Below are 50707 nucleotides of genomic sequence, written 5' to 3' on the forward strand. Positions count from 1 at the left end.
TCAATGAGAATACAGCAACTGAGTTCGGTTAATTTGACTGCAGTTATGACGTGTGCTCTTCCGATTTGGAGCGAAGCAATTCAGCAAAACGCCGCCCGCCGAAGCGTCCTGCCCCCCTTGGTCGCTTATCTTCGTTCGAGATGACGACGGGGTATTCTCGCCACTAAGGTGCCTCGGCACCTGCCCTGTCCTCTTCCCATGCGAAGCGAAGCAATCCAGGGATACGCTGTCCGCTCAAGCGTCCCGCTGCCCTGGGTCGCTTCGCTTCGCTTGCGATGACGGCGTGGAATTCTTGGCACCCGCATCGCCGGCACCCGCTCCGCCGTCTTTGCGAGCGAAGCGAAGCAATCCAGGGACACGCCGCCCGCCGAAGCGGCCCGCCGCCCTGGTTCGCTCCCCTCGGGACGGCGGAAGCCGCAGGCCCTGGATCAATACTCGATCAGGTCTTCCAGCGCATAGTGCTTCACCGTCTTCCGGTTGGCGATGAGTTCGTCCACCGTCGGCTCGCCCTTGAGGGCGCGGGCGATGGCGAGCTTCGTCGCCTCGTAATTGGTCCGGTAGAGGTCCTTGCGGTCGAGGTTGTCATCGTCCGCGCAGCGGATATCGAGCCAGATCATGATGATCATGCAGAGGTCGTCGAGGCCCTCCTTCGGCAGGATACCCTCGATGATGCAATCGACGATGGCATCGCCCGTGGCCGCCTGGACGACGCCTCCGAGGAGTTCGACGTAGTCGGCGCTCTGGATGGTGACCTTGCTGGTCATCATCGTCACCGGGCGCACCAACTGGTTGAGGTCGCGCACCACGTACATGCGGGTATGGCCCTGGGCCTGCCCCATCATCGAGGCGAAGGCCTGCCCCACCGGGCCGCGCACCGAGCCGATCAGCACCTCGGGCATCGCGTCGGTGTACTGCCCCTCGGCGGCCAGCACGGTCGCCTCGCCGGCGCGGAACCAAATCTCTGACATGAACGTCTCCGTTGCCCGCGCCGGGGAGACATCATCCTCCCCACGCCGTCAACCGGGTCTCGTCAGATGACCCCGATTCCGTCGAGGACGCCCACCATCGCGAACGCGATCGTCACGGCGGACACGGTGTAGACGACCCATTTGTAGGCGCCCTTCAGCCGCTTGTCCTCGGGCAGCGCCCGGGTCGCGAGCAGGATCAGCAGGCCGAGCGCGAGGGGCAGCAGCAGCGCATTCATGACTTCGACGGCGATGTTGAGGGCCACGAGGTTCGAGACGAGCTGCACCGCCACCGCCCCCGCGATGACCGCCGCCGCGAAGATGCCGTAGAAGGCCGGCGCTTCCCGGGGCGACTTCTCCAGCGAGTGCGGACGCCGGGTGACGTCGCCGAACCCCCAGGCCAGTGCCAGGGCCACGACGTTGAGGGCCACGAAGGCGGCGGCGATGATCCCCACCCCGAACACCACCTGCCCGAGCAGGGGCCCGAGGGCCGGCGTGAACGCCTTGGCGAGGTCGCCGACGGTCTGAAGCCCGTCCTTCGTGCCCTGGCCCGATTGCCCGATCGTGGCCGCGGCGGTGACGAGGATCGCCCCCATCACGCATTGCGAGACCACGGCGCCGACGAGGGTGTCGAGCCGGGCGCGGCGCATGTGATCCCAGCCCAGCCCCTTATCGACCACCGCCGACTGCTGATAGAAGATCATCCAGGGCATGATGACCGCCCCGATATTGGCGGCGATGAGCACGCGGAAGTCGCCGTTGCCGAGGGGAAGCTGGCCGAAGGACTTGAGGATCGCGTCCGGATCCGGCTTCGCCGCCACGGCGAGCCCGATGAAGACCAGCTCGAACAGGCCGACGACGAGGGCCACCCGCTCGACCCTGCGGTAGCTGCCGGTGAACACGAGGAGCAACAGCAGCGCGGCGGGGAGGCCGAGGCTGACGATCCGGGACAGGCCGAAGAGGTCGCCGATGCCGGCGATGCCCGAGAATTCCGTGACGATCGCACCCACCCCGGCGACGACGAGGCCCCCGTAGGAGATCCAGGCGAGGACCGGCCCGTACCGGTCGCGGATCAGCTCCCCGTGGCCCCGCCCGGTCGCCGTGCCGAGGCGGACGGTGAGTTCCTGGACGATATAGAGGATCGGGATGAGCAGGGCCTGCAGCAGAAGCAGCGAGTATCCCCACTTCGCGCCGCTTTGAGCCGCCGTGATCAGGCTGCCGACGTCCGTATCGGCTAGCATGACCACAAGGCCGGGCCCCGCGACCTTGAGGAAAGCCGACAGGCGGGGCAGGGAAGAGGCCGTGGGGACTTGGCGCGTCGGCATGGTGCGAAAAACAGCCCCCATCGACACCAGTTCCGCCCTCGAACGGGGTGCGGCATTCTTCACAGGGCGGGGAGAACGATGGCCGAGCAGCCGGGACGCGAGCCAAGCTGGAGCCTCCAGGCCAGCGCCGTGCGCGAGGGCGTGCGCCTCGAACTCACCTTGCCCGACCTCGCCGGGCAACCGGTGACGGCCGCGCTCATCCTGGAACGGGCCGAGGCCAGGGCCTTCGCCCGGGCTCTCCTGGCCGCGGCGGGCGATGCGACCGAGCGCACCTTCCCGCGCCCTGAGGTGTGAGGCTACTGCGACAGCAGGCCGGGCCGGCGGCCGGGGAGCCGCGGGACCTTGGTGCCGCGCTTCTCGACGGGGGCGGAGCAGGAATAGGCGAATTCGCTCTTGAGCGCGTCGAAATCCGTCTCGCCGGTGATGGCGCACTCCTCGCGGACGGTCTCGTCCAGGTAGGCGCGGGCCGCCGTGCGGAACCGGCCGACCCGGCTCGCTGCGGGGTCTGGGTCGATCCTCAGGTCGTTGAGGTTGCAACCGGTGAGTTCGCGCAGGCCGTTCGAGACGACGAGCATCCGGCGTTCCTGCCGGTTGTCGTAGACCTCGTAGGGCTCCTTGCAGCCGATGGTCACCACCTGCGAGGGCAGGCCGACATAGGTCTTCGAGATGTAGGAGAAGCTCGTCGCGGTGCAGCCGGCCAGGGCCGGGAGCAGCACCGGAGCCGCCAGGACGAGGAGCGGAAGCCGCCGCACGATCCGCCAACCCTCTCAACCAGGACGGCCCGAACCCCTCGGGCGCCATCCATCGCGCATTGAACCGCGCCCCCGCGTCCGGTCAAGCTGTCCCGGTCTCAGGCGGGCCCGCCATCCCCACCCTGTGGCGCCGCCGCCACCGCCGGGCGCAGCATCGCCAGCACCACCTGCGCGGCGGCCCGGCTGGGCGAGCCGCCGTCCGGAAGCACGGTCAGCTCGTCCATGCGCGCCAGGGCGGCGACCTGCGCCTCCCGCTCCGGTCCGCCGCGGATCAGCGGCAACAGGGCGGCGGCGAGGGTGTCCGCCGTGCAGTCGGCCTGGACGAATTCCGGCATCGCGTTGCGGCCGAGGATCAGGTTCGGCAGGACGATGCTCGGCACCTGGATCAGCCGGCGGGCGATGAACTCCTCCGCCCGCGAAACCTTATAGGCCACCACCGCGGGCACCCCCGCCAGCGCCAGCTCGAGGGTGACGGTGCCCGAGGCCGCGAGCGCCGCCCGCCCGGCCCGGAATGCGGCGTATTTCTCCGCCTCGCCCGCGACGATCCGCACGGGCAGTGGCCAGCCCCGCGCCAGCTCCTCGATCCGCGCCCGGTGGCGGGAGACCGCGGGGAGCACCGCCTCGATCTCCACCTCCTGCGCGACCCGGGCCAGGGCGGGCCCGAAGACCGGCATCAGCCGTTCGATCTCCGCGCGGCGGGAGCCCGGCAGGACGACAACGGGGTAGGGGGCCTGCCTGCGCCGCGCCTGCTCCGCCTCGCCCGGGCGCAGATCGCCGAGGCGCTCGATGAGCGGGTGGCCGACATAAGTGCAGGCCGGGCCGCCGAGGCGCAGATGCGCCTCCGGCTCGAAGGGCAGCAGGGCGAGGACGTGGTCGATGAACGGGCGCATGCCCTTCGCCCGCCAGGGGCGCCACGCCCAGACGCTCGGCGACACGTAGTCCACGATCGGGATGGACGGCGCGGCCTTGCGGACGCGCTTGGCCACCGCATGGGTGAAGCCGGGGCTGTCGATGATGACCAGCACGTCCGGACGCGCGGCGATCACGTCGTCGGCGGTCTCGCGGATGCGCCGCAGGAGGGTCCGCGCCCGGGCGAGGACCGGCAGGTAGCCCATCACCGCCACATCATCGAGGGGGAAGAGGGAGGCGAAGCCCTCCTCCGCCATCGCCTCGCCGCCGACGCCGCCGAACCGCGTTCCCGGCGCCGCCGCGCGCAGCGCCCGCATCAGCTTGGCCCCGAGCTGGTCGCCCGAATCCTCACCCGCGACCAGCCAGATCCGCGGGTCGCTCACGCCGCCGCCCCGAAGCCGATGACGAACAGGCCGAGCCGGTCGGCCTCGGCGGCGGTGGCCACCCGGTCGATGACCAGCGTCCCCCCGGCCCTCAGGGCGAGGCCGGCGCAGCCCGCCGCGTGGGCGTTGCGGATGGTCCGCGGCCCGACGGCGGGCAGGTCGATCCGCAGGTCCTGGCCGGCCTTGGGCGCCTTCACCAGCACCGTGCCGGCATTGGCCCGGCCCCGCCCGAAGGGCTTGCGCCCGAGGGCGCGGGCGCGGGCGAGCATCTTGTCGGTCCCTTCGGGGCCCTCGACGGCCAGCACCCGGTCCCCGGCCACGGCGACCGCCTGCCCGACATCGAAGGGCGAGAGGGCGTCGAGCACGGCGCGCCCGGTGGCGATGGACGCCAGGGCCTCGCCATCCGCCTTCACGAGGCCGAGCGGCCCCTCCGGGCAGAGCAGGTCCGGCGCCGCCTCGTGGACACCGAGCACCCGGTGGCCGTTCTCCTCCACCAGCCCGAGGGCGGCGCGCAGCAACCGGTCGTCCCCGCCGCCCGCGATCTCGCGCAGGGCGTCCCGGTTCCGCCATGCGGCGCCGGCGTTGAAGATCGCCGCCGCGGTCGGCCGGGCGACGCTGCCCGCCGGCACGACGGTGGCCGGGCCCCAGCTGTCGAGGTGGGCGAGGGTGGCGGCGAGGTCGAGGAGATCGACGGTGGCGTCGGCCCGCCCCCGGAGCGGGCGGCCGGTGAAGCCGCGCAGGGCGATCATGCGGAACGGCTTGCCTGCCCGCTCCAGGGAATCCGCCACCAGCTCCGGCAGACGGCCGGCGCCGGCGATCAGAACGAGGGTGCCCGCACCGGGCGAAGCGGCGTTCCCCATGGCGGTGCGATCAGGCGCCCCCCACCGGGATCGGTGCCTCGCGCGGGGTGCAGACCGACCGCTTGCCGCCCGCGCGGATGAATTCGAGGATCTCGTGCACCGCCGTGTGGGATTCGAAGCTCGTGGCCACATCCTCCACCCGCTCCATCAGCGTGCCTTCCTGCGCGAACAGCAGGCGGTAGGCCCGGCGCAGGGTGTGGATGTCCTCCCGGGCGAAGCCCCGGCGCTGCAGGCCGACGATGTTGAGCCCGGCGAGATAGGCCCGGTTGCCGAGCGCCATGCCGTAGGGGATGCAGTCGTTCTCCAGCCCCGAGAGGCCGCCGACGAAGGCGTGGGCGCCGACGCGGGCGAACTGGATGACCGCTGCTCCGCCGCCGAGGATGGCGTAATCCCCCACCGAGCAATGGCCGGCGAGCATCACGTTGTTGGAGAAGACCACGTGCGAACCCACCCGGCAGTCGTGGCCGACATGGGAATTCGCCAGGAAGGCGCAGCGGTCGCCGATCACCGTCTCCAGGCCGCCGCCGGCCGTGCCGGGGTTCATGGTGACGCCCTCGCGGATCAGGCACTCCTCGCCGATCGTCAGGGTCGAGGGCTCGCCCCGGTACTTCAGGTCCTGCGGCGGATGGCCGATCGAGGCGAAGGGGAAGATCCGCGTGCGGGCGCCGACCCGCGTGCGGCCGGCCACCACCACGTGGCTCACCAGCTCGCAGCCCTCCCCCAGCACCACCTCGGGCCCGACATGGCAGAACGGGCCGATCCGCACCCCCTCGCCGATCTCGGCGCCGGATTCGACGACGGCGCTCGGGTGGATCGCGGCTGCGCTCATCGCTCTACTCCGTCACCAGCATGGCGCCGATCTCGGCCTCGGCCACCAGCACGCCGTCCACCTTGGCCTCCCCCCGGAACCACCACATGGTCCGGCGGTGGTTCAGCTTGCGCATCTCGAAGCGGATCTGGTCCCCCGGCACGACGGGCTTGCGGAACTTGCACTTGTCGATCGTCATGAAGAACACCTGCTTCGTGCGCAGCTCGTCCGACATGATGTGGCGGCAGCAGATCGCGCCCGCCGTCTGCGCCATGCCCTCGATGATGAGGACGCCGGGGAAGACCGGCAGGCCGGGGAAATGACCCATGAACTGCGGCTCGTTGGCCGTGACGTTCTTGATGCCGACGCAGGATTCGTCCCGGTCGATCTCCACGATGCGGTCGACCATCAGGAACGGGTAGCGGTGCGGCAGCAACTCCAGCAACTTGTGGATGTCGGCCGTGCCGAGAACCTGATCCGCCCCGCTCATCGTGCTGCGCCGCCCTCGCTCCCCGCCGACGCTACGCCGACGGCGGCCTCTCTTCGGCAGAAACGCGGGGATGTGCAAGGGCGGCGGCGCGGTTTCCGGCCTTCGGGGCTCAGCAGGCCCCGTCGCCCTTGGTCCCGTCCTTCGCGTCCGGACCCGCGCGTTCGGCGAGGCGGGCGAGGGTGGTCAGCTCCCGGAACCAGGCCCGCACCGGCTTGGCGGGCGTGCCACCCCAGCGCGAGCCCGGCGGCACGTCCCGGTTGACGTTGGAGGACCCGGCGATCTGCGCGCCTCGCCCGATGCGCAGGTGCCCGACGACGCCGACCTGCCCGCCCAGCACCACGTAATCCTCCAGGGTCGTGGAGCCGGAGATGCCCACGCCCGAGACGATCACGCAGTGGCGGCCGATCACCACGTTGTGCGCGATCTGCACGAGGTTATCGATCTTGGTGCCCTCGCCGATGACAGTATCGCGGGAGGCGCCCCGGTCGACCGTGGTGTTGGCGCCGATCTCCACATCGTCCTGCACGATCACCCGGCCGACCTGCGGCACCTTGAGGTGGGTCGCGCCCATGGCGAAGCCGAAGCCGTCCTGGCCGAGGCGCGCGCCCGGATGGACGATCACCCGGTTGCCGAGGAGGGCGTGGCTCAGGGTCGAGCCGGCGCCGATGGCACAGTCGCGCCCGATGCGCACGCCGGGGCCGACGACGGCATTGGGGCCGATCACCGTGCCCGCACCGATCTCGGCGCCGGGCCCGACCACCGCCCCCGGATCGACGGTGACGCCGTCCTCCAGCCGGGCATCGGGATGCACGTGGGCGCCCGGCGCCAAGCCCCGGCCGCCGAATTGCGGGCCGGGCCGCAGGGCGTCGGGGTGCAGCCGGCCGAGGAGCGCGGCATAGGCGCGGTAGGGATCCCGGCAGACGACGGCGACCGTCTCCGCCGGGCAGCGGGCGGCGAAACGCGGCCCGACGAGGCAGATCCCGGCGCGGGTCTGGGCCAGGGCGTCGCCGTAGCGGGCGTTGTCCATGTAGGCGAGGTCGGCCGGGCCGGCGCTCTCGAGGGGGGCGGCCCCGGCGATGGTGCGGGCCGGGTCGGCGCCCTCGGGGAGGGCGACCCCGGCCGCGGCGGCGACCTCGGCGAAGGTGATCCCGGCCGCGGGCTTGAAGAACTGGGTGTCGGGCATTTCGAACCAAACCGCGCCGATTCCGACCCCCGTCGGGCTCGGCGCGTCCGGCGGCGGTGCTGCGGCCGGACACCGGAATGCGGCCCTGGCGGAGGGCGGCCGGCGTGGGACGGAGTCCCGGCCTTCTACACAAAAAAGCGCCAGCCGGGGGGAATCCCCGGCCGGCGCTTCGTGCTCATCCGATCCTAGAAGCGCGAGCCGCCGGAGAAGCGGAAGGCCTGCGTCTGGTCCTTGCCGATATGGCCGTACTTGCCGAGGACCGGCACGAAGACCTTCTCACCCTCGTCCTTCGACAGCGCGTAGGCGTAGTCGAAGCGGATCGGGCCGAGCGGCGAGTTCCAGAGGATGGAGGCGCCGATCGAAGACCGGATCACGGCCTTGTCGCGGACGTTCACACACTCGGGCTCGACGCCGATCGTGTAGGCGTTGAAGGCGCAGCGTCCACCGGAGAAGCCGTTGATGAACTGGTCGCCGTTCACGTTGAACGTCCTCTGGCCGCTGTAGCCGAAGAGCGTGCCGGCATCGGCGAACAGGGCGCCCTTCAGGCCGAGGTCGCGCGGCACCCCGTAGAGCGGGAACTGCACTTCCAGCGTGCCGCCGACATAGGTCGAGCCACCGATGGCGTTCGACCGGGAGTCGGCGATACCCACGTCGCGGGGGCCGATGCCGTTGGGCGCGAAGCCGCGGACCAGCGACGGGCCGAGGAAGAACTGGTCGGTCACCCGCAGGGGCTGGCCGTCGAGGGCCTCGACGTGGCCGCCCTGGAAGCGGACGAAGCCGACGACGTCCTCGTAGAGCTCCTTGTAGTACCGCGCGTCGGCGGTCACGCGGAAGAACTTCGAGTCGCCGCCCAGGCCCGCGATGTCGGGCTTCAGCTCGGCGTAGAGGCCGTTATGCGGCGCGCCGATGACGTCCAGGGTCGAGTAGGCCAGCGTCAGGCCGGCCAGCGAGGTGAGGGTGTTGCCCTGCGAGCCCTTGATGGCGATCGACGCCTCGCCGTCGTAGGCACAGGCCGGGTAGGCGGCCTGACCGCCGATGTTCCGGCCGGTGTTCGGGTCGATCGTGCCCGCCGGGTAGACCGCGGTGTAGCCCGGGATCGGGTTCGAGCAGTCGTTGTAGGGCTTCTTGAGGGTGTTCGGGACCTTCAGCTCGGTGTTGTACAGCGAGTAGCGAAGGGTGACGCCGAACTCTTCGGTGACCGGCAGGCCGAGGCGGAGCTGGCCGCCGTAGACCGTCGTCTCGTAGCGCGAATACCGGGTCAGGTCCGAGTACTTGTAGAAGGCATCGAAGCCGGCCGCGAGACGGTAGCCGAGGAAGTACGGCTCGGTGAACGAGAAGTCGACGCCGCGCGAGTACTGGCCGCCGGTGCCGGCGAGGCGCACGTACTGGCCGCGGCCGAGGAAGTTCGACTCGGAGACCGAGACCTCGCCGATGATGCCGTCCTGGGTGGAGTAGCCGCCCGCCACCGAGAACGAACCCGTGGGCTGATCCTCGACATCGATGTTCACGACGACGCGGTCGGGGGAGGAGCCGGGCTCGTTGGAGAAGCGGACCTTCTTGAAGAAGCCCAGGCCGTTGAGGCGGCGCTCGGCGCGGTCGGTCAGCACCCGGTTGTAGGCATCGCCCTCGGAGAAATCGAGCTCGCGGCGGATGACGTAGTCGCGGGTGCGGGTGTTGCCGCGGATGTTGACGCGCTCGATGTAGACGTGCGGGCCGTCCTCGACCACGAAGCCCAGCGACACCTTCTGGGTGGCGGGGTCGCGCTGGCCGGTCGGGCGCACCTGGGCGAACGGGTAGCCCGCCCGGTTCACGTCGCGGGTCAGGGTGCCGAGGGTCTTCTCGACGTCGTCGGCGTTGTAGGTGTCACCGACGCCGGTGGCGATTTCGGTGCGCAGGGCCTCGGTGTCGAGGCCCGGCAGGCGGGAATCCACCGCCACGGCGCCGACCGAGTATTGCTGGCCCTCGTTGATCGTGACCGTGACCACGTAGCCGGACTGCTCGCCCTCGACGTAGCGCGCGTCGGCGTTCACCACCTGGAAGTCGGCGTAGCCGTTCTTCAGGTAGTAGCGGCGCACCTGCTCCAGGTCGTTGCTGATGCGCTCGGGGTCGTAGACGTCCGAGGTCTTGATGAACGACAGGAAGTTCATCTCCGACGAGCTCATCAGGCCGCGCAGGGTGCGCTCGGAATAAGCCTGGTTGCCCACGAAGTTGATGGCGATGATGCCGGTCTTGTCGCCTTCGTCGATGTCGTAGATCACGTCGACCCGGCCGTTCGGCAGGTTGACGGTGCGGTAGGTGACCTTGGCGAGGCCGCGGCCGAAGCGCTTGTAGACGTCACGGATCCGGGCGAGGTCGGCGTTGATCGTCGCTTCGCTGTAGGGACCGCGCGACTTCGACTCGACGACCGTTTCCAGCGTCGCCTTCTCGACCTTCTTGTTGCCCTCGAAGACCACCCGGTTGATCAGGTTGTTCTCGCGCACCGTCACGACCGTGCGGCCGCCGGACTGCGAGACCTTCACGTCCGAGAACATGCCGCTCGCCAGCAGGTTGCGGCGGGCCTCCTCGGCGGAGCCGGATGCGGTGCCGGTGACGTAGGAGCGAATGGTATCGGAATCGACGCGCTGGTTGCCCTGCACGACGATCTGCTGTGCCTGGGCAGCCCCGGCCAGGAGCATACCTGCCCCCGCAGAGATCAGGACGATGGTCTTCCGCATCGACTTACGCCGATGCTTGCCCGTCAACGACATCATGCAATCGCCCGTTTCTGATCTGGTCGCAGGCCTTGCCTGCGCGGGCGACCGTTGGTCGATCGTCCCATTCCCGTGGTCCAAGCGTGGCTTCGGTCCAAGCAGAGCTATTAAAGGGATTCCCTTCTCAAGCAAACGCACCAGGCACCACGACCAGGGGATTTTGCGCAGTCGTGGCCTTCGCGCCACTTAACGCGCCGGACGACGTCCGATGAAACCGCCGAAGATGCTGAACGGAGCGTAAATCCCTGCGGCTGCGCGGCTTTCTCTGCCCTGGCAGCGAGGTGTCAACGGATCGTTAACCGTGCCGCCACCGGCTGAAAAGGCGCCTGGCGGGCGGGTTTGTGGCGGCCGCGGGGCGGCCGGGGCGGGGGCCACACCTTTATTTTTTCGCCCCCCGATCCCGTGGTCCGGGGGGCGGCGCGGTTCAAGTGTTCCGCAGGGATGCGCCGAGGTTGAGGATGTCGTTCCACGCCGCGAACAGCATCAGCATCAGCACCAGCGCGAGGCCGATGCGGAAGCCGACCTCCTGCGCCCGCTCGCTGAGGGGGCGCCCACGCACCACTTCGAAGGCGTAGAACAGCAGGTGCCCGCCATCGAGTAGCGGCACCGGGAACAGGTTCAGCAGGCCGATCGAGACGGAGAGCAGGGCGATCAGGCCGACGAGGCCGCCGACGCCGCCGGTCTTGGCGACCTCGCCGGAGACCCGGGCGATGCCGATGGGGCCGGAGAGCTGGTCGGCGGATTCGCGGCCGGTGATCAGCTTGCCGAGGTAGGAGAAGGTCCGCTCCACCACGAAGTAGGTCTCGTGGACGCCGAGCTTCAGCGACTGGCCGATGTCGTATTGGACGAGCTTCGCCTCCGAGCCGGCCGGGGAGCGGATGCCGAGGCGGCCGATCCGGTGGCGGCCGAAGGGCGTGCGCTCTTCGATGGTGGCCGGCGTCGCGTTGATGGTGATGTCGCGCTCGTCCCGCTGGACGGTGAAGGCCAGGGAGGTCCCGGCGGCGCCGGTCACCGTCCGGTACATGGCGTTGAAGTCGCCGACGGGTTGGCCGTCGATGGCGGTGATCAGGTCGCCCGGCTTGAAGCCGGCCTGGGCGGCGACGCTGTTCGGCTCCACGGAGGAAACGCGGGCCGGCAGCTCGTAGCGCCCGCCGAGCCAGATCGCCCCGGCGAACAGGGCGACCGCGAGGATGAAGTTCGCCACCGGGCCGGCGGCGACGATGGCCGCGCGCTTGGCCACGGGCTGGGTCGGGAAGCTGATGGCCCGCTCATGGGGGGTCATCTTGGCGATCATGTCCGGATCGGGGACGCTGGCGCCGTTGGCGTCGCCGTGGAACTTCACGTAGCCGCCGAGGGGGATGGCGCAGAGCTTCCAGCGGGTGCCGCGGCGGTCGTTGAAGCCGAACAGCTCGGGGCCGAAGCCGATGGAGAAGGCGTGGACCCCGACGCCGCACCAGCGGCCGACGAGGAAATGCCCCATCTCATGCACGAACACGACGACGGTGAGGACGAACAGGAACGGGATCACCGCGCCGAAGAAGCTCCCGGCGGTACCGCCCATCGCGTTGAGAAAATCCATGCGTCCCGTCCCGGCCGTCGGCGCGGGGCATTCTTTCGAGGCTCCCGCGCCGCCCCCTTAGCAGATCGCCCCGGGGGGAAGCCAATCAATCCTGGCGCGGGCCCCTCGGCCCCGCCGGTCAGTGGCCGCCGCCGCCGGCCCCGGCCCGGGGTCGTCGGATCAGCGGCACCGCGCAGGCCATGGCGAGGAACAGGAGGGTCAGGACGAGGAACACGTCCTCGAACGCCATCACCAGCGCCTGGATCCGCACGGTGCCGGACATCGCCTTGAGGGCCATCGCGGGCGCCGCGCTGCCGTAGTCCGAGAAGCCGCGCTGGATCGCCTCGAGCCGCTCCAGGGCCGGCGGGTGCGACCAGGTGAACCGCTCGTGCAGGCGCGTGAGGTGCAGGTCCCAACGGTCGTTGAGCAGCGTGTTGATCAGGGCGAGGCCCACCGCGCCGCCGAGGTTGCGGGTGAGGTTGTACAGGCCGGCGGCGTTCTTCATCCGCGCCGGCGGCAGCGTGCCGAGGGCGATGTTGTTGATCGGGATCATGCACAGCATCAGCGAGCAGCCGCGCAGCACCTGCGGCCACAGCAACTCCCAGAAGTCCCAATCCTTGGTGAGGCCGGTGACGATCCACGTGCCCGCCGCGAAGCCGCCGAAACCCAGCGCCATCAGGACCCGCGGATCGACCCTGCCGGAGAAGCGCCCGGCGATGGGCGCGGTCGCGAACATGCACAGGCCCGAGACGAACATCGTCTCGCCGATCATCAGCGCCGAGTAGCCGCGCACCCGGGCGAGGTAGACCGGGTAGAGGTAGGTCAGCCCGTAGAGGCCGATGCCCATGATGAAGCTCGCCACGCAGCCGCTGGCGAAGTTGCGGTCGGAGAAGGCGCGCAGGTCCACGATCGGCTGGCGCGCCGTGAGGGCCCGCCAGAAGAACGCGGGGCCGGTCACCAGGCACAGGGCGGCGCAGGCGAACACGGCCTCGTCCTGCAGCCAATCGTGGTTCGGCCCCTCCTCCAGCACGTACTCCATGCAGCCGAGGAAACCGGCCATGGCCACGAGGCCGAACCAGTCGAAATGGTCGAGGAGCGAGAGGTTCGGCCTGTCGAAATCCACCAGGACCGCCGTCGAGACCGTCACGAGGATCCCCGGCACGACGTTCACCAGGAACAGCCAGTACCAGGACATCAGGTCGGTGAGGTAGCCGCCGACCGTGGGGCCGATGGTCGGCGCCAGGGTCGCCACGAGGCCGATCATCGGCGAGACGATGGTCCGCTTCGAGGGCGGGAAGATCGTGAAGGCCGAGGCGAAGACGGTGGGGATCATCCCACCGCCGATGAAGCCCTGCAGCGCCCGCCAGACGATCATCTCGCCGATGGTGGAGGACGAGGCGCACATCAGGCTCATGGCCGTGAAGCCGCCCGCCGAGATGGCGAACATCCACCGTGTCGAGAGCACCCGGGACAGGGTGCCCGAGAGGGGGATCGAGATGACCTCGGCGATCAGGTAGCTGGTCTGGACCCAGGGGATCTCGTCGCCGGAGGCCGAGAGTCCGGCCTGGATCTCGTTGAGGGAGGCCGAGACGATCTGGATGTCCAGGATCGCCATGAACATCCCGAACACCATGCACAGGAACGCCACCATGCGGCGACGGTCGAGGGGCGGTTCGGCCGCCGCCGGGATCGCGGCGGCGGAGAGGGCGGCGGTGGCGGCCATGGCGCGCGGCCCTATTCCGCCGCGGCGACCTGCGGGATCTCGTCCGCGGCGCGGGTGTCGACCCGCACCACCGCCGAGAGGCCCGGCCGCAGCAAGCCCTCGCGGGCGACGCCGAGGGGCACCTTCACCCGCACGGGCAGGCGCTGGACGATCTTCGTGAAGTTGCCCGTGGCGTTGTCCGGCGGCAGCAGGCTGAACACCGAGCCGGAGGCCGGGGAGAAGGATTCCACGACGCCCCGGATCGGCCGGCCGGGATAGGCGTCCACCGTCACCGTCACCGGCTGGCCGGGGCGCATCCGCTCCACCTGCGTCTCCTTGAAGTTGGCGTCGATCCGCACGCTCGCCAGGGGCACCAGCGCCGCCACGCGGGTGCCCGGGGCGACGTAGGCGCCCGCCTCCGCCGCCTTGTTGCCGACCACGCCGTCGAAGGGCGCGCGGATCACCGTGAAGGCGAGGTCGCGCCGGGCGCGGTCCACCGCCGTGCGCAGTTCGGCGGCGAGGTTGTCGGCCTCCTTCTGCTGCGCCCGCAGGACATCGACGTTGGCCCGGGCGGCGAGCAGGGCCGCCTCGGCACCCTTCACCGCCGCCTCGGTGCGGTCCCGGTCGGCCTTGGCCTGGTCGAGGCGCGAGCGCGCGACGAAATCGGCCTGCATCTGCGTCGCGCGGTGATAGTCGGCATCGGCCCGCACCGCGTCGGCGCGGGAGGCGTCGACCTGTGCCGCCGCCTGGCTGACCTAGGCCTGGGCGGCATCCGCCTGGCGCCCGATGCGGGCGATGGTGCTGGTCTGCGTCGCGAGCTTGTCCTGGGCCGCCTGGAGGGCGAGGCGGTAATCGCCGTCATCGAGTGTGGCGATGACGTCGCCCTTGGCGACGGACTGGCCGTTCACCACCGGCACCGCCTGCAGGTAGCCGGAGACCTTCGCCGCCAGGATCGAGATGTCCGCCTGGACGTAGGCGTCGTCCGTCGTGACGAAGAACCGCCCGACGCTCCACCATTGCCACCCCTGGTAGGCCCCGCCGCCGAGGGCCGCCGCCAGCAGGCCGAGCAGCACGAGCCTGCGGAGGGGACGCCCGCGCCGGACCGGCGCTTCGGTGGGGACGATGGCCTTGGCGGTGACGGCGGTGACGGGCCGGACCTCCCCGCGCCCGGGGGGCGGCGTGTCGTGGCCGTCGTCGTCTGCGAGCCCGGTCGGCCGCCCGGCTTCCTCTCGGAGGGACATCCGCTTCACTCCGTGTTGACCGAACGGTTCGGTCAATATGCCGGGAGTCGAAGGTGGCGGGCGGGTCTGTGCGAGAGCGTGAGGGCGGCGAATCGGAGAAGCGGCGCCAGATTCTCGAAGGCGCGCGCCGGGTGTTCACCGCCGCCGGCTTCGACGGCGCGAGCATGGGCGAGATCGCCAAGGCAGCGGGCGTGTCCAAGGGGACACTCTACGTCTACTTCGACAGCAAGGACGCCCTGTTCGAGGCGTTGACCATCGCCAAGAAGCGGCAGCTCGCCGAGGCGCTCATCGCCCTCGATCCCGAAAGCTCCGATCCGCGGGGCGTGCTCACCCAGCTGGGGCACATCTACCTGACGGAGATGAGCCGGCCCGAGCATGTCAGCCTCGTGCGCATGGTGATCGGTGCGTGCGAGAAGTTCCCCCATCTCGGCCGGGCCTACTACGAGGCCGGGCCGGCGCTGGGGGTGGAGCGGCTCTCGCGCTATCTCGATGCCCAGGTCCAGGCCGGGCGCCTGAATTGCGCCGACACCGAGCTGGCGGCCAAGCATTTCCTGCACCTGTGCCAAGCCGGGCTTCTGACCCGGCTGCTGTTCAGCGCGGGTGGCGTGGCGGACGAGGAGGAACTCCGCTACCGCGTGAGCGAGGCGGTGCGCGTCTTCCTGGCAGGGTACGGTGTTGAATAGGCGCCGAGACTGCCGTCGTCAGCAACAAGACGCCGCTCAGTGGGTCCGGCGAGTCTGACAGGTGCCGGGCGATCGAGCGCCTGCGCACGTCACCCCGGGCCACGTCCCCCGTCGGGGAACATGGCCTCGGCGGAGGAGATCAGGCCGACGTGGTCTGGGCGCTGATCCAGCGGGACAGATCACCCTTCGGGGCGGCGCCCACCTTCTGATCGACACGCTCGCCGTTCTTGAACAGGAGCAGCGTCGGGATCGAGCGGATGCCGTACTGGGAGGCGATCCCCGGATTCTCGTCCACGTTGACCTTGGCGATCTTCACCTTGCCCTGAAGGTCGGTGGCGATCTCTTCCAGGGCCGGGCCGATCTGCCGGCAGGGGCCGCACCACTCGGCCCAGAAATCCACGACAACCGGCTCGGCGGACTTGAGGACGTCCTGCTCGAAGCTCGCGTCGGTTACTTTCACCGTCGCCATCGCATCACCTTTCGGAAGTCGCCGCCGGAAGGAAACGCCGGGCGGCCGCGGGCGGGCTCCGGCCCGCGCGGTCGAGCAGACTTGGCGACGGCCGACCCCACGGTCAAGGAGGCGGCGATGCGTTGCATGACGGCAGGCCCAGCAATTCACGCCCGAATCGATCGCACGCGAGCTATCCGGCGATGCCGGCCTTGCCCAGGGCGGCCTCCACCGTCGCCGCGTCGAGCACCCGGATGACCGGCCCCGACGTCCAGACCAGCATGGGCACGATCCGTCGCCCTGGGTAGATCCGCGAGAGCAGGCGCGCGTACAGGGCGATCTGGCTGGATTCGGCCTCCGGCAGGGGAGCCTCGTCCGCCGGGGGGCGGCCGGTCTTGAAGTCGGCCAGGGTCACGGTGTCCCCGGTGACGGCGAGGCGGTCGACCCGGCCGGTCACCGGGCGTTCGACCCCGCCGACGACGACCCGGCCGGAGAGGTTGACCTCGGCCAGCGCCTCCTCGGTGAAGAGGGGCGCCAGGGCCGGGTCCTCGATCAGCCGCATCACGGCCCCGAGGATTCCCCTCAGCGCCGGCTCGCCGAGGCCGGGGGCGCGGGAGTGCAGATAGGCGAGCCCGGCCTTCCGGCGGGCGGCGGCCTCGACCCGCGGCAGGTGCTGCAACAGGGCGTGGACCAGGAGGCCCCGGCGGCGGGCGGTCGCGTCGGCGTGGCGGGGCGGCGGCAGGCGCGTCCCGTCGGCGGCGTCGAGCATCCCCGACGGGTGCAGGGGCGCCAGGGCCGACGCCTCCGGGGCGACGGGCCGGCGCAGCCACGCCGGCTCGGTGGGACGGGCGAGTTCCGCGCGGGGCGCGGGCGCCTCCCGGCCGGCCACCAGCCCGTCGCGCCAGAGGGTCGCCGGGCCGTAGGACATCTCCACCGCCTCGCCCGCGCCGAGGCCGGTCTCCAGGCCGGTGCGGATCATCCGGCACCACGCGGCCTCGGTCTCCCGGATCTTCCCCCGGAACGGCGCGACGATCAGCCGGTCGGCGGCGCGGGTCATGGCGACGTAGAGCAGGCGGTTGTGCTCCTGCCGCGCCCGTGTGCCGAGGGCGGCCCGGACCTGCCCCGTCGCCGCGCAATCCTGAGACTTGCTCGCCCAGACGGGGGGGAGCGCCGCGCTGCGACCGCCCATCGGAAGAAGCGGCGGCTCGCTGCCCCCCATCGCCTCGCAGCCGTCGAGGATCACCACGACCGGTGCCTCCAGGCCCTTCGACCCGTGGACCGTCATCACGCGGACCTCGTCGCGGCCGGAATCGAGGTCGCGCTTCACCGTGTGGCCGGCCTCCGCGCCGAGGTAGCGGGCCAGGAACCCGCCGAGGGAGGGGGCGTCCTCGCCGCCCTCGGCCTGGGCGGCGGCGGCGTGGAACACGTCGATGGCGTCCCCCGCCTCGCCGCCGAGCCGGGCGACGAGGCGGGCCCTGCCGCCCATCGGCCCGAGGAGGCGGGCGTAGAACCCGAACGGGCCGAGGGCCCCCGCCAGCGCGATCCAGGTGGCGAGGGCGTCCACGGCCTTCGCGGCGGCGGGGTCGCCCTCCGCCGCGTGGCGGCCGAGCGCGTCCTGCAGGGTCTCGGCCTCGTCGCGGCCGGCGGCGAGGCGCACGAGGTCCTCGTCGGTCAGGCCGAGGAGGGGCGTCTTCAGGGCGGTGGCCAGGGTCAGGTCGTCGGCCGGCAGCAATCCCGCCCGGCCGATGGCCACGAGGTCGGCCACGGCGATGTGGGCGGAAACCTCCAGCCGGTCCTGCCCGGCGACGGGGACGCCGAGGCCCTTCAGGGCACGGATCACCTCCTCGAAGGCGGGCCCGCGCTTGCGCACGAGGATGAGGATGTCGCCCGGCCGCCAGATGCGGCCGGTGGCGTCGCCCTCATGGGTCCATGTCCGCACCGCCACCGCCACCCGCCGGGCGACGCGCAGGGCCGGGGCGCCGGGATCGGGCGTGTCCACGGGGGCGGTCCAGGCGCTAACCTCGTCCACCGCCTCGGGCTCGGCGATGTCCCACATCTCGACGGAGCCCGCCGCGTTCGGCCGGGCGCTGGCATGGACCGTCGCCCGCGCCGCGTCCTCGGAGAGGCCGTCGTTATGCGCCTCGATGGCGAAGACCGCATCGACCGCCCGGAGCACCGTCGTGGTGGAGCGGAAGGAGAGGGTAAGCGGCACGTCCGCGAAGGCGATGCCCGCCGCCCGCGATTCGCCGATCCAGGTGGCGCGCGTCACCGCGAATTCCCGCGGGTCGGCGCCCTGGAACCCGTAGATCGACTGCTTCGGGTCACCCACCGCGAAACGGGTGCGGTGGGCATCGCGGGCGCCGGCCCCGGCGGCAAATTCCTGGGTGAGCGTGCGCAGGATCGCCCATTGCTCGGGGTTCGTGTCCTGCGCCTCGTCCACGAGGACGTGGTCGATGCCGCGGTCGAGCTTGTAGAGCACCCAGCCGGCGCCGACCCGGGAGAGCAGGTCGAGGGCCCGGCGGATCAGGTCATCGAAGTCCAGGGCGCCCAGCCGGGCCTTCTGCGCCTCGACGCGGCGGTGGATCTCCCCCGCCAGGGTGAACAGCGCCTCCGTCCTGGCATGGGCCCGGGCGGCCCGGAGCCGGTCGAACAGGGGGACGATCCGGTCGCGCTCCTCGATCAGCGCCAGCTTCACCGGCTCGGGGACGGACTTGGTGCCGAGGCTCGAAACGGCCTTGGGCTCGTCCTTCTGCGTGAAGAACACCGCCTTGTAGGCGTCGAGGGCCTCGCTCCGGTCGGGCTGGCCGCGGGACGCCTCCCGCGCCAGGGAGGCCTCGGCCAGGGCCTCGGCGAGTTTTCCGTCGTTGGCCTTGCCGGTCTGGAGGGCTGAGGCCAAGGCCGTCAGGTCGTCCAGGCCCCCATCGAGGATCGCGGAAACGATCCCCTCGACGGTCTCTCCGGCGGTCAGCCCGAGTTCCCCGCGCAGGCGGGCGAAGGCGCCGTCGAGCCCGTCCCCGTGGACCATCAGGGCGTGGGCGCGCACCGCCGCCCGCACGGCCTCGTGCAGGGCGTCGCCCGTCGCCTCGGCGGTGACCCGGGCCAGGGCGTCGCCCATCGCGGTCTCGCCCGCCTGGGTCGCGTCGGCGAGGACGTTGGCCGTCTCCAGGGCGAACATCTCCCGGGCCTGCGCCTCGTCCAGCACCACGAAGCGGGCGGGGACATTCGCCTCGAACGGGAACATGTGGAGCAGGCGCTCGCACAGGGCGTGCAGGGTCTCGATCTTCAGGCCGCCCGGCGTCTCGACGGCCCGGGCGAACAGGCGCCGGGCCATCCGCAGGCGGTCCCGGTTCGGCTGCTCGCCCGTCAGCTCCGTCAGCTCCCCGGCGAGGGCGGCATCGTCGAGCGTCACCCAGCGGCCGAGGCGCTGGAACACCCGGATCGCCATGTTCGCGGCGGCGGCCTTGGTGAAAGTGAGGCACAGGATCCGGCCGGGGGGCGAGCCGTCGAGGAGCAGCCGCACGACCCGATCGGTGAGGACCTTGGTCTTGCCCGCGCCGGCATTGGCGGACACCCAGGCGGAGGCCCGGGGATCGGCCGCCCGCCGCTGGTTCTCCCGGGTCAGGGGATCGACGACGATGGTCCGGGCCGTATCGGGCGGGGTCTGTCCCGGTATCGAGTCCAAGGCGTGACTCCGTTGGGTCCTCGCGGAGGACACCTTGTACACGAGGTGTTGGCCGGTTGCGCCATCTCGGTGCCGCACCGGGATTGCCGCGGCGCCCGCGGGGCCGCATGGAGGACGTCAAGCATTCCGCCGCGACACACGCTCGACCCGCCGGTGACGATGACGAACCCCGCCGAGGCCCGCCCGCCGATCCGCTTCCGCGGCCGCTCCTTCATGGCGACCGTGCTGGCCCCCGTGCCCCCGGTCGCCGACTGGCTCGCCGACCTCGACGCCCTGTGCCGCCGGGCGCCGGCCTTCTTCGCGGGCCGGCCGACCATCCTCGACCTCACCGGCCTCTCCCTGACGCGGGAGGACCTCGACGGGCTGATCGCCGAGCTGACCGCCCGGACGATCCCCCTCCACGGCATCGAGGGGGCGCCGCCGGGCATGCTCGGCCCCGGCCTGCCGCCGCCTCTCTCGGCGGGGCGCCCCGCCGGGGAGGTCGCCATGCCCGACGCCGCCGAGCCGGAGCCGTCCTCCCGCACCGCGCCGTCTCGCTCGTTGATCCTCGACAGCCCGGTGCGCTCGGGCCAGACGATCCTCCACCTCGAAGGCGACGTGACGGTGCTCGGCGCCGTGGCCTCCGGCTCGGAGGTGATCGCCGGGGGCTCGATCCACGTCTACGGCGCCCTGCGCGGCCGGGCGGTGGCGGGGGCCTCCGGCAACCCCGCGGCCCGGATCTGGTGCCGCCGCTTCGAGCCGGAGCTCGTGGCGATCGACGGCCTTTACCGGGCCGCCGACGACCTCGACCCGTCCTTCCAGGGCCAGCCGGTGGAGGTGCGCCTCGTGGAGGATTCCCTGCGGCTGACGCTGTTCGACCAGATGCGCTGAGCCGGCCGAACAAACCCGTCATCGCGAGCGCGGCGAAGCAAACCAGGGACGCGGGCCGTCCCCGAATGTGGCGGATCCTTCTGGATCGCCTCGCCGCGCTCGCGATGACGGCGGTGATCGGGACAAGGGTCAGGACCCCTACGGCGCCCGCAGCACCAGCAGCGCCGCGAGCGCGACCACCGCCACCCCGAGCACCAGCGACAGGCCGCGCCAGAACAGCAGCGGGTCGCGCTCGATCAGGGGTACGCCCCGGGTCTCCGTCAGGGCCGGGTTCGGGTGGCGCAGGTCGTGGACGAACTCGGACAGGACCTCGTACCGCCGCTGCGGATCGGGATGCGTCGCCCGGCGGAGCGCCCCGTCGATCCAGGCGGGTAGGAGCGGCCGGGCGTGCCGCGCCGAGACGTAGCGCAGCCGACGCTGACGCCGGGCGGTGCGGGCCCGGGCGGCGTCCCCGCCGTAGGGGAGGCGGCCCGTGAGCATCTGGTAGGCGAGGATGCCGAGGGCGAAGATGTCCGCGCCCGGCGAGGGCGGATGGCCGAGCAGGCATTCCGGCGCCGTGTACTGGACGGCGCCCTGGGGAAGGGCGTCGTCGGTGTACCCGCCGTCCTCGACGAGCCCGGCGACGCGGGTCGCCCCGAAATCGATGATCTGCACCGTGCCGGCGGAATCGATCAGCACGTTCTCCGGCCTGAGGTCACCGTGGACCATTTCCCGGCGGTGGAAGGCCTGAAGCCCCCGGGCGATCTGCTCCACGAGGCCGCGCACCGCCTCCAGGTCCGGCTCGCGGTGGTCGGCCATCCACTGGGCGAGCGTCCGGCCCTCGACGTAGCGCATCACCGTGTAGAGGTGGCTGCGCGGCCCATCGCGCGTGTGCGCCTTCAGGACGTGGGGGCTGTCGAGGCGCCTCGCGATCCATTCCTCCATCGCGAAGTGGCGCAGGTAGTCTCGGTCCCCGCGCAGCTCGACGCCCGGCACCTTGAGGGCGACGCGGGCGCCGCTCTCCAGGTCGGTGGCAAGGTAGACGTGGCCCCGTCCGCCCGCATGCAGGCGCCGCAGGATGTCGTAGCCGTCGAAGCGGGTCGGCGGGTCGAGGAGGGGGGCGGGGGGCAGGTCGCCGACCTCGCCGACGATCTCGCCGGGCTCGCCCTCCGGCAGGCCGTCCACCCGGACGATGAGTGCCGTGAGATTGTCCTCGCTGCCCAATTCGTAGGCGGCATCCACGATCCGCCGAGCCGCCCCCTGGAGGTCGTCGCCCGCCCCGGCGATCGCCAGGGCGATGTCCCGGGGGGGCAGGTGCTCGTGGACCCCGTCGCTGGTGAGGACGAACACGTCCCCCACCTGCACCGGCACCACGGCGCAGTCGATCTCCACCTGGGCGCCGGCCCCGAGTGCCCGACCCAGGTAGGTCTCCTGCGCGGAGATCACGACCCGGTGGTCCTCGGTGATCTGCTCCAGGGTGCGGCCGACGACCCGGCAGATGCGGGTGTCGCCCGCGTGGAAGACGTGGGCGGTGCGGGAGCGGAGGACGAGGGCCGAGAAGGTGGTCACGCAGCCCCGGTCGGGATCGCCGGGCCCCGCCGCCCGGCGGGTCTGCGCATGGAGCCACGAATTGGTGGCGGCCAGGACGCGCTTGGCGGCGTGGCGCACGCTCCACGTGTCCGGCGTCGCGTAATAGTCCGAGAGGAAGCTCTTGACGGCGGTCTCGCTCGCCATCGCCCCCAACGCGCTGCTGCTGATCCCGTCCGCGACCGCCGCCGCGATGCCCTTGAGCCGCAGGGCGGCGCCTTCGGGGACGAGGGCGCCGTGGAAATCCTGGTTCGCGTCCTTGCGGCCGCGCTCGCTGTGCTGGCCGATCGTGACCGTCAACGTCCGCGCCATCGCCAGCCCGTGGTGCGGTGCCCCGGAGCGGGTCCGGGGCACCGATGCGTGGGGACCCTCAGGCGGCGAAGCGGCGGACGCCCTCGGCCGAGGCCGGCATCGGCCGCTTCGGGGCGGTGCGGACATGGGTCGAGTAGAGGGTCAGCCCGGTGAAGGCGAGGCCGCCGACGAGGTTGCCTAGCACGGTCGGGATCTCGTTCCAGATGAAGTAGTCCATGATGGAGAACTTCGCGCCGAGCATCAGCCCCGACGGGAACAGGAACATGTTCACCACCGAATGCTCGAAGGTCATGAAGAAGAACAGCATAATCGGCATCCACATGGCGATCACCTTGCCGCTCACGTGGGTCGAGATCATCGCGCCGACGACGCCGGTGGAGACCATCCAGTTGCAGAGCATGCCGCGCAGGAACAGCGTCATCCAGCCGCCCAGGCCGTGGGCGGCGTAGCCGAGCGTGCGCTTCTCGCCGATGTTGGAGATGAACTCGGCGGTCTTATCGGGCGGGCTGGTGAAGCCGTAGGTGAACACGCAGGCCATCATGAAGGCCACGGTGAGCGCGCCGAGGAAGTTGCCGACGAAGACGAGGCCCCAGTTGCGCAGCACGCCGCCGATGGTGACGCCGGGGCGCTTGTCGATGAGCGCCAGCGGCGCGAGCACGAACACGCCGGTCAGCAGGTCGAAACCCAGCAGGTAGAGCATGCAGAAGCCGACCGGGAACAAGGCCGCGCCGACGATCGGCTGGCCGGTCTGCTGGGTGATGGTGACCGCGAAGACGGCGGCGAGGGCCAGGATCGCGCCGGCCATGTAGGCGCGGATGATCGTGTCGCGGGTCGACATGAAGACCTTCGCTTCACCGGCATCGACCATTTTTACGGCGAATTCCGCGGGGGCCAAATAAGCCATCGTGTCTCCTGTAGGGTTCGATGCGTGCGACGGCGCTTCGGGGCCCCGTCGACGGTGACGGACGTCCGAGCGACGGCCGGACCGGCCGTCTCCTGCCGTGATCGCCAGGTGCCGGACCAAGCAAGGCAAGAGCCACGCCCCGCGCGATGCGTGCGGCGCGGCGGGGAATACGTGTCGTCGCCGTGCCACACTCCGTGGTGCCGGGCCGGCCTTTCGCGGTTCCTGACCATGCGATCCAAGGATCCCGGCAAAATTTGCCGACCGGATCAGATCCTTAACCCTTCGGTAACCATACCCGCCGTCAATGGACTGGTAAGGACTGTTAACAGGCGGTCATGAGCGCAGCTTCACCAGAGCCGATCTTCCGAGAGCCCGCCGCCTCCGAGCCGCGGGTGACCCTCCGGCCGCTGAGCTTCCGCGGCCGCATCTTCAAGGCCCTGGCGCTCACGCCGGAGCCCCCCGTCGGAGACTGGCTCGCCGGTCTCGACGTGGCCCTCAAGCGGTCGCCGACCCTTCTGAAGGGCCGGGCCCTGATCCTCGACGTGGCGGAGCTGAAGCCGTCCCTGGACGACCTGCAGGGCCTGCTCGACGAACTGCGCTGCCGCGACATCCGCGTCCTCGGCATCGAGGGTACGGAGGAAGCGGGCGAGGGGCTTCCCCCGATCCTGATCCAGGGGCGCCCCGGCGCCGGGATCGAGATCCCGGTGGTCCCCGCCGACCCGGAGCCCCAGATCGTCACCTCGATCACCGTCGAGGGGTCGATCCGGTCCGGTCAGAGCATCGTCAACCCGACCGGCGACGTGACCGTCATGGGCCACGTCTCCTCCGGGGCCGAGGTCCTGGCGGGCGGTTCCATCCACGTTTACGGCGCCCTGCGGGGCCGCGCCATCGCCGGCGCTGCCCGCAACCCACGCGCCCGCATCTACTGCCGCAAGTTCGAGCCCGAGCTGCTGGGGATCGACCGCCTCGTGCGGACTGCGGAGGACATGGGATCGGCCCTGCGCGGCAAGGCCGCCCAGGTCTGGCTCGATGGCGGCACCATGAAACTAGCTAAGCTGGATTAAGGGAGAGCGACGCGTGGCAAAGGTTCTCGTCGTCACATCGGGCAAGGGCGGCGTCGGCAAGACGACGACGACCGCGGCCCTGGGAGCGGCCCTCGCGCAGGGCGGGCAGAGCGTGTGCGTCGTCGACTTCGACGTCGGGCTGCGCAACCTCGACCTCGTCATGGGGGCCGAGCGCCGGGTGGTCTACGACCTCATCAACGTCGTCAACGGCGACGCGAAGCTGCCGCAGGCCCTCATCAAGGACAAGCGCCTCGACGGTCTGCACCTGCTCCCGGCCTCGCAGACACGGGACAAGGACGCGCTCACCGACGAGGGCGTGGCCCGGGTGATGGACGAACTGCGCGCGAAGTTCGATTGGGTGGTCTGCGACTCGCCGGCCGGCATCGAGCGCGGCGCCCAGCTCGCCATGCACCACGCCGACGTCGCCATCGTCGTCACGAACCCCGAGGTCTCCTCGGTGCGCGACAGCGACCGGATCATCGGCCTGCTCGACTCCAAGACCGCCAAGGCCGAGCGCGGCGAGGAGATGGAGAAGCACCTGATCCTCACCCGCTACGACCCGATGCGGGCCGACCGAGGCGACATGCTGAAGACCGAGGACGTGCTCGAGATCCTCTCGATCCCGCTGCTCGCGATCATCCCGGAAAGCCAGGAAGTGCTCCGCGCCTCCAACGTCGGCTGCCCGGTGACCCTGAACAACCCCCTCTGCGCCCCCGCCCGCGCCTACGCCGACGCGGCCAAGCGGCTCAAGGGCGAGGACGTGCCGATGGTGCTCCCCACCGAGCGCAAGTCCTTCCTCGACAAGCTCTTCATGCGGAGGGCGGCATGAGCATCCTCGGGATCTTCCAGAAGCGCAACTCCAGCGCCGTCGCGCGGGATCGCCTCCAGCTGATCCTCGCCCACGAGCGCGCCGAATCCGGACGCCCGGACCTCGTGATCCAGCTCCGCGAGGAGATCCTGGCGGTGATCGCCAACCATGTCGCGGTCGAACCCGACAAGGTGAAGGTCACCCTGGAGCGCGGCGCGGGCGTCTCGACCCTCGGCCTGGACATCGAGCTGCCGCTCGGCGTCTCGCACAAGCTCGACGCCAAGCTCGCGACCAAGCTCGCCCAGGTCGCCGCCAAGGGCGGCACCAAGAAGGCCGCCTGACGACACGATCCTCCCCCCCGCGGGGGAGAAGACCCACTCCCGCCGACGCGAGCGGAGCGGAGCGATCCGGCGGCGCCACATCGAAGGATGTCGCGCCACGCCGGATCGCTTCGCTCCGTCATGCGTGCGGCGGGGGTGGTGTGAGCGCTCAGTCCCGGGCGATCAGCCGGAATGCCCCGGGCCGATCCGGCTGCGTCGTCACCACCGCCACCGGCAGGATCGGCGCGTCGCTCACCGTCTCGATGCGGAAGGCGGCGCAGAGCCGGGCGAGCGCCAGCACCGCCTCGCTCAGGGCGAACTGCGCGCCGATGCAGACCCTCGGACCAGCCCCGAACGGCAGGTAGCTGAACCGGGCCGGCGCCGGGCGGCCGGGCAGGAAGCGGCCGGGGTCGAACGCGTCCGGATCGTCCCACAGGCGGCGGTGCCGGTGCAGCACCCACGGGCTGACGATCAGGATGTCGTTCGCTTTGATCGCATGGCCAACCGCCTCGTCCGGGCCGAGGGCGCGGCGCACCACCACGAAGGCGGCGGGGTAGAGCCGCAGGGTCTCGTCGATCACCGCCCGCGTCAGAGCCAGGCGCCCGTCCGTCTGGCACCCGGTCGGGTCGGTGAGGTCGGCCGACCGCGCCTCCGCGGCGACCCGTTCCTGAACTTCCGGGAACAGGGCCAGCAGGTAGCACGCCCAGAACAGCGTCCCCGCCGTGGTCTCGTGCCCCGCGAGGATCATGGTGGCGACCTGGTCGCGCAGCTCCTCGGGGGTGAAGGGAGCCCCGGTTTCCGGGCTTCGGGCCGCCGCGAGGAGGTCGAGCAGGTCGCCCCTGCCGCCCGCCGGCTCCTTGATGCGCGCCGCGATCACCGAATCGAGGAAAGGGATCCAGCGCCGCCGGAATCGGGCGCGGGACCGGTCGAGGGGGGCGGGCCAGCCCGGCGGCATCAGCACGTCGAGGACGTGCGGACGGCCGATCCGGGCGCTGTACCCATTGATGAAGGCGCGCAGCTCCGGCCCCTGCCGGTCCATGCCCACCGAGAACATCGTGCGCCCGGCGATGTCGAGCGCCAGGGCGTGGAACGTCGAGAACAGGTCCACCGGCCCCGCAGCCGCCCGCGGGCGCAGGGCCGCGATCCCGTCCGCCACCGCCCGGTCGATGTGCGGGACGAGCCCGTCGATGGCCCGGGGCGTGAAGGCGGGTGCCAGCGTCCGGCGCTGGTGGCGCCACGCGGAGCCTTCGCTGATCAGCAGCCCGTCGCCGAGGATCGGGCGCAGGATCCGGGTCGTCCCCACCGTGCGGGCATAGTTGCCCTGGTTCTCCACGAGGACGCGGCGGATGGCGTCCGGATCGCTGAGGATGTAGCTCGACCGGCCCATCAGGCCCCGGCGGGTCACCAGCTCCTCGAAGGCCGCCTTCGGGAAGCCGAGGAGGCCGTTGTCGCGGATCGAGCGGAGGTAGGCCAGCAGCGACAGGTCGCGCTCGGGCGGGTCCCGGCGGGGCGGCACCATCCGCGGCGGGCGGGGGCCGGCGTCGCGGCGCGGCGGGGCAAGGTCCGTCTGCATCGAATCCATCGCGGGCGGGGTGGTGCCGGACGACCGGCCCGAAGGAGAGGCGCCCATCCTATTCCGCCGCGTTCCGCACCGGCTGCCGGGCCGGCTCGACGCTGAGGGAGGAGGGGAACAGGGCGGCGTCCGCATCGGACGAGACGCAGGCCAGCAGGCTCGCCTCGGGCAGGATCTCGGCGACCACCCTTATCAGCGTGGCGGCCCCCCCTTCGAGGTGGTCGGCGGCCCGGTCGATCACCAGGATCTCCGGCCGCCGGAGCAGGGCCCGCGTCAGGCCGAGGCGCACGCGCACCCGCTCCGGCAAGAGCAGGCCGCGGTTGCCGACCTGCCGTTCCAGCCCCCGGCGGCGGATCTGGGTCTCGAGGTCGAATTCCCGGCACACCGCGAGCACCTCCCGCTGGATGATCTCCTCGCTGTGCATCCGCGCCACGTCGATCCGGCCGAACAGGACGTTGTCCAGCACGCTCGCCCGCGGGTTGATGCGGACGGGGTCGTAGGTCTCCACGTCGCAGCCGTCCTCCCCGTGCATCGCGTCCTGCACGATGCCCCGGGCGCCGACGATGCGGGCCCGGAGCGTCTGGTCGAGCAGGCCGAAGCGCATGCGCGGTTCGACATAGGCCAGCGCCAGCGCCAGGAAGGCCTCGCTGTCCTTCTCGGCCAGGCGCCCGCTGGCGTTGAGGCGGGTGAGCCGCGCCTCGTAGTCGGGCACCATCTCCGGCGTGATCAGCGAGAAGCGCCGGAAGAGCGGATGGCCGGGCGGCACGTCCTTGAAGATCTCGCTGAGGTTGCGGGCGATCTCGACTCCCATCCGGTCGAGGTCGTCGAGGAGCCGCACCCGCGCCAGCGCCGCCCGGAACGGCGCCGTCGCGGCCAGGCGCAGGGGCTCGGTGAGGGCCGGATCGCGCGGAACGCCGAAAAGAAGGTTCTCCCCGAGCGTCGCCTGATCGTTGTAGGCGCCGCGGGAGAAGGGGATGACGAGGCCGGCCAGCCCCTGCCGCTCGAAGTGCAGGCGCAGATGCTCGCGGGCGGCGATGACCCGCCGCCCCACCGGGGAATCGTGGCTCACCGAGCTCAGCTGGTTCAGCCCGTAACGGTAGAGGTCGTCGCCGAGGCCGAGGTGCGTGAGCAGTTCGACCATATGCCGGTCGAGGCCGTCCGCATCCGCCACGCCGAGGGCGTCGTAGTCGATCCACGGGTCGTTGATGCTGTCCAGGGGGTTGCCGGTCTGGAGGGCCTCGCGGATGCGCTGCTTGGTGAAGTCGAGCCGCCGGCTGGCGAGGGGGCGGACCCGCAGGCCGTAGAGCAGGTTGTCGCGGATCGAGCCGGGGAACAGCACGGGCGTGATCCCCGCGAAGGCGACCCGCGCCGAGAAGACGGTGCGCGGCAGGGTGGCGAGGTCGTAGGGGCCGACGCGCACGGTCCCACCCCGGGGGGCCTGCAGGCCGGCGAGCACGTGGGCGAATTCCTGGGCGATGGGGCCCGGCGGGACCAGGGCGAGCCGCGCGGGCAGGGGCGCGTCGATGTTGGCGACGTCCACCGGCAGGCCGCCGCGGGGATCGCGCAGGGTGAGGGCGTCGGTGGTGAGGGGCGAGCCGAGGCGCAGGGTGGGGCCGTCGTCGTCCTGGAAGGGCGTCAGGCGGCTCGGCCCGAAATGCGCGGCCACGGTCTCGTACTTCACCTCCACGTCGAGGCGCTGCTGGTCCCAGTCGATCAGCTCCTTCAGGGGAGGGGGCAGGTCCCGGTAGGCGGCGAGCACGGCCACGAGCTGGCCGATGTCGAGTTCACCCTTCAGGGCGAAGACTCCGCCGATGGCGTAGAACAGGAACGGCGTGACCTGCGCGATCAGGTTGTTCAGGTACTTCACCGCGAACTTGCGGCGGTAGATGCGCAGGCGCAGGTCGTAGAGCGTGTACAGCCGCCCGCCGACCTCGGCGCGCTCCCAGCGGCCGGTGTTGTTGAGCACCACCGCGGGCAGGCCGTCCAGCACCTCGGCCACCCGCCCGGCGAAGGCGCGGGAGGAGATCTGCCGCTTCCGGCTGAGGATGATGATCTGCCGCCTGAGCCGCGGGATCACGGTCATCTGCACGGCGACCATGGCCGCGGCGGCGAGGCCGAGCCAGACGTTCTGCATCAGGATGAAGATCAGCGCCGTCAGCGCCTGCGTCCCGAGCTGGGCCGGCACCACGATGGCGTCGCCGATGAAGGAGCCGATGGGCTCCACCTCGTCGCGGATGATCGTGGCGGTCTCGGAGGACTTCACCTCGCCCTGCGCTTCGGGGGAGAAGCGCAGCATTAGGGCGAAGAGCTGGAACCGCAGCCGCCGCAGCATCCGCTCCCCGAGGATGCCCTTCTGCAGGTTGATCCAGAACTTGAAGGCCCCGTTCACCACCACGAGGGCGAGGAACAGGAGCGAGAGGCCCAGGAGCAGGTTCAGCCGGTCGAGCTGGAAGCCGTCGAACAGGTCCGTCCGGCCGCCGCCGAGGAACGCGGGCCAGTCGAACTTGATCTCGAGGAACGGGGCCGTCGCCTCGCCGTGGGAGAAGGCGCGCCCGGTGATCGCATCGTTCACGATGCGCTTGGGCAGGTCGAGGGAGGCGAAATAGAACGGCAGCGATGCCAGCACGAAGGCGCAGATCGTGATCTGATCCCGCTTCGAATGGCGCCAGATATAATCGAACAGCCGCGGTTCGAGGTCGCGCATGACATCCTTCTGGCGGTGGACGGCACGGCGCCGGTACGCCGTCCGCAATCCCCGCCTCATCTATAGCGCAACGCGCAACGGTCGCGTGCCCCCCGGTCGCGATGGCACGCTGACCACCGCGGTTTTGCCGCGTGGGCTTGCCGTGGGCGGTGTGTCTCTCTATTGCAGCGCAACCGCCACAAATCTGCCCATGGCCCGGAGCGGACGACAAGACCGTCGTCCGCCCAACCGGTTCAGCCAGGGCCACCAAGCGTGAACCCGGCCATGGACCTGCGCAACATCGCCATCATCGCCCACGTCGACCACGGGAAAACCACCCTGGTCGATAAACTGCTGCAGCAGTCCGGCACCTTCCGAGAGAACCAGCGCGTGGAGGAACGCGCGATGGATTCGAACGATCTCGAGAAGGAACGGGGCATCACCATCCTGGCCAAGGCGACCTCGGTCGTCTGGAAGGACACCCGCATCAACGTCGTGGACACCCCCGGCCACGCCGATTTCGGCGGCGAGGTGGAGCGCATCCTCTCGATGGTCGACGGCGTGATCGTGCTGGTCGACGCCGCCGAGGGCCCGATGCCGCAGACCAAGTTCGTGGTCGGCAAGGCCCTGAAGATCGGCCTTCGCCCCATCGTGGCCGTGAACAAGGTCGACCGGCCGGATGCCCGCATCAACGAGGTCGTGAACGAGGTGTTCGACCTCTTCGCCGCCCTCGACGCCACCGACGAGCAGCTCGACTTCCCGATCCTGTACGGCTCCGGCCGCAACGGCTGGATGGCGCTGGCGCCGGAGGCCGACCAGTCCGAGGGGCTGACCCCGCTATTCGACCTCGTGCTCAAGCACGTCCCCCCGGCCAAGACGGAGCCGGGCCCGTTCCGGATGCTCGGCACCCTGCTGGAGGCCAACCCGTTCCTCGGCCGCATCATCACCGGGCGAATCATCTCCGGCACCGCGAAGCCGAACCAGTCGATCAAGGTGCTGGACCGCACCGGCAAGGTCGTGGAGACCGGCCGCGTCTCGAAGATCCTGGCCTTCCGCGGCCTGGAGCGCGCCCCGATCGACGTGGGCGAGGCGGGGGACATCGTCTCCATCGCCGGCCTGATGAAGGGCACCGTGGCCGACACCTTCTGTGACCCCTCGGTCACGGATCCGATCCAGGCCCAGCCGATCGACCCGCCCACCGTCACCATGTCCTTCCTCGTGAACGATTCGCCGCTGGCCGGCACCGAGGGCGACAAGGTGACGAGCCGCATGATCCGCGACCGCCTGTTCAAGGAGGCCGAGGGCAACGTGACGCTGAAGATCGAGGAGGCCTCCGACAAGGATTCCTTCTACGTCTCCGGCCGCGGCGAGCTTCAGCTCTCCATCCTCATCGAGACCATGCGCCGCGAGGGCTTCGAGATCGCCGTCTCGCGTCCGCGGGTGGTGTTCGAGAAGGACGAGGCCGGCGAGCTTCTGGAGCCCGTCGAGGAGGTCGTGATCGACGTCGACGAGGAGCATTCCGGCGTCGTCGTGCAGAAGATGTCCGAGCGGAAGGCCGAGATGATCGAGATGCGGCCGTCCGGTGGCGACCGCCTGCGCCTCGTCTTCCACGCCCCGACCCGCGGCCTCATCGGCTACCAGGGCGAGCTGATGACCGACACCCGCGGCACGGCGATCATGAACCGGTTGTTCAAGGCCTACGAGCCCCACAAGGGCGAGATCCCCGGCCGCCGCAACGGCGTGCTCATCTCGAACGACAAGGGCGAGGCCGTGGCCTACGCCATGTGGAACCTGGAGGATCGCGGCCCGATGATGATCGAGCCCGGAGCCAAGGTGTATCAGGGCATGATCGTCGGCGAGCACAACCGCGAGAACGATCTCGAGGTGAACGTGCTCAAGGGCAAGAAGCTCACCAACATCCGCACCACGTCGAAGGACGAGGCCGTGCGTCTGACTCCGCCGATCCGCATGACGCTGGAGAAGTCGCTGGCCTGGATCCAGGACGACGAGCTGATGGAAGTCACGCCGAAGTCCATCCGCCTGCGCAAGACGGTCCTCGACCCGAACGACCGCAAGCGCGCCGAGCGGTCGAAGGAAAGCGCCTGAGGCATACGGGTCCCCGGGGGGAATGCCCCCCGGGGACCCGCCACCGCCCGGCGGTCAGCTGCCGCCGGGATCGGTCTCGCCGTTCTGGCTCTTCGTGCCCTCGCCCGGTTTGCCCTCGGTCTTCTCGTTGGGATCCTTCACCGCGTCGGGGGCGATGTTCTTCGGGCGGTCTTCGGGCTTTTCACGCTCGTCCATCGTCGTCCCCTCGCTCCGCACGGGAATGGCCGCCGGCCACCTTCGCGTCCTCCGCAGGACCCCGTGACGCCGTCTGGTCGGAATGGCCGCCCGACGAGCCGCCGATGGCCGGGGGTGACGCGCCCGCCACCCCGCCGCTCATGTCGCGCTTGCGGGCTTCCTCGTCCTTGCCCCCGCTCCCCATCCCGGTGATCGCGGCCTGTTCCGCCGTCTGATGGCCCCCGCCCGCCGGCTCGGAGCCCGCCGACCCGACCTTGTCGTCGGACTTGCGGGTGACCGTGCCGGACTCGTCCGTGGCCCGGCCCATCAGCGTCGGCCGTCGTCTTGGCCGACCGCGGCCGTCGCCCGGTCGATGGCCTCGGAGGTCGAGGAGTCTTCGGACTCGCCGCGCAGGTGGCGCAGGTTCTCGGGGGGCGTTTCGGCTTCGGTGGCGTCGGTGGCATCCTCGCCGGGCGTGCCCGACGCGATGCGGGCCGCCTCGGCATCGCCCGCCGGATCGCGCTTCAGATCGGTCTGAGTGTTCTGCGGCAGGCCCACATCGAGGGGCGAATCCTGGCCGAGGTCCTGACCGTTGCGGTCGGTATACGCATCGAAGTTCTTGAGCGACGGACGTCCTGTCTCGCCTGCCATGTCGTGCCTCCCGGTGATCCTAGATTCTCCGGGACAACGGGGCCGGCGGGTGATCGTTGCGGAGAAGGCGGCCCGACGCCCCGCGCCGGGCCGCGGGATCCCTAGCCGATGCCGTCGAACAGCGCGGAGGAGATGTACCGCTCGGCGAAGGAGCAGGCGATCGTGACGATGCGCTTGCCCTGGAACTCGGGACGCTTGGCCAGTTCGAGGGCGGCGGCCACGTTGCCGCCCGTGGAGATGCCGCCCGGGATGCCTTCGAGCCGCGCGAGCGCCCGCGCCGTCTCGAACGCGGTGTCGTTCGACACCTTCAGCACGCCGTCGAGGATGTCGGTATGCAGGTTCTCGGGGATGAAGCCCGCGCCGATGCCCTGGATCTTGTGGGGGCCGGGCTGGCCGCCCGAGATGACCGGCGAATCGACCGGCTCGACGGCGAACACCTTGAGGTTCGGCAGGCGGGGCTTCAGCACCTCGGCGACGCCGGTGATCGTGCCGCCGGTGCCGACGCCGGCCACGAAGGCATCGACATTGCCGCCGGTGTCGGCCCAGATCTCCTCGGCCGTGGTCCGGCGGTGGATGTCCGGGTTGGCCGGGTTCGAGAACTGCTGCGGCATCACCGCGCCGGGGATCTCGCGCAGCAACTCCTCGGCCTTGGCGATGGCGCCCTTCATCCCCTGCGGGCCGGGGGTGAGGGCCAGCTCGGCACCGAGGAAGGCGAGCATCTTGCGCCGCTCGATGGACATCGTCTCCGGCATGACGAGGATCAACCGGTAGCCGCGGGCCGCGGCCGTGAAGGCGAGGGCGATGCCGGTGTTGCCGGAGGTCGGCTCCACCAGGGTGCCGCCGGGCTGCAGCTTGCCGGAGGCTTCGAGGGCGTCGATCATGTTGACGCCGATGCGGTCCTTCACGCTCGCGATCGGGTTGAAGAATTCCAGCTTCAGGAGAATCTCGGCATCGACGCCGTGCTCCTTGGGCAGGCGGTTCAGCTTCACGAGCGGCGTGTTGCCGATGGTCTCGGTGATCGAGCCGTAGATGCGACCGTGGCCGACCTTGGCCGGCGCGGTGAGGGAATCGGCCATCGCGTGCTTCCTGTCTGCGTTCGTCCAGATGTCGGATCCGAAAACCCCGTGCCAAGGGGGAGGGGGCTTCCGGACCCGCGCCAGCGGCTGCGATAGCTTTTCGCCCGGGCCGGAGCAATCGCTGTAAGTGCCTTGTCCGCCAGTTCATTTTATTGTGGCGGTTCATTCCGGCGGTGCGCGGAAGTTTCTGTCATGGCAGGGTGGTGATTGTGGAAAATCCTTCTCGACCTCCGTTGAAGAGCGATACCGTGCGGAGCGAGGGGAGGGCGCCGACCCGCCGCAGCGGCCTCCTGATGCTGGCGGCGCTCGTCGCTGCGGCGCCGGCCCGCGCCGACCCCCTGCGGGTGACCCTCGCGACGGCGACGCCCGGCGGCGGCTTCCCGGATTTCGGCCGGGCCTTCTCCGAGGCGATCCGCATCGCGGACCCCGATCTGGACATCGTCCCCCGCGGCAGCGGCGGATCGGCGGAGAATGTCGGGCTGCTCCAGCGGAGCGAGGCCGACCTCGCCCTGGTGCAGGGGGCCTACGCCTACCCGGCCCTCGGCCGCCCGGGCGGCGTGACCGTGCTGGCGCCGATGTACGCGACCCCCGGCCTGTTCGTCCTGCGGGCCGAGAGTCCGGTGCGGACGGTGGGCGATCTCCGTGGGCGGGCGGTGGCCCTCGGCACGCGCGATTCGGGGCTGACCGTGTTGGGGCGGGCGGTGCTCTCCGCCTCCGGCCTCGATCCCGACCGGGACATCCGCCCGATCCTCCTCGACCATGCCGGCGATGGGCCGGCCATGGTGTCGGATGGCCGGGCCGCGGCCCTCTGGGGCGGAGGCCTCGGCTGGCCGGGCTTCCTGGCCGTGGCGCGCGCAGCGGGTGGCGCCCGCTTCCTCGGCCCGCCCGATCAGGCGATGTCGGCCCTGGTCGCGCAGGATCCGGCCCTCAGGCGGCTGACCGTGCCGGCCGGGAGCTTCCCGGGACAGGACCAGCCGATCGCGACTGTGGGGTCCTGGAGCCTGATCCTGGCGCGGCCGGGCTTTCCGCCGGAGGCCGCCTATCGGATCGTGCGGGCGCTCACGCGGGCGGGGTCTGCGCTCAGGTCCCGTCACGCCCAGGGCGGTGAAAGTGACCCGCGCCTCCTCGACGGCATCGTCGCACCGGACACGCTCAATGCCGGGACGGCGCGCTATCTCGCGGAGATGAAGGAAGGGCGCTGACCGGCCGGGCGCTGGCAGCGGCGGCGGGCGCCGCTACGCGGGGCGGAACGGCACGCCATCTCCCACGAAACGCGGGAGCTCTGGCCACGGTGCGGCGGACGGGGAAGGTCGATTGTCCGGCCGGACCCTCCGGCCGAGGGCAGGGGCGGGACCAGCATCGTCTCACCCGGCTCGGCCGTGCGGCCCGGAATGATCGGGGCCGGACTAGCGGAAGCCGGCGGCCCGGCGGTCGCGCTTGCGCTCGGTGGCCGGCTGGTAGGCGATCTCGGCGTGGTGCGTGCAATAGGGCAGGCCCGTGATCGAGCGGGCGCCGCAAAAGCGAAATTCCGGCGTGGTCGGGTCGCCGAGCGGCCAACGGCACATGGATTCCCGCAAATCCATGATCGTGACGCGCTGCGACGTCGGGATCGCGACGGGCTCCGAAGCGGCCACCGCCACTGGCATGGGTGCCGGTGCCTGCGGGAATTCGGGGGCCGGACGATGGGCCACGACGACCGTCGGCTCAGGGGCGGCTGCGGCCACCGCCACCTTCTCGACCTCGACGGGTTTGATGATCGCCACGGGGGCGTCTTCGCCCGACTTGACCCGGCCGGACAGTCCGAGGCGGTGGACCTTGCCGATGACGGCGTTGCGCGTCACCCCGCCGAGCTGCGCAGCGATCTTGCTCGCGCTCTGGCCGTCCTCCCACAGGCGGCGGAGGAGCGCCACGCGCTCTTCCGTCCAGCTAAGGCCCGCTTCCATCATCCCCCTCCGACCCCATGCCCAGCGGCGCGCGCGACGCTCCCGAGCCGGCCAGCGGGAGCCGGTCCGGTGCGACACCGTGTCTCTCCGAGCCGTTGGGAAGACCCTACAGCGCCGTTTGCGGACCATGCAAGGGCACAGAGACCACGGTTCCAGGGCCCTGTTCGGCCTGTCCACCGCCAACCACGGGGGTGGATCGCCACCGTGTCCGCACCGCAACATCGGCCCGCGAAGGCAAACTTGGCCTTTGCGTCTGGAACGCAAAACGGCCAAGCTCGTTCTCGCAATAGAGCTGCATCGCCTTCGGGCGAGCCGACCGGTCGGGAAGAGGACGATGGGTGACGTTCGGACCGGGTTGCGCTTCGCCGCAGCCCTCGGTTTGGCTGCGCAGATGGCAGCCTGTGGCTCCATGCCGCGGACTGCGTACACGGCGGACATGGCGGCGGTCGCCACCGTGCCGGGCATCCCCAACGCCCGCGCCTTCGCCGACGCCTCCGTGGAGACGATCGCGGCGCTGGCGGTCAACCCGCAGCGGCGCAATGCGAGCTTCACCTATCTCGCCCTCTCGGGCGGGGGCGGCGACGGGGCCTATGGCGCGGGGGTGCTGAACGGGTGGACGGCCGCCGGCTCGCGGCCGGAATTCAACCTCGTCTCGGGTGTCTCGACGGGGGCGCTGATCGCGCCCTTCGCCTTCCTGGGCTCGGGCTACGACGCCTATCTCACCGAGTTCTACACGAGCGGCGTGGCCGAGACGCTGGTGGCGGCGCCGAGCCTGACCAACGTGCTGTTCGGCTCCGGCCTGTTCGGCGACGGGCGCCTGCGCGACCTGATCGGCCGCTACGTCACGAACGACCTGCTGGAGGCCGTCTCCGCCGAGCACGCCAAGGGGCGCCGGCTTCTGGTGGTGACCACGAACCTCGATTCGCAGCGCGCGGTGATCTGGAACATGGGCGCCATCGCCGCCAGCACGGCGCCGAACCGCCTCGAACTCTTCCGCGACGTGCTGGCCGCCTCGGCGAGCATCCCCGCGGTGTTCCCGCCGCAACTCATCGACGTGAGCGCGGGGCCGACGCAGTTCCAGGAGATGCATGTCGACGGATCGGTGGTGACGCCCGTCTTCACCCTGCCGCAGAGCCTGCTCCTGCGCGACGGCAAGCTGCCCACCAACGGCAAGGGGCAGATCTTCGTCATCATCAACGGGCGCCTCGAACCCGATTTCGACGTGACCCAGAACAACACCCTGGCGATCGTCGGGCGCTCGTTCACCACGGCGAGCCGGGCGCGCTCCCGCGCCGCCCTGGCGGCGACCTATGCCCTGGCCCGCACCAACAATATCGGTTTCAACCTGACCTACGTGGACGGAAGTGGCCCGAAGGTCCCGGACGCGCAGGGCTTCAACACCGCCTACATGCGCGCGCTCTATAAGGACGGGTACGACAAGGGCAGCAGCGGCCACCTCTGGGAGCACACGGTGCCGGCGGCGCCGATCACGAAGGCGCAGATCGCCCAGACGATCGACTGACGTCTCCGGGTCGTGATGCGGCTCCGGGAGCTTCGCATCACGACCCCCAAACAAGCCCGAGCCTTACTTGCCGAGGAGCTTCGTGACGAGGCGGCCGATGGGCGTGGCCGAACTCGCGTTGCGATCGTCGCGGACGACGGGGCGGTCTTCGTTGCCGAGGAGCTTGGTGACGAGGCGTCCGATGAGGCTCATGCGCGGGTCCTTTCGCATCCTGCGCGCAAACGGCGCAGCTTCGATACAAACGGACGATCCGCACGGCCCGTTCCGATGTCGGCGGACGCCCCGCGATTTTCGGCGCTAGTGCGACGCTTCCCGGGCGATCCCCGCGAGGCCCTGCTCGTAGACGCCCGCGATATCGGCGACGGCCTCGGCATCGCTCATCCCCGCCGCATCGAAGGTGCCGCTCAGGATCACGGTGGAGCCCGCCCCGTTCGGGCGCACCGACAGGGACGCGTTGTAGGCCGAGACCGGCAGGGGGCCCTGCACGAAGCTGTAGCTGTAGGTCATGGCCGCCTCGTCCCGGCCCGTCTCGACCTCCACGATGGTGCCCAGCCCGCCCTTCACCACGAGGCCGCGGACCTGCACCCTGACGGATTCGTCGTCCTCGTCGCTGGACAGGATGCAGCGCTCGACCTGCGGATGCCATTTGCCGATGGCGCAGAAATCACCCACCAGCGCCCAGACCGCCGCGGGGGGGGCGGCGATATCCCGGCTCCGGGTGACTTCGAGGGCCGAGGCGGAGGCGCTGAAGCCGATGCAGCCGGCGGCCATGAGCAGCACCGTCCACAGGACCCTGACACCCGGTCGAAGATCGCCATCGTCGCACAAATCTGCCATCCGGAATGGGAGGGACACCGATCGGTCTCACACGAAGGGGCAATACCTTCATGGAGGTTCTGATCCTGGACGGGCATCCCGATTCGGGTCGCCTGGTCTCACATCTCCTCGACCGGTACGCCGCCTCCCTCGGCGGCGTGACGTGCTCGCGGCGGCGGTGGCGGAGCGGGGGTCGTGACCGGTATCCTGCGGCCGCCTACTGGAAGCGCTGGGAGATTGCCATGACGATCGACAGGCGGCGGGCGCATCCGCTCCTCGTCCTCGCCCTGCTCGCCGCAATCCTGCCGTCGAGTTCCGGCCGTGCCGACCCGTGTCTGGACGCCGCCGTCGGGCAGGCCGTCGAGGCGGGCGTGCCCCAGGCCCTCGCCGCCGGGCAGCTCGGTGGGCTGACCCCCGATCCGGCGGTCCTTTCCGCCGCGCAGAACCAAGCCGAGTTCACCCAGCCCGTGTGGGCCTATGTCGATGCCTCCGTCACCCCGGAGAAGATCGCCGAGGGGCAGCGCAAGCTCCAGCGATGGGCGGGCGACCTCGACGCCATCGAGGCCCGGTACGGGGTCGATCGCTATACCCTCGTGGCCTTCTGGGGGGTCGAATCGAGCTACGGCGCGGTGCTCGACGACCCGGGAATCGTCAAGCCGGCGATCCGCTCCCTCGCCACCCTGGCCTGCGGCGATGCCGGGCGGGCGGAGTACTGGCGCTCCGAGCTCGTCGCCGCCCTGAAGATCCTCGCGGCCGGGGACGCGACGCCGGAGCGGCTCACGGGTTCCTGGGCCGGCGCACTCGGCAACACGCAGTTCATGCCGAGCGTCTTCCTCTCGCGGGCCGTGGATTTCGACGGCGACGGCAGGCGGGACATCTGGGCCTCGGTGCCCGATTCCCTCGCCTCCACCGCCCACTACCTCGTTCTCGAAGGCTGGCGCCGCGGCGAGCGCTGGGGCGGCGAGGCGTCCCTGCCTCCGAAGTTCGACCTCGCCCTGGCCGACGAGACGACGGCGCGGAGCATGGCCGAGTGGCGTGGGCTCGGCGTGCGTCCCGTGCGAGAGGACGGGTTCGGCGACGCGCAGACGGCGGTGCTGTACCTGCCCGCGGGCGCGAGCGGCCCGGCCTTCCTGCTGATGCCGAATTTCGCGGTGATCCTGCGCTACAACACATCGTTCTCCTACGCCCTGACGGTGGCGCACCTGTCGGACCGCCTGCGCGGCCTGCCGGGCTTCGCGCGCGCCTGGCCCCGCGGCGACAGGATGCTCGACACCGACGAGCGGCGCGCCCTGCAGAGCCTGCTCGCGGACCGGGGGCATCCGGTGGGCACGATCGACGGGAAGATCGGGCCGCGCACCCGCGCCGCCCTGCGCGCCTTCCAAGCGTCCGCCGGCGTGCCGGCCGATGGTTATGCCGACGCGGCGATGCTGGAGGCGCTGCGGGCGCCCGCGAAGTAGCGGGTCAGGCCCGCTCCTGGAGGAAGGTGACGGCGGGGCCCGCATCGTCGGTGAACACGCCCGCGGTGAGGGCGCCGCCATAGACCGCCGCCGTATCGAGATTCGTGCGGAACCGCGCCACATCCGGCTTGCCGCTGCGCTGGGGCGTATGGCCGTGGACCACGTGGCGCCCGAAATCGTGGTCGCCGTCGAGGAAGGGGCCGCGGATCCACAGGCGGTCGTGGTCGTCGCTGGCCTCAGGCGCCGTGCCGGGGGGGAAGCCGGCATGGACGTACCAGCGCATCCCGTCGCCGTGCAGAGTCGGAAGCCCCTCGATCCAGTCGAGGATGTCCCGCGGCAGCCCCGAGACCTCCCGCGCGCCGAACGAATCGAGCGTGGCTTCGCCCCCGTTCGCGAGCCAGTGCAGGGCGGCATCCTCCGTCTGGAGGGCATCGAGCAGCATCCGCTCGTGGTTGCCCATCAGGCAGGCGACCCTGTCCGGCTCGGCCCACTGGAGGCGGCTCACCGTGCGCAGCACCGCTGCGGAATCGGCGCCGCGGTCCACGTAGTCGCCCAGGAAGACGAGGCGCCGCTCACGCCCGGCGGCATGGTCCTCGATCCGCGCCAGGAGGGCGTCGAGGAGAGCGGCGGATCCATGGATGTCGCCGATGGCGTAAGTGACTACCGAGGATTGCATGTCCCGTTGTCGCGGCGGAGCCGGCGCAGTGCAAGCCTCCGTGCCGTGGATCGGGCCGGAGCAAACCGTTACGGGGACTGGCCGCCGAGGCCGCTCGTACCGCCACCGCCACCGCCGCCTCCCGCGCCACCGCCGGCGCCTTGGGTGCTGGAGCCCGCACCGCCGCTCGAGGCGAGAGCCCGGCGCTTGTCGGCTTGGCCGCTCGCGGGATCGAAGTACTTGGCCGCGTCGCCGAGCTGTGCCGACGGCTGGCAGTTCGGGGTGCAGGACAGCGATTCCCGGTCCATCCCCCGCTGTACCGTGATCGTCGCCTCGCGGGACGCCTCGACCCGGATCATCGTCTCGGCGATGAGGGTGCCCGCACTGTCCAGGGCGATGAGGTTGGTCGAGCCGAAGCTTTTTCCGGTGAGGATCAACACACCGTTCTTTTGCGGCGTCACCTCGGCGATGAAGGGATTGCCGACGACCACCGTCTGCGTCTTCTCCGGCAGGCGGATCACCTTCGCGTTATCGACGATCACCGTCACCACTGGCAGCGTCTCCGGCTGCGCGGCCGCGACCGCACCGGAGAACAGACAGAGCCCCGTGAGGGCGAGACCGAGCCTTCCGGCCGGCGAGGATGTGCGACGCATCGACAACTTGCCCGTACGAGGCGCGCGACCACGCCCAGCCGCCCCAGCAAACACAGGAATGGTAAACAGATCGCTACACGCAGGGCGCGAAATCTGCCGTTCGACCCACTCCGGTGGTGGGTTATTGCATAAACTTTTCTTTACCAATCCGGAAAAGCGCCTCCCGTGTTCGTGGTTGTGGGATCTGTTTAACTCAATCTCAAGGCGTACTCACCACTCTCACGAAGCCGCCGATCGAGGCGCAGCACTTCGACGGTCATATCCTTATCTCTCACTAGGACCTTTCCCATGAAGAGCATTGTGAAGCGCTTCGCCGGCGACGAATCCGGCGCCACCGCCATCGAGTACGGCATGATTGCCGCCCTCATCGCCGTCGTGATCATCGGAACACTGAAGGTCATCGGCACGCAGCTCAACGCGAAGTTCAGCTCCATTTCCGCTCAGTTGAACTGATCGGTTCTTCTGACCTTCTCCGATCCGCGGCACGGGGAGTGACCGTCGCGTTCCGACCGGAACGGGGCGGGAACTCGCCGTGCCGGAGTATGGCCGGCCCACCGGCCCGTCGCGAGGCCGCCCGATGGGTGGCGGTGGATCCAATCCGGGGTTGCAGATGAGCGGAACTGTCATCGCCGAATTCGGCCTGCTGGTGCTGTTTCCGTTCCTGATGGCCTACGCCGCGGCCAGCGACCTCCTGACGATGCTGATCCCGAACCGGATCTCCCTCGCCCTCGTCCTGGGCTTTGTCCTGCTGGCCGCCAGCGGGCTGATGAGCGTCGGCGAGATTGGCCTCCACGTCGGGGCCGCCGCGCTCGTGTTGACGGCGACCTTCACCCTGTTCGCCTTCAATGTGATCGGCGGTGGCGACGCCAAACTCGCCGCTGCCACGGCCCTGTGGCTCGGTTTCGACGGGCTGCTGGACTATCTCCTCGCGGCTTCGGTCCTCGGAGGCATCATGACGCTGGCGCTGCTGGCGGCGCGCTCGCACCCCCTGCCCAACCCGCTGGCCCGCCTTCCCTTCGCCCTCAAGCTGCACGATGCCAAAACCGGCATCCCCTACGGCATCGCCCTCGCCGCCGCCGCGCTGCTCGTGCTCCCCGAGACCGCCGTGTGGAGCGCCGTCACCGGCAGCTGATCGCTCTTGCGCCACAAGGTTCTGGAGCCCACGCGGCAGCGGCGCTAAAAGGGCCCATGCCCCTCGCGTTCCTGCGACGACCCGATCCGGATCACCTCGAGGTTCACCACGAGGGCGCGCTCCTGCGCGTCGCGCTTCGCCGCCGGGAGGCCGCCCGGCGGATCACCCTGCGCGTCTCGGCGGCGACGGGCGAAGCGGTCATCACCCTGCCGCCCCGGCTGGCCGTGAGCACGGCACAGCGCTTCGCCGCAAGCCATGCCGGATGGATCGCCACGCGGCTCGCCCGGGTGCCCGAGCGTGTCGCCTTCGAGCCCGGAGCCGAGATCCCGATCCGCGGCGAGCCGCACCGCCTCGTCCTCCGGGGGGCGCGGAGCGGCCCCGCTCGGCTATCGGCGGAGGAGGGCGACAGGACCCTCTCCCTCGCCTGCGACGAGGCCCATTTCCCGCGCCGGGTCCGCGACGCGCTGATGCGCGCCGCCCGGGACGACATCACCGAGGCGGTGGAGCGCCACGCCCCGCGGCTCGGCCGCCGCCCGGTGCGGATCACCCTGCGCGATACGCGCAGCCGCTGGGGCTCCTGCACGTCCCGGGGTGAGCTGAACTTCTCGTGGCGGCTGATCCTGGCCCCGCCGATGGTGCTCGACTACCTCGTCGCCCATGAGATGGCCCACCTGCGCGAGATGAACCACTCGCCGCGCTTCTGGGCTGTGGCCCGCGACCTGTGCGGGCACGTTGATGCCGCCGAGGCGTGGCTGAAGCGGAACGGCACGGAGCTGCACCGCTTCGGCTGAGCCTCAGCCCTTCACGCGCAGGACGCGGCGCGCCGTGACGGCCTCCACCGGCCAGGTCGGGCGGGGATCGACCTCGCCGGGGCTGAGGGTGCGCGGTGCGACGCTGTCGCAGACCTCGCGCTGGCGCAGGATCACCGGGTTTCCGAACTGGTCGTGCCGCCGGATGATGCCACCCTCGCGGCAGAACCCGGCGATGGCCGCCGATCCACCGCGCCGGCCGTAGGGGTTCACCGCCACGGGCGGGTGCTCGACGATGAGCGTGTCCGACCGGTTGAGGGAACGCTCGACATAGGTCGTCTCGCCGACCGGCAGACTTTGGGCGCCGGCCTGGGTGAGGGCGGCGAGGAGGAAGGCGGCCGAGAGGAGGGGGACGCGCATGGCGGTCTGGTTCCGAATGGGGATGACGGGCTCGTTCGCCACAATCTAGACCAGAAGCTACGCAGCGGGTAGCGGCTGCGGCGCGCAAGGGTGAGCCATTCGCTTGACAGCGCGGGTCCCCGCATGTTCGGAACACCGACGTTTACCGGGCCGCCCCCGCCAGGGCGCGGTCTCTCGGACAGGGTCAGACGGTGCCGTTCCTCGAAAGGCTCGATCGTTTCCGACATGCGGCTGCGCTGTCGGCGTTGCTCGTTCTGATGTCGGTTCTCTCCTCCGGGCCAGCGGCCGCGCAGGGGACAGTCCGCAAGACCTTCGACGATTGGCAGCTGCGCTGCGAGACGCCCGCCGGCGCCAAGGCCGAGCAATGCGCCCTGGTCCAGTACCTCGCCGCGGAGGACCGGCCGAACCTGACCCTCGTGGTCATCGTCCTGAAGACCGCCGACAACCGCGGCTACCTGCTTCGCGTCGTGGCGCCGCTCGGGGTGCTGCTGCCCTCCGGCCTCGGCCTGAAGATCGACCAGACGGATGTCGGCCGGGCCGGCTTCGTCCGCTGCCTGACCACGGGCTGCGTCGCCGAGGTGGTGATGGACAGCGGGCTGATCCAGCAATTCAAGGGCGGCTCGAAGGCGACGTTCATCGTGTTCCAGACGCCGGAGGAAGGCGTCGGCATCCCGCTTTCGATGAAGGGGTTCGCCGCCGGCTTCGACAGCCTGAAATAAACCAGCCAGTCCGGATTCTCGTCATGGTCGGTAAGCGGATCTGCCTCTCCGGTGTCGTGCTGGCGATGGGCCTCGCCGCCCTGCCGGCCCGTGCCGAGGAAGGCAACGTCTTCTCCAATCTGTTCAAGTACGGCGGGACGACGGTGCCCCCGTCCCAGGCGGTGGAGGTCGAGCCGGCCTATTGCCCCACGGTGGACGTCTCCGAAGGCGGCGCGGCCCTGCGAATCATGGCCGGCGGCAATGTCCGCACGCAGATCGGCCTCGGCCGGATGGCACGGGAGTGCATCCGCCAACCGGACGGTTCGGTGCTGGTGAAGGTCGGCGTCGAGGCGCGGGTCCTGCTCGGCCCGGCCGGCGCTCCGGGCCGCTTCGACGTCCCGGTGACCTTCGCCATCAAGCACGCCGAGAAGGTCGTCACCAGCCGCGTGGGGCGCACCAGCGCCGAGATCGACCGCGGCGAAGCCCAGACCCTCGTGCAGATCGTGGTCGATGACCTGATCGTGCCGTCCGCCATGGCCTCGGATTACGACATCGAGGTGAGCCTCGGCAGCATCAAGGCACCGTCCGCGAAGGCGAAACGCCGGAAGCCGGCCGCCGCCGCGGCGGCACCGGCCGGCGGAGGTGACGCTGCCCAGTGATCCCGCCGCGCCGGCCGCCGACTCCGCGTCAAAGCGGCCCTCGCGCCGGTTCGGCAGGCCGGTCGCCTTCCGCCTCGAACCGAGCGGCGATCCGGTCTTCGCCTCCCGGCTGATCCTTCCGGGTCGGCCCGGCGGGTGGGTCGTCATGAGCTTCTCGGCCGACGCCCTCGCGGCGCCGGGCCGTCCCGTCCTGCGGATCGTCCGGTCCGGGGGGGAGGTTCAGGTGGCGGTTCTTCCGGGCCCGGCACTGGGCCGCGCCCACTGGATCGGCCTGATTCCCGACGATGCCACGGAGATCCTGCTCTCGACCGTCCCCGGCACGATCCTCGAACGGGTCGGCCGCCGCAGCGAGGCGAGCATCGTTCTCGAATGCGCATGGCACCGTCCCGGGAACGCCCTCGCCGCCCTGCATGCGCGGGTGACGGGGCAGGCGCGGCGGGTCCGCGACACGTTGAGGGGCGGCGTGGCCGTCACCCGGCAGCGTCAGTTCGCCCGGTGGGCCTCCCCGCGGAGCACCCCATTCACCGGTCCGGTGCCAGACCTCGCGATCCGCTGCATCGTCCTGGCGCGGCCGGGGCAGGGGAGGGGGCTTTCGCGCACGTTGGCGTCCCTCGCGAATCAATCCTTTGCGCCGGCCGTTACCGCGACCTTCCGGGACCCGGCCGACGGCGGTACGGGGGCCGCGTGGGACCCCGTGCTCCGGCCGGCGGATCTCCTCGAGGGGGCCGACGCCCTGTGCCTCCTGCATGCGGGGGACGAACTCGCGCCCGACGCCCTGGCGCTGCTCGCGGCCAGCCTCGGCGGGGCGGACCTGGCTTACGGCGACGAGATCGGGCCCGACGATGCGCCGCGCCTGAAGCCGGACTGGAGCGCCGACCTCGCCGTGGCGAACGGCTATGTCGGCCGGGTGGCACTGCTGTCGCGGGGGTTGATCGCGCGGATGTCCGACCGCCCCCTCGGGCCCGTGGCGGACGCCGCGATCAGCCTCGGCATCGCCGCCGCGCTCGCCTGCCGGCGGGCCGTCCACTGTCCGCGACCCCTCGGGCGGATCGCAGACCTGCCCTCGGACGACGACCGGGCGCGCCGCCTCCTCGCCACGGGTATCCCCTTGCGCGGGGTGCCGCCGGATCGGCTCTGGCCCCTGCCGGAGCCCCCGCCGCTGGCGAGCGTGATCATCCCCTCCCGCGACAGGCTCGACCTCATCGCCCCCGCCTGCCGCGGGGTGCTCGATGCCACCGATTACCCCTCGTTGGAGCTGATCGTGGTCGACAACGGCTCCATCGATCCGGCCGTGCTCGCCTTCTACGAGGAACTCGGTCGCGATCCCCGGGTGCGGATCGTGCCTTTTCCGCACCCGTTCAATTTCTCCGCCATGGTCAATGCCGGCGTCGAGGCCGCGACGGGGCGGGTGGTCGTGCTCCTCAACAACGACATCGGGGTGCGCGGGGCGGGCTGGCTCGGCGAGATGGTCCGGCAGGCCCTGCGCCCTGAGGTCGGAGCGGTGGGGGCGAAGCTCCTCTTCGGCGACGGCACGCTGCAGCATGCGGGCGTCGTCGTGGGCCTTGCGGGGAGGGCGGGCCACATCCTGCGTCGGCGCCCCGCGGATACTCCGGGCCATCTCGGACGGCTGCGCGTCGCGCATGAAGTGTCGGCGGTCACCGCCGCCTGCCTCGCCGTCACCCGCGACAAGTACCGCGCGGTCGGCGGGTTCGACGCCGAGGCCTTCCCGGTGGATTTCAACGACGTCGATTTCTGCCTCCGCCTGGGAGCGGCGGGGTGGAAATGCATCTGGACGCCGGCGGCCGAACTCTACCACTTCGAATCCTTCAGCCGCGGCCCCTCGGTGGGCGCCAAGCGCGAGCGGTTCGAGCGGGAGGCCGCCCGTTTCACGGAGCGCTGGCTGCAGGTGATCCGGCACGATCCGTTCTATCATCCGGCCCTGTCGCTCACGACGTTCGGGGAGGACCTGGAATGAGCCGCCGGGATCCGACCGGAAGCGGGGCCTACCTCGGCGAACCCTGCGGGGCGCCTCGGTCGCGTTCCGCCGTCGTCGCGGTGCTGCGCCGCCAGCCCCGGGCGGCCTTCGACGTGCTGTGGGCCTGGATCATGGGAAAGCGGTTGCGCGCCCGCCAGCGGCTCGCGGCGCTGATCGGGATCGACCACCGCATCGCCCTGCCGGCATCGGTGATGGCGCGGCCGGCCGACGACGCGACACCCGCGGCGCATCCCTTCGTCCTCATCGGCGAGGGGAAGCTCCTCCCCGGCGGTGCCGAGCGGATCGCCCGCGCCTTCGCCGACGATCCCACGCTCCAGGCGATCTACGGCGACGGCCTGGTCCAGCACCGGGACGGCGGCCCCGCCTATCCGGTCCTTCCGCCGGCCTTCGATCCCGACCTGCTGATGGCGGTCGACTACCTCGGTCCCGTCGCCCTGCGCCCGGGGGCTCTGCCGGAGTCCCCGCCGGGCATCGCGGTCGATGCCGCCCTGCGCATCGCCGAGCGCCACGGGGCCGGCGCCATCGGACATCTGCCCGGTCTTCTCTCTGTCCGCCGGCCCGCGGGGACGCCCACGGCCGCGCGCCTCGCCGCCGTGCGCGCCCATCTCGACAGGACAGGCCGCGAAGCCGCCACCGCGATGCTCGACACGGGGGGGGTGATCCGCGTCACCCACCCCCTCGACGGAACGCCCCTCGTCAGCGTCATCGTGCCGACTCGCGACCGGCTCGACCTCCTCCGTCCCTGCCTCGCGTCCCTGCGGGCGCGCACCGCATGGCCGGCCTTGGAGATCCTGATCTGCGACAACGAAAGCCGCGAACCGGACACCATCGCCTTCCTGCAGGCCTTCGCGGGGGAGGGGAGGGGGGTCGTGGTGCCCTGTCCGGGGGCCTTCAACTTCGCGGCGATGAACAATATCGCCGCCGCCCAGGCCCGGGGCCGGCTGCTGGTCTTCATGAACAACGACGTCGAGGCGTTCCGGCCGGACTGGCTGGTGGCCATGGCCCGGCACGCCCTCCGGCCGGAGATCGGCGCGGTGGGCGCCAAGCTCCTCGACGGGGCCGGCCGGATCCAGCATGGCGGGATCGTGCTCGGAACGGGGGGCCTCGTGACCCATGGGCACCGGCACTTCCCCGGCGATGCGCCGGGCTATCTCTCGACGCTCCGCACCGCCCACCGGGTCTCCGCCGTCACCGCCGCCTGCCTGATGGTGGAGGCGGACAAGTTCCGCGCGGTCGGCGGTTTCGATGCCGAGGCGTTCGCGGTCGACTTTAACGACGTCGACCTGTGCCTGCGCCTGAATGCGGCCGGGTTCCGCACGCTCCTCGCACCGGAGGCCGTGCTCCACCACCGGGAGGCCGCGAGCCGCCGCTGGACGGACGAGGCCCGCGCCCGCCACGGGCGCGAGGTCGCGGCCCTGACAAAGAGATGGGGGCCGCTGCTGGTGCAGGACCCCCATTATCACCCGGGCTTCGCACCCGATCTCTCCACCCACGCCCGGCTGGCGCGGAATTTCCCGCGGGCCGGCCCCGTGCGCCGGCCCGCCTGACGCCCTTACTGGACGAGGCGCGGGCCGCCCATCTGGACCTTCTCGTTCTCGGCCATGATGCCGAGGCGTTTGGCGACCTCGGTATAGGCCTCGATCAGGCCGCCGAGATCCTTGCGGAAGCGGTCCTTGTCGAGCTTGTCGGAGGACTTGATGTCCCACAGGCGGCAGGAATCCGGGGAGATCTCGTCGGCGACGACGATGCGCATCATGTCGCCCTCCCAGAGCCGGCCGGTCTCCATCTTGAAGTCCACCAGCCGGATGCCGACGCCCAGGAACAGGCCCGACAGGAAGTCGTTGACGCGGATCGCCAGCGCCATGATGTCGTCGATCTCCTGGGGGGTCGCCCAGCCGAACGCGGTGATGTGCTCTTCCGACACCATCGGGTCGTTGAGCTGGTCGTTCTTGTAATAGAACTCGATGATCGAGCGCGGCAGCTGCGTGCCTTCCTCGAGCCCGAGCCGCGTTGCCAGCGAGCCCGCCGCGACGTTGCGCACCACGACCTCGAGGGGAATGATCTCGACTTCCCGGATCAGCTGCTCGCGCATGTTCAGCCGGCGGATGAAATGCGTGGGCACGCCGATGTCGTTGAGGTTCTGGAAGACGAATTCCGAGATCCGGTTGTTCAGCACGCCCTTGCCGTCGATGACCTCGTGCTTCTTGGCGTTGAACGCGGTCGCGTCATCCTTGAAGTGCTGGATGAGGGTGCCCGGCTCCGGCCCCTCGTAGAGGACCTTCGCCTTGCCCTCGTAGATGCGACGGCGGCGGTTCATGGGCGTGTACCGTGGTTTGAGGAAGTCCATGGGCCGGGGCTCCTGCGTAGCGCGACGAGTGAAGCGGGATCCGCGGCGCGGCGACCGGGCGCTCGGTCTGGAGACCGGACGGCCCCTCGCGATGGGCCCGGCGGCCACGGGGCAAACTACCCGAAGCGGGCTGGCAGCACAACGCGTTAGCCCCCGCGCGCCGGGGCGGGGCCGGTGTGCGCCCAGCGCTCCCGCTGGGTCAGGCCGTCTTGGCGGGATAGCGGCAGAGGTCGCGGATCGGGCAGGACGGGCATTCGGGCTTGCGCGCCTTGCAGATGTAACGCCCGTGCAGGATCAGCCAGTGGTGGGCGTGCAGGAGGTACGGCGCGGGGACGAGGGCTTCCAGCTTCGCCTGGACCTTGTCGGTGGTGGAGGCCACCGCGAGGGGGATCCGGTTGGAGACCCGGAAGATGTGCGTGTCCACGGCGATGCGCGGGACACCGAAGGCCACGTTGAGGACGACGCTCGCGGTCTTCGCCCCGACGCCGGGGAGAACCTGCAGGGCCTCCAGGCTCGCTGGCACTTGGCCGCCATGCGTCTCGATGAGGATGCGCGAGAGGGCGATGACGTTCTTCGCCTTGGTGTTGAACAGGCCGATGGTGCGGATGAAGTGGCGCACCCGCTCCTCCCCGAGCGCCAGCATCTTCTCGGGCGTGTCGGCGATCTCGAAGAGGGGGGCGGTCGCGAGGTTGACGCCCCGGTCGGTCGCCTGGGCCGAGAGCACCACGGCCACGAGCAGCGTGTAGGCGTTCGTGTAGCGCAGGTCGCTGACCGGTGCCGGGTTGGCGGCCCTGAAGCGCCGGAAGATCTCCTCCACCGCCGCCCCGCCGACGGGCTCCGGCGCCGGGAATGCGGGCCCGTCGAGAGCCGCGTCCGGCGGTCGGGAGGCGAGCCGTCCGCTCGCTGCGGGGGCGGACGTCTTTTTCGCGGGCATCGGCGCGTTATATCGGGGGGATGGCGAGCGGCAATCCTTCAGTCCACCCGGACGGGCTCGATCCGGATTCATTCGACCGGCCGGTCTTCACGGCGACCATACGGCCGCATCAGTCGCTGAGCCGGCTGGGCTTCCGCGCGGTGATGGGCGGCCTGTGCTGCGTCTCCGTGGCGGTCTCGGTCTGGGCGTGGCGGATGGGCTTCTGGCCGATCGCCGGGTTCTTCGGCCTCGACATGCTAGGCATCTACATCGCCCTCAAGACGAGCTTCCGCCGGGGATCCTCCTTCGAGGAGGTGATGATCTCGCAGATCGAGATCCTCCTCGCCCGGGTGAGCCACCGGGGCGAGCGGCGGGAATGGCGGTTCAACCCCCTCTGGACGAAGCTCGTCTCCGTCGATGACGACGAGTTCGGTCTGCTCCGTCTCGCGCTGGTGTCCCGCCGCCAGGAGGTGGTGGTGGCCCGGGATGCCGGGCCGGAGGAGCGCGCCCGGATCGCCGACGGGCTGAGCCGGGCCCTGGCCGACATCAAGAAGGGCCGCTGAAGGCCCAGGGGACGCGTCACGCGGCCGTCACGGGGGTCTGGCAGAAAAATCGACGGACCCCGGAAAAAGCCGTTGACGCGGCCCGGGACGATCCGTATACCCCTGTTCATCGGCGCCGGCCGCGGAAGCGAACCGGACGCTGAATTGTCTGTCTCCTGGTGCTGCGGATGTAGCGCTGAGGCGGGCGTCCTTACCGAACAATCGAGCGGGACGTGCCTGGCGGTGGTTTAAGCCTGGGATGGGTCGGTTCGTGACCTTCGGTGGGCGTGGGGTCTTCGCCTCGGGCGGGTGGCTCCGGCTCTTTGACATTGTGATATTGAGGAAGGGAGACGCGGACG

General features: G+C 70.8%; 47 protein-coding genes and 1 pseudogene. 18 read left to right on the forward strand and 30 right to left on the reverse strand.

Annotated elements, in window-relative coordinates; translation table 11 throughout:
* Positions 1 to 428 precede the first annotated feature (428 nt).
* Both fae and MKK53_RS18025 read right to left on the reverse strand, forming a co-directional pair.
* Positions 429 to 968, reverse strand: coding sequence for a formaldehyde-activating enzyme (fae, locus tag MKK53_RS18020; protein ID WP_243930090.1), 540 nt, complete (start codon positions 966 to 968; stop codon positions 429 to 431).
* Between the two features lie 62 nt (positions 969 to 1030).
* Positions 1031 to 2290: an NRAMP family divalent metal transporter gene (locus MKK53_RS18025; protein ID WP_243930091.1), complete on the reverse strand. Its 1260-nt coding sequence runs from the start codon at positions 2288 to 2290 to the stop codon at positions 1031 to 1033.
* Between the two features lie 78 nt (positions 2291 to 2368).
* On the opposite strand from MKK53_RS18025, the gene MKK53_RS18030 reads away from it, so the two are divergent.
* A complete protein-coding gene (locus MKK53_RS18030; protein ID WP_243930092.1) occupies positions 2369 to 2584 on the forward strand; it encodes a hypothetical protein in 216 nt (71 codons plus the stop codon).
* A gap of 2 nt (positions 2585 to 2586) precedes the next feature.
* Here MKK53_RS18030 and MKK53_RS18035 read toward each other — a convergent pair whose 3' ends face one another.
* The 10 genes and pseudogenes from MKK53_RS18035 to MKK53_RS18080 form a co-directional block, all read right to left on the reverse strand.
* On the reverse strand, positions 2587 to 3045 hold the full coding sequence (locus MKK53_RS18035; RefSeq protein WP_409564360.1) for a hypothetical protein: 459 nt from the start codon (positions 3043 to 3045) through the stop codon (positions 2587 to 2589).
* 95 nt (positions 3046 to 3140) lie between these two features.
* Positions 3141 to 4334 carry a lipid-A-disaccharide synthase gene (lpxB, locus tag MKK53_RS18040; protein ID WP_243930094.1) on the reverse strand — a complete coding sequence of 398 codons (1194 nt, stop codon included), beginning with the start codon at positions 4332 to 4334 and terminating at the stop codon, positions 3141 to 3143.
* Positions 4331 to 5194 (reverse strand): LpxI family protein, encoded by an 864-nt coding sequence (locus MKK53_RS18045; RefSeq protein ID WP_243930095.1) that lies wholly within the window; start codon positions 5192 to 5194, stop codon positions 4331 to 4333. The genes lpxB and MKK53_RS18045 overlap by 4 nt, the downstream gene beginning before the upstream one ends.
* 10 nt (positions 5195 to 5204) lie before the next feature.
* Entirely contained in the window at positions 5205 to 6023 is an 819-nt protein-coding gene (gene lpxA, locus MKK53_RS18050; protein WP_243930096.1) for an acyl-ACP--UDP-N-acetylglucosamine O-acyltransferase, read from the reverse strand.
* Between the two features lie 4 nt (positions 6024 to 6027).
* Positions 6028 to 6492 carry a 3-hydroxyacyl-ACP dehydratase FabZ gene (fabZ, locus tag MKK53_RS18055; protein WP_243930097.1) on the reverse strand — a complete coding sequence of 155 codons (465 nt, stop codon included), beginning with the start codon at positions 6490 to 6492 and terminating at the stop codon, positions 6028 to 6030.
* A gap of 109 nt (positions 6493 to 6601) precedes the next feature.
* The gene (lpxD, locus tag MKK53_RS18060; protein ID WP_243930098.1) at positions 6602 to 7675 is read right to left on the reverse strand and encodes a UDP-3-O-(3-hydroxymyristoyl)glucosamine N-acyltransferase; all 1074 of its coding nucleotides are present in this window, start codon (positions 7673 to 7675) and stop codon (positions 6602 to 6604) included.
* A 185-nt stretch (positions 7676 to 7860) separates the two neighbouring features.
* Entirely contained in the window at positions 7861 to 10425 is a 2565-nt protein-coding gene (bamA, locus tag MKK53_RS18065; RefSeq protein WP_243930099.1) for an outer membrane protein assembly factor BamA, read from the reverse strand.
* A 424-nt stretch (positions 10426 to 10849) separates the two neighbouring features.
* A complete protein-coding gene (gene rseP, locus MKK53_RS18070) occupies positions 10850 to 12004 on the reverse strand; it encodes an RIP metalloprotease RseP (protein ID WP_243930100.1) in 1155 nt (384 codons plus the stop codon).
* A 118-nt stretch (positions 12005 to 12122) separates the two neighbouring features.
* Positions 12123 to 13706, reverse strand: coding sequence for a DHA2 family efflux MFS transporter permease subunit (locus MKK53_RS18075; RefSeq protein WP_243930101.1), 1584 nt, complete (start codon positions 13704 to 13706; stop codon positions 12123 to 12125).
* A gap of 11 nt (positions 13707 to 13717) precedes the next feature.
* Positions 13718 to 14926: pseudogene (locus tag MKK53_RS18080) on the reverse strand (HlyD family secretion protein).
* Positions 14927 to 14979: 53 nt separating this feature from the next.
* Between MKK53_RS18080 and MKK53_RS18085 the strand changes: the two are divergent.
* A complete protein-coding gene (locus MKK53_RS18085; RefSeq protein ID WP_243930102.1) occupies positions 14980 to 15609 on the forward strand; it encodes a TetR/AcrR family transcriptional regulator in 630 nt (209 codons plus the stop codon).
* 139 nt (positions 15610 to 15748) lie between these two features.
* Here MKK53_RS18085 and trxA read toward each other — a convergent pair whose 3' ends face one another.
* Both trxA and addA read right to left on the reverse strand, forming a co-directional pair.
* Positions 15749 to 16078: a thioredoxin gene (gene trxA, locus MKK53_RS18090; protein WP_243930103.1), complete on the reverse strand. Its 330-nt coding sequence runs from the start codon at positions 16076 to 16078 to the stop codon at positions 15749 to 15751.
* A 172-nt stretch (positions 16079 to 16250) separates the two neighbouring features.
* On the reverse strand, positions 16251 to 19739 hold the full coding sequence (gene addA / locus MKK53_RS18095; protein ID WP_243930104.1) for a double-strand break repair helicase AddA: 3489 nt from the start codon (positions 19737 to 19739) through the stop codon (positions 16251 to 16253).
* 159 nt (positions 19740 to 19898) lie between these two features.
* Here addA and minC (MKK53_RS18100) point away from each other — a divergent pair, with 159 nt between their 5' ends.
* Complete coding sequence (gene minC, locus MKK53_RS18100) at positions 19899 to 20609, forward strand: septum site-determining protein MinC (RefSeq protein ID WP_243930105.1); 711 nt, start codon at positions 19899 to 19901, stop codon at positions 20607 to 20609.
* Between the two features lie 138 nt (positions 20610 to 20747).
* Here the strand turns inward: minC (MKK53_RS18100) and MKK53_RS18105 are convergent, their stop codons facing one another.
* Both MKK53_RS18105 and MKK53_RS18110 read right to left on the reverse strand, forming a co-directional pair.
* On the reverse strand, positions 20748 to 22487 hold the full coding sequence (locus MKK53_RS18105) for a bifunctional protein-serine/threonine kinase/phosphatase (protein ID WP_243930129.1): 1740 nt from the start codon (positions 22485 to 22487) through the stop codon (positions 20748 to 20750).
* 58 nt (positions 22488 to 22545) lie between these two features.
* Positions 22546 to 23391, reverse strand: coding sequence for a formate/nitrite transporter family protein (locus MKK53_RS18110; RefSeq protein WP_243930106.1), 846 nt, complete (start codon positions 23389 to 23391; stop codon positions 22546 to 22548).
* 335 nt (positions 23392 to 23726) lie between these two features.
* Between MKK53_RS18110 and minC (MKK53_RS18115) the strand changes: the two genes are divergently transcribed.
* Genes minC (MKK53_RS18115) through minE form a run of 3 tightly spaced genes read left to right on the forward strand, consistent with a single transcriptional unit; the run spans position 23727 to position 25604 of the window.
* Entirely contained in the window at positions 23727 to 24455 is a 729-nt protein-coding gene (gene minC / locus MKK53_RS18115) for a septum site-determining protein MinC (RefSeq protein ID WP_279599128.1), read from the forward strand.
* A gap of 13 nt (positions 24456 to 24468) precedes the next feature.
* On the forward strand, positions 24469 to 25284 hold the full coding sequence (gene minD / locus MKK53_RS18120; protein ID WP_243930107.1) for a septum site-determining protein MinD: 816 nt from the start codon (positions 24469 to 24471) through the stop codon (positions 25282 to 25284).
* Positions 25281 to 25604 carry a cell division topological specificity factor MinE gene (minE, locus tag MKK53_RS18125; protein WP_243930108.1) on the forward strand — a complete coding sequence of 108 codons (324 nt, stop codon included), beginning with the start codon at positions 25281 to 25283 and terminating at the stop codon, positions 25602 to 25604. The genes minD and minE overlap by 4 nt, the downstream gene beginning before the upstream one ends.
* Positions 25605 to 25752: 148 nt before the next feature.
* On the opposite strand, the gene MKK53_RS18130 is transcribed toward minE, so the two are convergent.
* Positions 25753 to 27156 carry a cytochrome P450 gene (locus MKK53_RS18130; RefSeq protein ID WP_409564359.1) on the reverse strand — a complete coding sequence of 468 codons (1404 nt, stop codon included), beginning with the start codon at positions 27154 to 27156 and terminating at the stop codon, positions 25753 to 25755.
* Between the two features lie 58 nt (positions 27157 to 27214).
* Positions 27215 to 29860, reverse strand: coding sequence for an ABC transporter ATP-binding protein (locus MKK53_RS18135; RefSeq protein WP_243930109.1), 2646 nt, complete (start codon positions 29858 to 29860; stop codon positions 27215 to 27217).
* A gap of 264 nt (positions 29861 to 30124) precedes the next feature.
* Here MKK53_RS18135 and typA point away from each other — a divergent pair, with 264 nt between their 5' ends.
* A complete protein-coding gene (typA, locus tag MKK53_RS18140; RefSeq protein ID WP_243930110.1) occupies positions 30125 to 31945 on the forward strand; it encodes a translational GTPase TypA in 1821 nt (606 codons plus the stop codon).
* A gap of 54 nt (positions 31946 to 31999) precedes the next feature.
* Here the strand turns inward: typA and MKK53_RS18145 are convergent, their stop codons facing one another.
* The 4 genes from MKK53_RS18145 to cysK form a co-directional block, all read right to left on the reverse strand.
* Entirely contained in the window at positions 32000 to 32140 is a 141-nt protein-coding gene (locus MKK53_RS18145; RefSeq protein ID WP_243930111.1) for a hypothetical protein, read from the reverse strand.
* On the reverse strand, positions 32127 to 32447 hold the full coding sequence (locus MKK53_RS18150; protein WP_243930112.1) for a hypothetical protein: 321 nt from the start codon (positions 32445 to 32447) through the stop codon (positions 32127 to 32129). Before MKK53_RS18150 ends, MKK53_RS18145 begins: the two co-directional genes overlap by 14 nt.
* Entirely contained in the window at positions 32447 to 32770 is a 324-nt protein-coding gene (locus tag MKK53_RS18155) for a hypothetical protein (RefSeq protein ID WP_243930113.1), read from the reverse strand. Before MKK53_RS18155 ends, MKK53_RS18150 begins: the two co-directional genes overlap by 1 nt.
* Positions 32771 to 32871: 101 nt before the next feature.
* The gene (gene cysK, locus MKK53_RS18160) at positions 32872 to 33846 is read right to left on the reverse strand and encodes a cysteine synthase A (RefSeq protein WP_243930114.1); all 975 of its coding nucleotides are present in this window, start codon (positions 33844 to 33846) and stop codon (positions 32872 to 32874) included.
* 233 nt (positions 33847 to 34079) lie between these two features.
* Between cysK and MKK53_RS18165 the strand changes: the two genes are divergently transcribed.
* Positions 34080 to 35048, forward strand: coding sequence for a TAXI family TRAP transporter solute-binding subunit (locus MKK53_RS18165; RefSeq protein WP_243930115.1), 969 nt, complete (start codon positions 34080 to 34082; stop codon positions 35046 to 35048).
* A gap of 204 nt (positions 35049 to 35252) precedes the next feature.
* Here MKK53_RS18165 and MKK53_RS18170 read toward each other — a convergent pair whose 3' ends face one another.
* The gene (locus MKK53_RS18170) at positions 35253 to 35792 is read right to left on the reverse strand and encodes a GcrA family cell cycle regulator (protein WP_243930132.1); all 540 of its coding nucleotides are present in this window, start codon (positions 35790 to 35792) and stop codon (positions 35253 to 35255) included.
* Positions 35793 to 36123: 331 nt separating this feature from the next.
* Between MKK53_RS18170 and MKK53_RS18175 the strand changes: the two genes are divergently transcribed.
* Positions 36124 to 37311 carry a patatin-like phospholipase family protein gene (locus MKK53_RS18175; protein WP_243930116.1) on the forward strand — a complete coding sequence of 396 codons (1188 nt, stop codon included), beginning with the start codon at positions 36124 to 36126 and terminating at the stop codon, positions 37309 to 37311.
* Positions 37312 to 37374: 63 nt separating this feature from the next.
* On the opposite strand, the gene MKK53_RS18180 is transcribed toward MKK53_RS18175, so the two are convergent.
* Both MKK53_RS18180 and MKK53_RS18185 read right to left on the reverse strand, forming a co-directional pair.
* Positions 37375 to 37503, reverse strand: coding sequence for a TFIIS helical bundle-like domain containing protein (locus tag MKK53_RS18180; RefSeq protein ID WP_243930117.1), 129 nt, complete (start codon positions 37501 to 37503; stop codon positions 37375 to 37377).
* 105 nt (positions 37504 to 37608) lie between these two features.
* A complete protein-coding gene (locus tag MKK53_RS18185; RefSeq protein ID WP_243930118.1) occupies positions 37609 to 38082 on the reverse strand; it encodes an SRPBCC family protein in 474 nt (157 codons plus the stop codon).
* A 287-nt stretch (positions 38083 to 38369) separates the two neighbouring features.
* Between MKK53_RS18185 and MKK53_RS18190 the strand changes: the two genes are divergently transcribed.
* Positions 38370 to 39584 (forward strand): lytic murein transglycosylase, encoded by a 1215-nt coding sequence (locus tag MKK53_RS18190; protein ID WP_243930119.1) that lies wholly within the window; start codon positions 38370 to 38372, stop codon positions 39582 to 39584.
* A gap of 4 nt (positions 39585 to 39588) precedes the next feature.
* Here the strand turns inward: MKK53_RS18190 and MKK53_RS18195 are convergent, their stop codons facing one another.
* On the reverse strand, positions 39589 to 40260 hold the full coding sequence (locus tag MKK53_RS18195; protein WP_243930120.1) for a metallophosphoesterase family protein: 672 nt from the start codon (positions 40258 to 40260) through the stop codon (positions 39589 to 39591).
* Positions 40261 to 40328: 68 nt separating this feature from the next.
* A complete protein-coding gene (locus MKK53_RS18200; protein ID WP_409564361.1) occupies positions 40329 to 40892 on the reverse strand; it encodes a pilus assembly protein N-terminal domain-containing protein in 564 nt (187 codons plus the stop codon).
* 288 nt (positions 40893 to 41180) lie between these two features.
* On the opposite strand from MKK53_RS18200, the gene MKK53_RS18205 reads away from it, so the two are divergent.
* The 3 genes from MKK53_RS18205 to MKK53_RS18215 all read left to right on the forward strand — a co-directional run bounded on the left by MKK53_RS18205 (position 41181) and on the right by MKK53_RS18215 (position 42815).
* Positions 41181 to 41345: a Flp family type IVb pilin gene (locus tag MKK53_RS18205; protein ID WP_238205820.1), complete on the forward strand. Its 165-nt coding sequence runs from the start codon at positions 41181 to 41183 to the stop codon at positions 41343 to 41345.
* A 157-nt stretch (positions 41346 to 41502) separates the two neighbouring features.
* Positions 41503 to 42024: a prepilin peptidase gene (locus tag MKK53_RS18210; protein WP_243930121.1), complete on the forward strand. Its 522-nt coding sequence runs from the start codon at positions 41503 to 41505 to the stop codon at positions 42022 to 42024.
* Between the two features lie 56 nt (positions 42025 to 42080).
* Positions 42081 to 42815 (forward strand): M48 family metallopeptidase, encoded by a 735-nt coding sequence (locus MKK53_RS18215; RefSeq protein ID WP_243930122.1) that lies wholly within the window; start codon positions 42081 to 42083, stop codon positions 42813 to 42815.
* Positions 42816 to 42818: 3 nt separating this feature from the next.
* On the opposite strand, the gene MKK53_RS18220 is transcribed toward MKK53_RS18215, so the two are convergent.
* Positions 42819 to 43193 carry a hypothetical protein gene (locus MKK53_RS18220; protein ID WP_243930123.1) on the reverse strand — a complete coding sequence of 125 codons (375 nt, stop codon included), beginning with the start codon at positions 43191 to 43193 and terminating at the stop codon, positions 42819 to 42821.
* Between the two features lie 257 nt (positions 43194 to 43450).
* On the opposite strand from MKK53_RS18220, the gene MKK53_RS18225 reads away from it, so the two are divergent.
* The 4 genes from MKK53_RS18225 (at position 43451) to MKK53_RS18240 (ending at position 48093) form a co-directional block, all read left to right on the forward strand.
* On the forward strand, positions 43451 to 43912 hold the full coding sequence (locus MKK53_RS18225) for an invasion associated locus B family protein (protein ID WP_243930124.1): 462 nt from the start codon (positions 43451 to 43453) through the stop codon (positions 43910 to 43912).
* A 23-nt stretch (positions 43913 to 43935) separates the two neighbouring features.
* Positions 43936 to 44550, forward strand: coding sequence for a cytochrome P460 family protein (locus MKK53_RS18230; protein ID WP_243930125.1), 615 nt, complete (start codon positions 43936 to 43938; stop codon positions 44548 to 44550).
* A gap of 145 nt (positions 44551 to 44695) precedes the next feature.
* The gene (locus tag MKK53_RS18235; RefSeq protein ID WP_243930133.1) at positions 44696 to 46525 is read left to right on the forward strand and encodes a glycosyltransferase family 2 protein; all 1830 of its coding nucleotides are present in this window, start codon (positions 44696 to 44698) and stop codon (positions 46523 to 46525) included.
* A complete protein-coding gene (locus tag MKK53_RS18240; RefSeq protein ID WP_243930126.1) occupies positions 46522 to 48093 on the forward strand; it encodes a glycosyltransferase family 2 protein in 1572 nt (523 codons plus the stop codon). Before MKK53_RS18235 ends, MKK53_RS18240 begins: the two co-directional genes overlap by 4 nt.
* A 5-nt stretch (positions 48094 to 48098) precedes the next feature.
* Here MKK53_RS18240 and purC read toward each other — a convergent pair whose 3' ends face one another.
* Together purC and nth are read right to left on the reverse strand one after the other, a co-directional pair.
* A complete protein-coding gene (gene purC / locus MKK53_RS18245; protein WP_238205833.1) occupies positions 48099 to 48893 on the reverse strand; it encodes a phosphoribosylaminoimidazolesuccinocarboxamide synthase in 795 nt (264 codons plus the stop codon).
* Between the two features lie 199 nt (positions 48894 to 49092).
* The gene (gene nth / locus MKK53_RS18250) at positions 49093 to 49827 is read right to left on the reverse strand and encodes an endonuclease III (RefSeq protein ID WP_243930127.1); all 735 of its coding nucleotides are present in this window, start codon (positions 49825 to 49827) and stop codon (positions 49093 to 49095) included.
* 20 nt (positions 49828 to 49847) lie between these two features.
* Between nth and MKK53_RS18255 the strand changes: the two genes are divergently transcribed.
* Positions 49848 to 50369 carry a DUF2244 domain-containing protein gene (locus MKK53_RS18255; RefSeq protein ID WP_243930128.1) on the forward strand — a complete coding sequence of 174 codons (522 nt, stop codon included), beginning with the start codon at positions 49848 to 49850 and terminating at the stop codon, positions 50367 to 50369.
* Positions 50370 to 50707 lie beyond the last annotated feature (338 nt).

Origin of the sequence: Methylobacterium sp. J-076, from assembly GCF_022829405.1 — a bacterium.
In the GTDB taxonomy this organism is placed as follows: domain Bacteria; phylum Pseudomonadota; class Alphaproteobacteria; order Rhizobiales; family Beijerinckiaceae; genus Methylobacterium.

Coding starts and splice junctions, on each gene's coding strand:
- minE (WP_243930108.1), top strand. CDS start 25,281: ATGAGCATCCTCGGGATCTTCCAGAAGCGCAACTCCAGCGCCGTCGCG.
- MKK53_RS18155 (WP_243930113.1), bottom strand. CDS start 32,770: ATGGCAGGCGAGACAGGACGTCCGTCGCTCAAGAACTTCGATGCGTAT.
- MKK53_RS18180 (WP_243930117.1), bottom strand. CDS start 37,503: ATGAGCCTCATCGGACGCCTCGTCACCAAGCTCCTCGGCAACGAAGAC.
- MKK53_RS18190 (WP_243930119.1), top strand. CDS start 38,370: ATGACGATCGACAGGCGGCGGGCGCATCCGCTCCTCGTCCTCGCCCTG.
- MKK53_RS18230 (WP_243930125.1), top strand. CDS start 43,936: ATGGTCGGTAAGCGGATCTGCCTCTCCGGTGTCGTGCTGGCGATGGGC.
- fae (WP_243930090.1), bottom strand. CDS start 968: ATGTCAGAGATTTGGTTCCGCGCCGGCGAGGCGACCGTGCTGGCCGCC.
- bamA (WP_243930099.1), bottom strand. CDS start 10,425: ATGATGTCGTTGACGGGCAAGCATCGGCGTAAGTCGATGCGGAAGACC.
- MKK53_RS18255 (WP_243930128.1), top strand. CDS start 49,848: ATGGCGAGCGGCAATCCTTCAGTCCACCCGGACGGGCTCGATCCGGAT.
- MKK53_RS18110 (WP_243930106.1), bottom strand. CDS start 23,391: ATGGCTTATTTGGCCCCCGCGGAATTCGCCGTAAAAATGGTCGATGCC.
- MKK53_RS18105 (WP_243930129.1), bottom strand. CDS start 22,487: ATGGCGCGGACGTTGACGGTCACGATCGGCCAGCACAGCGAGCGCGGC.
- cysK (WP_243930114.1), bottom strand. CDS start 33,846: ATGGCCGATTCCCTCACCGCGCCGGCCAAGGTCGGCCACGGTCGCATC.
- MKK53_RS18200 (WP_409564361.1), bottom strand. CDS start 40,892: ATGCGTCGCACATCCTCGCCGGCCGGAAGGCTCGGTCTCGCCCTCACG.
- MKK53_RS18215 (WP_243930122.1), top strand. CDS start 42,081: ATGCCCCTCGCGTTCCTGCGACGACCCGATCCGGATCACCTCGAGGTT.
- MKK53_RS18170 (WP_243930132.1), bottom strand. CDS start 35,792: ATGATGGAAGCGGGCCTTAGCTGGACGGAAGAGCGCGTGGCGCTCCTC.
- lpxA (WP_243930096.1), bottom strand. CDS start 6,023: ATGAGCGCAGCCGCGATCCACCCGAGCGCCGTCGTCGAATCCGGCGCC.
- MKK53_RS18225 (WP_243930124.1), top strand. CDS start 43,451: ATGTCGGTTCTCTCCTCCGGGCCAGCGGCCGCGCAGGGGACAGTCCGC.
- MKK53_RS18075 (WP_243930101.1), bottom strand. CDS start 13,706: ATGGCCGCCACCGCCGCCCTCTCCGCCGCCGCGATCCCGGCGGCGGCC.
- MKK53_RS18175 (WP_243930116.1), top strand. CDS start 36,124: ATGGGTGACGTTCGGACCGGGTTGCGCTTCGCCGCAGCCCTCGGTTTG.
- nth (WP_243930127.1), bottom strand. CDS start 49,827: ATGCCCGCGAAAAAGACGTCCGCCCCCGCAGCGAGCGGACGGCTCGCC.
- purC (WP_238205833.1), bottom strand. CDS start 48,893: ATGGACTTCCTCAAACCACGGTACACGCCCATGAACCGCCGCCGTCGC.
- MKK53_RS18025 (WP_243930091.1), bottom strand. CDS start 2,290: ATGCCGACGCGCCAAGTCCCCACGGCCTCTTCCCTGCCCCGCCTGTCG.
- minC (WP_279599128.1), top strand. CDS start 23,727: ATGAGCGCAGCTTCACCAGAGCCGATCTTCCGAGAGCCCGCCGCCTCC.
- MKK53_RS18030 (WP_243930092.1), top strand. CDS start 2,369: ATGGCCGAGCAGCCGGGACGCGAGCCAAGCTGGAGCCTCCAGGCCAGC.
- minC (WP_243930105.1), top strand. CDS start 19,899: ATGACGAACCCCGCCGAGGCCCGCCCGCCGATCCGCTTCCGCGGCCGC.
- MKK53_RS18145 (WP_243930111.1), bottom strand. CDS start 32,140: ATGGACGAGCGTGAAAAGCCCGAAGACCGCCCGAAGAACATCGCCCCC.
- MKK53_RS18235 (WP_243930133.1), top strand. CDS start 44,696: ATGAGCTTCTCGGCCGACGCCCTCGCGGCGCCGGGCCGTCCCGTCCTG.
- MKK53_RS18135 (WP_243930109.1), bottom strand. CDS start 29,860: ATGCGCGACCTCGAACCGCGGCTGTTCGATTATATCTGGCGCCATTCG.
- MKK53_RS18195 (WP_243930120.1), bottom strand. CDS start 40,260: ATGCAATCCTCGGTAGTCACTTACGCCATCGGCGACATCCATGGATCC.
- MKK53_RS18210 (WP_243930121.1), top strand. CDS start 41,503: ATGAGCGGAACTGTCATCGCCGAATTCGGCCTGCTGGTGCTGTTTCCG.
- MKK53_RS18045 (WP_243930095.1), bottom strand. CDS start 5,194: ATGGGGAACGCCGCTTCGCCCGGTGCGGGCACCCTCGTTCTGATCGCC.
- typA (WP_243930110.1), top strand. CDS start 30,125: ATGGACCTGCGCAACATCGCCATCATCGCCCACGTCGACCACGGGAAA.
- MKK53_RS18185 (WP_243930118.1), bottom strand. CDS start 38,082: ATGGCCGCCGGCTGCATCGGCTTCAGCGCCTCCGCCTCGGCCCTCGAA.
- MKK53_RS18205 (WP_238205820.1), top strand. CDS start 41,181: ATGAAGAGCATTGTGAAGCGCTTCGCCGGCGACGAATCCGGCGCCACC.
- lpxD (WP_243930098.1), bottom strand. CDS start 7,675: ATGCCCGACACCCAGTTCTTCAAGCCCGCGGCCGGGATCACCTTCGCC.
- MKK53_RS18150 (WP_243930112.1), bottom strand. CDS start 32,447: ATGGGCCGGGCCACGGACGAGTCCGGCACGGTCACCCGCAAGTCCGAC.
- rseP (WP_243930100.1), bottom strand. CDS start 12,004: ATGGATTTTCTCAACGCGATGGGCGGTACCGCCGGGAGCTTCTTCGGC.
- trxA (WP_243930103.1), bottom strand. CDS start 16,078: ATGGCGACGGTGAAAGTAACCGACGCGAGCTTCGAGCAGGACGTCCTC.
- MKK53_RS18220 (WP_243930123.1), bottom strand. CDS start 43,193: ATGCGCGTCCCCCTCCTCTCGGCCGCCTTCCTCCTCGCCGCCCTCACC.
- MKK53_RS18130 (WP_409564359.1), bottom strand. CDS start 27,156: ATGCAGACGGACCTTGCCCCGCCGCGCCGCGACGCCGGCCCCCGCCCG.
- fabZ (WP_243930097.1), bottom strand. CDS start 6,492: ATGAGCGGGGCGGATCAGGTTCTCGGCACGGCCGACATCCACAAGTTG.
- MKK53_RS18240 (WP_243930126.1), top strand. CDS start 46,522: ATGAGCCGCCGGGATCCGACCGGAAGCGGGGCCTACCTCGGCGAACCC.